This window comes from uncultured Draconibacterium sp., assembly GCF_913060805.1.
GTDB lineage: Bacteria > Bacteroidota > Bacteroidia > Bacteroidales > Prolixibacteraceae > Draconibacterium.
The window spans coordinates 115,343-173,013 of record NZ_CAJXTC010000009.1; the positions used below are offsets into that span (position 1 = coordinate 115,343).

The 57,671-nt window shown below is 40.2% G+C and carries 39 protein-coding genes and 1 pseudogene (2 of these 40 running past the window's edge); 32 read left to right on the plus strand and 8 right to left on the minus strand.

All coding sequences use genetic code 11. The annotated features are described in order from the left end of the window. On the minus strand, positions 1–810 hold the 5' portion of the coding sequence (locus QZ576_RS07555; protein ID WP_297095679.1) for an RNA polymerase sigma factor RpoD/SigA. Its footprint begins 51 nt before the window's first position; 810 of the gene's 861 nt are visible here — the first part of the coding sequence; it begins with the start codon at positions 808–810; the stop codon falls past the left edge of the window. 759 nt (positions 811–1,569) lie between these two features. Here QZ576_RS07555 and QZ576_RS07560 point away from each other — a divergent pair. From QZ576_RS07560 to QZ576_RS07575, 4 genes are all read left to right on the plus strand, one after another. Then, complete coding sequence (locus tag QZ576_RS07560; protein ID WP_297095681.1) at positions 1,570–3,111, plus strand: DUF1593 domain-containing protein; 1,542 nt, start codon at positions 1,570–1,572, stop codon at positions 3,109–3,111. Between the two features lie 39 nt (positions 3,112–3,150). Continuing rightward, the gene (locus QZ576_RS07565; protein WP_297095683.1) at positions 3,151–4,740 is read left to right on the plus strand and encodes a nucleoside hydrolase-like domain-containing protein; all 1,590 of its coding nucleotides are present in this window, start codon (positions 3,151–3,153) and stop codon (positions 4,738–4,740) included. 30 nt (positions 4,741–4,770) lie between these two features. Next, positions 4,771–6,264: a sulfatase gene (locus tag QZ576_RS07570; protein ID WP_297095685.1), complete on the plus strand. Its 1,494-nt coding sequence runs from the start codon at positions 4,771–4,773 to the stop codon at positions 6,262–6,264. 83 nt (positions 6,265–6,347) lie between these two features. After that, a complete protein-coding gene (locus QZ576_RS07575; RefSeq protein ID WP_297095687.1) occupies positions 6,348–8,225 on the plus strand; it encodes a sulfatase in 1,878 nt (625 codons plus the stop codon). Positions 8,226–8,614: 389 nt separating this feature from the next. Here QZ576_RS07575 and QZ576_RS07580 read toward each other — a convergent pair whose 3' ends face one another. Then, positions 8,615–12,229 carry a discoidin domain-containing protein gene (locus QZ576_RS07580; protein WP_297095689.1) on the minus strand — a complete coding sequence of 1,205 codons (3,615 nt, stop codon included), beginning with the start codon at positions 12,227–12,229 and terminating at the stop codon, positions 8,615–8,617. Between the two features lie 413 nt (positions 12,230–12,642). Here QZ576_RS07580 and QZ576_RS07585 point away from each other — a divergent pair, with 413 nt between their 5' ends. The 6 genes from QZ576_RS07585 to QZ576_RS07610 all read left to right on the plus strand — a co-directional run bounded on the left by QZ576_RS07585 (position 12,643) and on the right by QZ576_RS07610 (position 24,252). After that, a complete protein-coding gene (locus tag QZ576_RS07585; RefSeq protein ID WP_297095691.1) occupies positions 12,643–14,457 on the plus strand; it encodes a glycoside hydrolase family 28 protein in 1,815 nt (604 codons plus the stop codon). Between the two features lie 52 nt (positions 14,458–14,509). Then, a complete protein-coding gene (locus QZ576_RS07590; protein WP_297095694.1) occupies positions 14,510–17,413 on the plus strand; it encodes a glycoside hydrolase family 2 protein in 2,904 nt (967 codons plus the stop codon). A gap of 31 nt (positions 17,414–17,444) precedes the next feature. Next, positions 17,445–18,563 carry a glycoside hydrolase family 88 protein gene (locus tag QZ576_RS07595; RefSeq protein WP_297095696.1) on the plus strand — a complete coding sequence of 373 codons (1,119 nt, stop codon included), beginning with the start codon at positions 17,445–17,447 and terminating at the stop codon, positions 18,561–18,563. Positions 18,564–18,565: 2 nt separating this feature from the next. Further along, positions 18,566–21,343 (plus strand): glycosyl hydrolase, encoded by a 2,778-nt coding sequence (locus tag QZ576_RS07600; RefSeq protein WP_297095698.1) that lies wholly within the window; start codon positions 18,566–18,568, stop codon positions 21,341–21,343. Between the two features lie 759 nt (positions 21,344–22,102). Further along, a complete protein-coding gene (locus QZ576_RS07605) occupies positions 22,103–23,584 on the plus strand; it encodes a TIR domain-containing protein (protein WP_297095700.1) in 1,482 nt (493 codons plus the stop codon). Between the two features lie 173 nt (positions 23,585–23,757). Further along, positions 23,758–24,252 carry a hypothetical protein gene (locus QZ576_RS07610; protein ID WP_297095703.1) on the plus strand — a complete coding sequence of 165 codons (495 nt, stop codon included), beginning with the start codon at positions 23,758–23,760 and terminating at the stop codon, positions 24,250–24,252. Between the two features lie 636 nt (positions 24,253–24,888). Here the strand turns inward: QZ576_RS07610 and QZ576_RS07615 are convergent. Beyond that, positions 24,889–25,596, minus strand: a complete 708-nt coding sequence (locus QZ576_RS07615) for a GntR family transcriptional regulator (RefSeq protein WP_297095705.1) — start codon at positions 25,594–25,596, stop codon at positions 24,889–24,891. Positions 25,597–25,917: 321 nt separating this feature from the next. Here QZ576_RS07615 and QZ576_RS07620 point away from each other — a divergent pair, with 321 nt between their 5' ends. From QZ576_RS07620 to QZ576_RS07675, 12 genes are all read left to right on the plus strand, one after another. After that, complete coding sequence (locus QZ576_RS07620; RefSeq protein ID WP_297095707.1) at positions 25,918–29,118, plus strand: SusC/RagA family TonB-linked outer membrane protein; 3,201 nt, start codon at positions 25,918–25,920, stop codon at positions 29,116–29,118. A gap of 12 nt (positions 29,119–29,130) precedes the next feature. After that, positions 29,131–30,615 carry a RagB/SusD family nutrient uptake outer membrane protein gene (locus QZ576_RS07625; RefSeq protein ID WP_297095710.1) on the plus strand — a complete coding sequence of 495 codons (1,485 nt, stop codon included), beginning with the start codon at positions 29,131–29,133 and terminating at the stop codon, positions 30,613–30,615. A gap of 220 nt (positions 30,616–30,835) precedes the next feature. Then, positions 30,836–32,467, plus strand: coding sequence for a sialidase family protein (locus QZ576_RS07630; RefSeq protein ID WP_297095712.1), 1,632 nt, complete (start codon positions 30,836–30,838; stop codon positions 32,465–32,467). Between the two features lie 15 nt (positions 32,468–32,482). Beyond that, positions 32,483–34,447 carry a family 20 glycosylhydrolase gene (locus QZ576_RS07635; protein ID WP_297095714.1) on the plus strand — a complete coding sequence of 655 codons (1,965 nt, stop codon included), beginning with the start codon at positions 32,483–32,485 and terminating at the stop codon, positions 34,445–34,447. Positions 34,448–34,459: 12 nt separating this feature from the next. After that, on the plus strand, positions 34,460–36,601 hold the full coding sequence (locus QZ576_RS07640; RefSeq protein WP_297095715.1) for a GDSL-type esterase/lipase family protein: 2,142 nt from the start codon (positions 34,460–34,462) through the stop codon (positions 36,599–36,601). A 1-nt stretch (position 36,602) separates the two neighbouring features. Then, positions 36,603–37,277, plus strand: coding sequence for a GDSL-type esterase/lipase family protein (locus QZ576_RS07645; RefSeq protein WP_297095717.1), 675 nt, complete (start codon positions 36,603–36,605; stop codon positions 37,275–37,277). A gap of 40 nt (positions 37,278–37,317) precedes the next feature. Beyond that, positions 37,318–38,247, plus strand: coding sequence for a dihydrodipicolinate synthase family protein (locus tag QZ576_RS07650; RefSeq protein WP_297095718.1), 930 nt, complete (start codon positions 37,318–37,320; stop codon positions 38,245–38,247). 79 nt (positions 38,248–38,326) lie between these two features. Beyond that, on the plus strand, positions 38,327–39,421 hold the full coding sequence (locus QZ576_RS07655; protein WP_297095720.1) for a kelch repeat-containing protein: 1,095 nt from the start codon (positions 38,327–38,329) through the stop codon (positions 39,419–39,421). A 24-nt stretch (positions 39,422–39,445) separates the two neighbouring features. Beyond that, positions 39,446–40,615: an AGE family epimerase/isomerase gene (locus tag QZ576_RS07660; protein WP_297095722.1), complete on the plus strand. Its 1,170-nt coding sequence runs from the start codon at positions 39,446–39,448 to the stop codon at positions 40,613–40,615. Positions 40,616–40,621: 6 nt separating this feature from the next. Continuing rightward, a complete protein-coding gene (locus tag QZ576_RS07665; RefSeq protein WP_297095725.1) occupies positions 40,622–41,389 on the plus strand; it encodes a creatininase family protein in 768 nt (255 codons plus the stop codon). A gap of 21 nt (positions 41,390–41,410) precedes the next feature. Next, a complete protein-coding gene (locus QZ576_RS07670; protein WP_297095727.1) occupies positions 41,411–41,821 on the plus strand; it encodes a hypothetical protein in 411 nt (136 codons plus the stop codon). Further along, positions 41,811–43,073, plus strand: coding sequence for an MFS transporter (locus QZ576_RS07675; RefSeq protein WP_297095730.1), 1,263 nt, complete (start codon positions 41,811–41,813; stop codon positions 43,071–43,073). The genes QZ576_RS07670 and QZ576_RS07675 overlap by 11 nt, the downstream gene beginning before the upstream one ends. Positions 43,074–43,933: 860 nt before the next feature. Here the strand turns inward: QZ576_RS07675 and QZ576_RS07680 are convergent. From QZ576_RS07680 to QZ576_RS07690, 3 genes are all read right to left on the minus strand, one after another. After that, positions 43,934–44,347, minus strand: coding sequence for a GreA/GreB family elongation factor (locus QZ576_RS07680; protein WP_297095732.1), 414 nt, complete (start codon positions 44,345–44,347; stop codon positions 43,934–43,936). Between the two features lie 9 nt (positions 44,348–44,356). Beyond that, positions 44,357–44,836, minus strand: a complete 480-nt coding sequence (locus QZ576_RS07685; protein WP_297095734.1) for a hypothetical protein — start codon at positions 44,834–44,836, stop codon at positions 44,357–44,359. A 135-nt stretch (positions 44,837–44,971) separates the two neighbouring features. Beyond that, complete coding sequence (locus QZ576_RS07690) at positions 44,972–45,616, minus strand: hypothetical protein (protein WP_297095736.1); 645 nt, start codon at positions 45,614–45,616, stop codon at positions 44,972–44,974. Positions 45,617–45,812: 196 nt separating this feature from the next. Here QZ576_RS07690 and QZ576_RS07695 point away from each other — a divergent pair, with 196 nt between their 5' ends. After that, positions 45,813–46,514, plus strand: coding sequence for a MarR family winged helix-turn-helix transcriptional regulator (locus tag QZ576_RS07695; RefSeq protein ID WP_297095738.1), 702 nt, complete (start codon positions 45,813–45,815; stop codon positions 46,512–46,514). Between the two features lie 92 nt (positions 46,515–46,606). Here QZ576_RS07695 and QZ576_RS07700 read toward each other — a convergent pair. Then, positions 46,607–47,112 (minus strand): annotated as a pseudogene (locus QZ576_RS07700) (DUF3124 domain-containing protein). A 268-nt stretch (positions 47,113–47,380) separates the two neighbouring features. Between QZ576_RS07700 and QZ576_RS07705 the strand changes: the two are divergent. From QZ576_RS07705 to QZ576_RS07730, 6 genes are all read left to right on the plus strand, one after another. Then, positions 47,381–47,791 (plus strand): GreA/GreB family elongation factor, encoded by a 411-nt coding sequence (locus QZ576_RS07705; RefSeq protein WP_297095741.1) that lies wholly within the window; start codon positions 47,381–47,383, stop codon positions 47,789–47,791. A gap of 138 nt (positions 47,792–47,929) precedes the next feature. Next, entirely contained in the window at positions 47,930–49,264 is a 1,335-nt protein-coding gene (gene gdhA, locus QZ576_RS07710; protein WP_297095743.1) for an NADP-specific glutamate dehydrogenase, read from the plus strand. 1,318 nt (positions 49,265–50,582) lie between these two features. Then, positions 50,583–50,759, plus strand: coding sequence for a hypothetical protein (locus QZ576_RS07715; RefSeq protein WP_297095746.1), 177 nt, complete (start codon positions 50,583–50,585; stop codon positions 50,757–50,759). A gap of 684 nt (positions 50,760–51,443) precedes the next feature. Further along, positions 51,444–51,869 (plus strand): GreA/GreB family elongation factor, encoded by a 426-nt coding sequence (locus tag QZ576_RS07720; RefSeq protein ID WP_297095748.1) that lies wholly within the window; start codon positions 51,444–51,446, stop codon positions 51,867–51,869. Positions 51,870–52,046: 177 nt separating this feature from the next. Continuing rightward, entirely contained in the window at positions 52,047–52,460 is a 414-nt protein-coding gene (locus QZ576_RS07725) for a GreA/GreB family elongation factor (RefSeq protein WP_297095750.1), read from the plus strand. A 134-nt stretch (positions 52,461–52,594) separates the two neighbouring features. Then, positions 52,595–52,852: a hypothetical protein gene (locus QZ576_RS07730; RefSeq protein ID WP_297095752.1), complete on the plus strand. Its 258-nt coding sequence runs from the start codon at positions 52,595–52,597 to the stop codon at positions 52,850–52,852. Between the two features lie 564 nt (positions 52,853–53,416). Here QZ576_RS07730 and QZ576_RS07735 read toward each other — a convergent pair. Beyond that, positions 53,417–55,657, minus strand: coding sequence for a nitric-oxide reductase large subunit (locus QZ576_RS07735; RefSeq protein WP_297095754.1), 2,241 nt, complete (start codon positions 55,655–55,657; stop codon positions 53,417–53,419). Positions 55,658–55,763: 106 nt separating this feature from the next. Here QZ576_RS07735 and ric point away from each other — a divergent pair, with 106 nt between their 5' ends. The 3 genes from ric to QZ576_RS07750 form a co-directional block, all read left to right on the plus strand. Continuing rightward, on the plus strand, positions 55,764–56,486 hold the full coding sequence (ric, locus tag QZ576_RS07740; protein ID WP_297095756.1) for an iron-sulfur cluster repair di-iron protein: 723 nt from the start codon (positions 55,764–55,766) through the stop codon (positions 56,484–56,486). 9 nt (positions 56,487–56,495) lie between these two features. After that, positions 56,496–56,936 (plus strand): Rrf2 family transcriptional regulator, encoded by a 441-nt coding sequence (locus QZ576_RS07745; RefSeq protein ID WP_297095758.1) that lies wholly within the window; start codon positions 56,496–56,498, stop codon positions 56,934–56,936. A gap of 341 nt (positions 56,937–57,277) precedes the next feature. Continuing rightward, positions 57,278–57,671 carry the 5' portion of a hypothetical protein gene (locus QZ576_RS07750; protein ID WP_297095760.1) on the plus strand. Its footprint extends 50 nt past the window's final position, so 394 of the gene's 444 nt are visible here — the first part of the coding sequence; it begins with the start codon at positions 57,278–57,280; its stop codon lies off the right edge, out of view.

A 57,671-nucleotide genomic window follows, 5' to 3' on the forward strand; every position in this document is an offset into this window, starting at 1 on the left:
TCTGATTGCCTTTTCTTTTATCTGCCTTACCCGCTCGCGGGTCAATCCAAATCGTTCTCCGATTTCTTCCAGTGTCATTTCCCTACAACCCAAACCAAAAAATAATCTGATAATGTCGTTCTCGCGCTCTACCAACGTTGCTAATGAACGGTTTATCTCTTTTTTCAGTGATTGCGCCATAAGTGCACGGTCGGCGTTTGGTGAATCGTTATTGACCAAAACATCCAAAAGACTATTGTCTTCGCCATAAACAAATGGGGCGTCAACCGAAACATGTCTGCCTGATACTCTGAGAGTATTGGCAACTTTGTCGGCAGGTAACTGCAAAATTTCAGCTAATTCTTCCGGCGATGGTTTTCGTTCATGTTTTTGCTCAAATTTCGCAATTGCCCTATTTATTTTATGCAACGAACCTATCTGGTTCAATGGCAAACGAATAATACGCGATTGTTCTGCAATTGCCTGAATAATTGATTGACGAATCCACCACACCGCATAGGAAATAAATTTAAACCCGCGTGTTTCATCAAACTTCTGACCTGCTTTAATCAGCCCCAGGTTTCCTTCGTTTATCAGGTCGGGCAAGCTCAATCCCTGATTTTGGTACTGCTTTGCCACCGATACAACAAAACGTAAGTTTGCCCGGGTTAATTTTTCCAAAGCACTTTGGTCGCCTTTTTTAATTCGTTGTGCTAATTCAACTTCTTCCTCAATCGTAATCATTTGCTCCTTACCAACTTCCTGTAAATACTTGTCTAAAGAAGCACTTTCACGATTAGTTATAGTTGTTGTAATCTTTAGCTGTCTCATATAATTGTTCTAAAAAAGAGTGAATCATACACTGGAAAAACCGAATCCATTAATCACACCAATCCCTGATTTTTAAATCAAGTCGTACAGTTATTCACTAATCACGGGCACACAAATGCACATTATAAGCATTGGTATTATAACGCCTTATGTCATGCTTATCAAAGTATGACGTACAGTTTCTCCTGCGATTAGTGACTCCGATTTTTGGTGGTAAGGTGGTTCGATTTTTCCACAGGTATTACTACGGAAGAAATAGCGGTTTTGTTGCGATACAGAAGGCGAGATTAAAAAAAGGAGGCACTGCGGCTTCTTCTTTGTCTTCTGTGTCGTCATCAACAATGGGGATGTAAGGTCGCACGCCAAAAACAAGATTGAAAATAGGAGGGGCCCAGTAAGATCAAACTTATTTTCTGCTTCATTGTCCTGTGTTGTGAATAAAATTTGTTGTTGTGTTTAATACACGAGTGGGAAGGATTACCCTAGCGGATATTATAATAATATTGCAGTTGGAATCACCCATTTTGCCGAAGTATATATTGGCACGCACGTAAGTGGAATTTACATCAAGGACGAACGCATTCCTCAACAGGTTTTTATTGCAGGGCGGGGGTGATGGAATCCAAATTTCGGATTACAGGACAAATTTGGTTACGGCTTGTTTATTTTTACTTAAAAAATTACACCAATTAGCTTTACAACAGATTAAAACTATTATCTTTTGCTTCGTTTGGATAAACTTGAACCTAATTTAAAAATATGAAACCTAAACTTTTATTCTACGCGGCAACAGTTTCCATGTTTTTATTTGCTTGCACAAGTACCCATAAAGAAGAAAGGCAAGAACAATCCAAACCACGTGTTATAGTTACCTGCGACCCCGAATTGGATGACAATAATTCTCTGATTCGCTTTTTACTTTTTAGTACCGACTTCGACGTTGAAGGACTGATTTATGCAAGTAGCCGGTTTCATTGGAAAGGTGACGGAAAAGGAACTACTCAGTATATTCCCGACAGAGAATATTCTTCTGAAGAACGGGATCTGGGACCACAAACTTCGTGGCGTTGGGCAGAAGGCGAGCGTTTTATTGATGATCTGGTTGAAGCTTACGAATCTGTTTATCCGAATCTAAAAGTTCATAATCCAGATTATCCAACGCCTGAGGAATTGAAGTCAAAGATTTACGTGGGCAATGTTGAGTTTGAAGGCGACATTTCTCATGACACTCCCGGTTCCGACAGGATAAAAGAAATTCTGCTTGACGATGATCCGAGACCTGTTTTTATCCAGGTTTGGGGTGGCCCGAGTACTGCTTCGAGAGCACTAAAGTCGATTGAGGAAGAATATAAAGACACTCCCGAGTGGGAAAGTATTAAAGCAAAGGTTTCAGCAAAGGCAAAATTTTGTCTTTCCGGGATGCAGGACTTATCTTACCAGGAATATGTGCAACCCAACTGGACGGAGGTTGAATCTATTATACTTAATGCTGGAGTTACAAGTTTGGGCTATGGAGCAAAGCGTGCAGTTGCCGGTACTAAAGATACCATCTATTTTTCTTCGGAATGGACCATGGAAAATGTCAAAAGTAAAGGTGTTTTTGGAGAACATTACCGTGTGTGGGGCGATGGCCGGCAAATGGCTAAAGGCGATTTTACCGACTACTTTGGCGAAAAAGGATACACAGCTGACGAACTTCGCGAAAAGGGGTACTGGGTTTGGACACCACCTCAGCCCGAAGGTAGTTTTATTAGCGAAGGAGATACGCCAATGTTCCTGAATCTGATTGCAAATGGATTACGAGCGCACGAAGGGCAGGAGTATGGAGGATGGGCCGGACGCCGAAAAGAACTTTCGGAAGAAGAGAAAGCTGCCGGCTATACTGCTCCGTATGCAATGAGAAGAGTAAAGGATGAAGTACTTCCTGATTTCTTGCCGGCCATACAAAATAGCTTCGCAGCGCGTTTAATCTGGTCGGTTACTTCTGAGTATGACGATGCAAACCACGAGCCGGTTATTGAAGGACCGCTAGAAATGTCGGCAGCTGCGGGCAGCACCGTTAATCTTGAATTCGAGGTATCTGATCCCGATAAGGATCCGGTTTCCACAAACTGGATGCAATTCAAAGTAGGCAGCTACAAGGGCGATGTTTCCTTTGCTAGTCCTACATCTGCATCCACTTCTATTGTAGTGCCCCAGGATGCTGAGCCCGGACAGACCATTCACCTCATACTTCAGGCCGAAGACAAGGGCGAACCGGTTTTAACGCACTATCACCGGCTAATTATAACTGTAATTTAAGCAGAACATATTAATATCAACCTGATTTAAACTTATACAATGAAAAAAACACTATTTACAATTTTAACTCCGGTATTGGCAACATTTTTATTCGTTTCGTGCGGGCAGTCGCCTGCAACTAAAGCAACCTTAGCACCGGAAGATCTGGCCGAAAAAGTTGACAAAAGCCAGCAGGAAAGAATATTGATTACCACCGATCTGGAAGTGGATGATATGAACGGTTTGCTTTTAAGTTTGATGTACGCCGATCATTATGATCTTGCCGGAATTGTTTGGACAGCAGGTATGTATCATTTTCAGGGCGACCACGGCGAACATACATTGGGCGAGATTACTCCAAATTACCGCTGCAGTGCTCAACATTGCGAGCACCGTGTGGAGTCGGCCGCCGATCTCACGGAGTATCGTCCGGTTGACCCGACATGGCTCGACCGTATTTTGGATTATTACGAAACCGATTATCAGTTGATGAGCAAGAATAATCCGAATTTCCCGACACCTGAGCAATTGAGGAGCATTACCAAAGTAGGTAACATCGAATTCGAAGGCGATTACCGCTTTGAAACCGATGGCTCTAAATTTATCGAGGAATGTATTATGGACGATGATATGCGTCCGCTGTACATTCAGCATTGGGGCGGAATTAACACCACGGTACGTGCGCTGTACTCTATTTACGAGAAGTACCACGGCACACCGGAATGGGAGCAGGTGCTTGCAAAAGTAACGGCTAAGGTCCGTATTGGTGGCGATGGCGAAGACAATTGCCGTGCCGACAGTAAAATAGACGAGATGTTCCCCGGCCTGCAGAATGGTGGCTACGGTGGAGGTTTCTTTAATTATGGTTCCTTTTTTGCGTCGAGCTACAACTCTCCGATGCGCGCCGATGATGAACTTCAGCCGTATCTACATGCCGATTTCATCCTTGATGCCTACAAAGAGGACCACGGAAAGCTTTGTGAGGAGATTTGGCTGTATGGCGAAGGCCGTGCTATTTATGGCGAACCGATTATTTACAATTACGGCCTGATAACTTATATGGATTGGGCGAAATCGGCTGAACTGGGCTGGGGGCCTGCAAACCTTGCAGATTTTCCGCGTGTTGATTTCAAACCGTACGACTGGAGCATCTGCCAGTTTGGTTGTGCCTCTTTCATCAATATCGGACTTCGTTCGGATGTTACCAACAGCAGTCGCCAATTCTTAGGGCCAACACCTGAAGGTTTCAAAAAAAGCAACCATTACACCATCGTAATGTGGGAAGAACTGGCAGCACGTGCCGACTGGGCGATCTGCGAACCACAGGACTGTAACCATGCTCCGATAGTAACAGCCGACGAATTGGATTTCACTGCTGCTCCGGGAGAAACGGTTTCGCTTTCGGGTAATGCGAAAGATCCTGACGGAGACCAGTTGGTGGCAAAATGGTGGGTTCCTGCTTTCTCGTGCACCTACATGGAAGGCAAAGCAGAAGGACTGGCTGTTTCTTCTGAAACCGGTTGGAACACTGAATTTACCATTCCTGCCGACGCAAAAACGGGCGACAAATTCATTGTGAACCTTGAAGTGAAAGATGACGCTACCCGTCCGATGACGCGTTTTGCTCAGTATGTAATTACTGTTTCGTAAATCCCATTGGAAAAACAAAACCTTACAACAATGATAAAAATAATCAGCATATTTTGTGTGTTGCTCGGGCTTAGCCTGGCAAGCTATGCTCAGGAAAAACCAATGAACGTGCTTTTCATCGCCACCGATGATATGAGCAACGATTTGAATACTTTTGGGAATCCGGATGTGTACACACCCAATATGGACCGTTTGGCCGAAAGGGGAGTCGTGTTTCAAAATGCCTATTGCCAGGCGCCGCTATGTGGGCCCAGTCGTGCATCGTTAATGACCGGTTATTACCCGGATAAGACCGGTGTTTTTGACCTTGGTCCACGATTTCGCGAGAAGTTGCCTGATGCCGTAACCATGGCTCAACTATTCAAGAATAACGGCTATTTTACCTGCCGAATTGGTAAAATATTTCATCAGGGAGTTCCCGGTGATATTGGTCATGCAGGGCACGATGATCCGGCTTCGTGGACAACCACTTACAATCCGATTGGTAAAGATAAAACCGATGAATATAAACTACAGGGTGGTGATGCCGTGATGTTGGGAACTTACCTTGCCATGGATTGTAACGACGATGAGGTAACCGATGCGATTTCGGCAAATGTGGCTTTAAGTATTTTGCGCCAGCGTACCGGCAATCAGATGATAAGTGCATATGGAAGTTACAATGCCGGTCGTGTAAGTCCTGAGCCATTTTTTATGGCGCTTGGATTTTACCGCCCGCATATTCCGTATATGGCGCCAAAGAAATATTTCGACATGTATCCGCTGGAGAAGATAAAGTTGCATGAAAATCCTGAAAACGACTGGGAGAATAAACCGCATGCGGCAGCCTGGGTTTGGCCACCAAATGCCGGAGCAACAGAAGAGCAGCAGAAGAAAGCAATTCAGGCTTATTATGCATCTATTTCGTTTGTTGATGCACAAGTTGGAAAATTGCTCGACGGGCTGCAAGAGTTTGATTTGCTTGATAATACGATCATTGTTTTTTGGAGCGATCATGGTTACCAGTTGGGAGAACACGGACAATGGCAAAAACAGACTTTATTTGAAAAAGGATCTAATCAGCCATTATTGATTTCTGTGCCGGGAGTGACCTCGGGAACAAGAACCGAAGCCATTGTTCAATTGGTTGATCTTTATCCAACACTGGCCGAACTTGCAGGTTTGGAGCCTCCAAAAGATTTGGTGGGCCACAGTTTGGTGCCACTTCTGAAAGATCCGGATGCAGAGTGGGATCACCCGGCTTTTACCATTCAGGCGAGAACCGTAAATCCAAGAGCGCAGGAAGGACAATCGAAATATAGTTTTAATCCGAATCTGGCATCAGAAAATCCAACCATCTTCGGACGTACCATTCGCGTAAAAAAATACCGTTATACAGAATGGGATGAAGGTCGTTTGGGAGCTGAATTGTATGATTATGAAAATGATCCGAAAGAGTTTAATAACTTGGCTAACGATCCGAAATACAAGGATATTATTGATGAACTGGCAGAGATTCTGCACCGGGATTTTAGCGCGGAGTAGCACATTTTAGTATTTTTACTGAATTGCGGTTTCTATTGGAACCGTGATATTTGCAATTGATTTTTAATCTAAACTAAACCAAAATGCTAAAACTGAATGAGATAAAGATCAGTCGGTTAGTTTTATTATTTACGCTGTTCCTGAGTGTGCAAGTTAGAGGGCAGCAAGACCGGCCTAATATTTTATGGATCACCAGCGAGGATAACAGTCCGTATTTAGGCTGTTACGGCGATGCTTTTGCAACAACGCCAACCCTCGATAAACTGGCCTCTGACGGATTTCGCTACACCAATGCTTATGCTAACTGCCCGGTTTGTTCGCCTGCACGAAATACGATTATTACCGGTGTTTATGCCGCATCGAACGGGAACGAGCAAATGCGAAGTACTTATCCGAAATCGGAGTCGGTTATTCCTTATCCCGAGCTATTGCGAAAAGCCGGTTATTACTGCACTAACAATGTAAAAACCGATTACAATTTTGCAGGAGATTACAACAGTATGTGGGATGAATGCAGCAATACTGCACATTGGAAAAACAGTCCGGAAGGGAAACCATTCTTCGCCATATTCAATTTGATGACGACGCACGAAAGTCAGCTTTTTCCTTTTACACCTGATGCGGAATTAAGGCACAAACCGGAAGATGTGATTTTGCCGCCGCAGCATCCTGATACTAAGGAAATGCGCCACGATTGGGCGCAGTATTACGACAAAATAGAGGATATGGATGCGCAGGTTGGCGATTTGTTAAAAGAGCTGGAAGAAAGCGGGCTGGCTGACAATACCATCGTTTTTTATTATGCCGATCACGGTGGAGTGCTGGCGCGCAGTAAACGTTATATTTTCGAAACCGGAACGTGGGTGCCGTTTATCGTTCGTATTCCTGAAAAATACAAACAATATTTTCCTGCAGAGAAACCGGGCGATGCCGTTGATCGCAACATAAGTTTTGTAGATCTTGCTCCAACTTTGCTAAGTATAATCGGAGCTGAAAAACCGGACTACATGCAGGGCAACGCTTTTCTTGGGAATGCGGTTGAACCGGAGCCGGAATACATTCATATGACCCGCAGCCGCATGGACGAGCGTATTGACATGAGCCGTGCCGTGCGGGATAAAAAGTATCGTTACATCCGCAACTACATGCCTTTTCGTATTTATTTGCAGCACCTGGCGTACTTGTTCAATGCCCGTTCTGCACAATCGTGGGAAGATTATTACCTGGCTGGGAAATGTAACGATTTGCAAAGTATTGCTTTTCAAACCAAACCGGTGGAAGAACTTTACGATACCGAGAACGATCCTAACGAACTTTATAATCTTGCTGATGATCCGGCTTATAAAGAGGTGTTGGAGCGCATGCGAAAAGAGAATATTCGATGGATGAAAGAAATCAGGGATGTGGCTTTGATTCCGGAAACTGAATACACGAAAAGGGCAGGAGGCGGATCGATGTACGATTACATGCGGTCGGAGGCTTGTCCGTTTGATGAATTATTGGCCGCAGCAGAACTGGCAACTCAGCCGGGTAACGGAGCGATTTCTGAATACATTGAATTGCTTAAAAACGAAGATTCAGCATTACGTTACTGGGGAGTTACTGGCTTGCTTATTCACGTTGAGAATGCCCAATCGGCATTGCCGGTGTTAAAAGCACTGTCAGGTGAAGATGCAACAGCAACAGCCGTTTTAATTGGCGAAACCTTGTATCGTTTAGGAGAAAAAGAACTGGCAGAAAAGATATTCCTACGCATTTTGAGTGACGAAAATAGTACAATGCATGAGCGAAACTGGGTATTGAACAGTGTTGACGCGATTGACTCCAGAACTGCGGCAATTGAAAAATGGATAAAAGACTTTTACGATCGCAAGAGCGGGGAGCTAAAAGGATGGGATATTTACAGCAACTATGATTTCTCGATGTGTAAAATGATCCTTGAGAAATGGGATGTGATTTAAAATACTGCAGAAGGATTCTTCTTCTGATTTTTCTATAGTTAGTTTGGTTAGGGATGTAAATCCCAGAATTTCCGGCATGAATTGTCGGGAATTTTTATTTAAGCATTAAACCTTCGCCATTGACGATGGTAGTGTATGTTTTGCTACGCATTTTATAACTGTGCCTTTATTGCAAAGTACCGAAAACTATCCCACACCGTTTATCACAGCAATTTTCATGTAGTCTTCGTTCCAAAGTATCCTAACCGTATTTTGGAAGGCAAAGTCAAAGACTTACTTTTTACTCTTGTTAAAATAGCAGCATTGCAGGTCGCTCAGAATTAATCATACTGTTTAAAGAAACAAAAGCCCACCATAAGGCGAGCTTTTGATTTTCATATTATCTAAATTTATTGAATATTAAAACCAGTGATATCAACTGTTGGTTGATCTCCATTGGTATCTTCATTCTTCAAATTCATTGTTATCACTTTTTCTTCGCCCGGTAGTAACGAAACGTAATTATCGCTATAAATTACAGGTAGCATACGTTCTCCGGTTTTAGCTCCAACAACGTTTAAGCGAATCATTAACGCCGGAGTATTTGACGTATTTTTCATTGTAGTTGTAAGCGTCCAGCTGTTGTCCGATTCTGAAACTGTAGTGTTGCTTTCTAAATTCACTTTAGGAAGTGAATTTAGTGCCTGGTAATTTCCTTCTTCCAAGCCTCGCCAGTAAAAGTTTTCCGAAATAACTTTGTCGTTTTCAGTTAACTTGAGTTTTATAAAGTGAACGTCGGACAAGTTATCCGGGAATTCCAATTTGAAACATTTTTCAGTTGAATCTTCTTTACTGTCGATTTTTGCGTCAGACTCCCAAACAACAGTCCCGTCCATGTTTATTAGTTCTGCTTTAACCGAAAGCCCGCTTCTGTCTCTTCCAAAATTATTTACCACTTCAATTTCATCTGTAACCGGATTCCATTGGATGTGAATTGGCTCACAAGCTTTTTTACAGCCAAAATAGGCAGCGGTTGGTTCGAAGTAATAATCGTAGGTTTGCCACACCATTGATGGCCATGCCGAATGACTCATCCACAGCAGAAGGCCTTTTCTGTACGGACTCCTTGCTTCAAACATTCCGCGATAACCTTCATAATTTATCCATTGGGCAAGCTCGGTAAATTCTTTTGCATCATCAGCTTCTCCGAAAGCTTTTTCAATGATCTGGTTAAACGAAGCCGCTCCCTGTGCTCCTTCCAAACAATAGTCGTGAATTCCCCACAAACTATTTTGCGGCCACAGCGCCGATTCCGGCAACGTTTGTTTAAGGCTTTCATAAGTCATCACGTTAGGCATTCCCCTTTCGCTGTGGAACTTATCCAGACCATTTATCGAATAGTATGTTTTTACCGGAAGCGCGCGGTAAGGGCCTTCGCCACTAACAACTCCACGCGACGAATGTGAAATATAATGTAGCCCCGGATGTGATTGATGAACCAGGTTGTTCAAGGCAGTATCCAGTTCAACGGGAGGATTACCTTCGTTTCTTCCGCAATAAATGGCGATAGAAGGGTGGTTTCGAATCCGTTTTACCATATCTGTGGCGTTGGCCATAAACATGCTATTGTTATCCGGATCCGGTCCGTCCCAAGGATTGGCCAGCCAGAAATCCTGCCAAATCATAACCCCGTACTTGTCGCACGCCTCATAAAATTCGTCATCACCAATTTGTCCCACCCAGTTACGAATCAAAGTAAAATTCATATCTGCGTGGTAGGCAACGGCAATATCATACTCTCTGCCACGGTAATTGAGGTTCGATTCAGAGAATCCCCAGTTACCACCACGGCCAATAAAACGACGGCCATTAATGAATAACCTCAATGCCCCGTTTTCTTCATCATAGTTCATTTCGCGTACTCCCGATTTGAATTCCTTCACATCTGAAACAGTTCCGGCAACTTCAAATTCCAGTTTTACATCATAGAGATTTGGACTTCCATATCCTTTTGGCCACCAAAGTTTTGGATTTTCAAAATGCAGGGCAGGGTAATCTGACGGATCTAATTTTACACTTTGAACTTCGTTAGCATTAAGCGAAATATTTTCTTCGAAAGTGATGTCTCCATATGAGCCTTTTAGCACACCTTCGATGTTTTCCGAAGAAGTATTTCTAAGTGTCAATTCAATGTTGATGTCTGCAGCTGTGGTATCCGGCAGTGCTAAATCAGTAGTAACAAATGGATCTTCGATGCTGACCGGGCCTACGGTTGACAAGAATACATCATTCCAAATCCCGATGTTTCTGCCACGTATGGTTGGTATCCAGTCCCATCCGATTGATGCATGATAGGTTGGATTATCAGCTCCCAATATACCACCATTTTTATCCGGAGTAATTTGAGTTTGCTCTTTGATAACACCCGGATTATCATTTTTGTGAATTAAAACAGCCAATGAATTTGTTTGCCCCGGTTTAATTAAATCCTTAACGTCAAATTTACTATGGATAAAGGCACCTTCAATTTTGCCTGCATTTTTGCCGTTCACAAAAACATCTGCTTTCCAGTTTATGCCATCAAAATTCAAAAACAGCTTGTCGCTTTTAAAATCTGCAGGTACATCAAACTCGTTGCGGTACCAGAAATCAGAGTAGAAAAACGACTCGGAGATCATAAGTTGATTGTCGCTATAGTTTGGGTCGGGAAGAGCTTCTACGTTCACGTAGCTTGACAAAACTGTACCCGGTACTGTTGCCGGAATCCAGCCTGAATCGTCAAAGTCTTTTTGAGAGATCGCACTACCGTTACCTTCAACTTCCGATGCTCTTTGTAACTTCCATGCCCCTTTTGTTAATTTCAACTTTGAATTGGAAGTCAACGCAGGTGCCGGTTTTGCTACAGGAGCTAAACCGCCTTTTCCATATACTTCCAGTTCGCTTAAAATAATCTTTTCGCCGGGGGCGGCATCTTGCAACTTCAGTTTTACGAACCTTCCATTAACAGGACTGTCGAGTTTTATTTCATTTGATAACTCATCAGAGTCGAAAGATGTTACATCTGTCCAGCCTTTGGAAATATTGTCTGAAATCTGAATTTGTCCTTTTCCTGCCTTTTTTATCCATTGCAGGTTAAATTGGTCGATGGAGCACACTGCACCCAAATCAACATAAACCCACTCTTTTTCACTGCCGGAACTCATCCAGGCGCTTCTGAAATAATGAGAAGGTGCCATTTCAACCTGCTTCTGATTGTTAAAAAAGTCAAGGTCGGTGATTGTCCATCGTTCGGCACTTGGAGCAGATAATGTTATTTTGTAGAATCGGTATGAGTTGGGCGCAAAACTGAATGAGTTGATTATTTTTTTCTGATCTCCCAGCATTCTGTCGAGATTGGAAATACTTAACTTCGTTTCGTCAGCATTACACATCGCCTGGCCCGACATATTCGATCCTTGCTTTTCATCAAGAATGGTCCAGTTTTCACCATCATCTGATGCAGAACAAACCAACTGCCATTTACCCGATTTCTTTTTATCGGATGCTAACATGCCAATTACGTCAATTTCTGATATTTCAGGAAACGCGGTTTCTCCACCTGTTTCGAATTGTATCCACACTTCATTACCTTCCAAAATTAGTGGTGTAACTACATTGTGGTCAAGTAGATATTCTCGCTGATTTTTAGGCACCACACCTGAGTTGGTTGATACCGAAATCCAGTTTGGCTCTTCGTTTTCGATAATACCATCAGTAATAAGCTGTGCTGTCAGGTTGTAATCATAACTTGACGAATGGTATGCCGGCCTGTTTTTGGCCAGGTTGCGGTAATTTTCATCAGCAGCAACCATTTTAGGCGAAGCATCTTCTGCCGGATTGCCCGGGTAAATACCAATTCCACGGGTGTAGGATTCATTTTTTTCCTGGCATCCGACCAGGAGCGATAAAAAGAAAATTAATAGTACAGGATAAAACTGTACCCGGTTTAATCTCAGGAAATAAAAAGGTTGATTGTGTTTTTTCATTATTTTGATTTATAGAATTTATTTATGTAAAGTTCAATTGGTTCTGTCGCATTAATCCGACACGATTTTCAAAATTATATTTTATTATGAATAATGAAGCCAAAGATTAAAATGTTTTATATGTTGTGACTTTGAATCAATAATCTGATTCTTTCTAATGACATATTCATTCTCCAGCTATTACAAATTGACTTCAGTGTTTGGAGAGAACTTAGCATCTATATTAACTTCAAGCATGCCGAAAACGGTTTTGAGAACGGAAAACGAAAATTAATTTTGAATCGATAATCAATTAATTAGTTATTTTAAATTTTAAACACGTCAATATACTAGTGATGAGAATAAAGATTTTAGCAAGTGTTGTTTTTGTCTTTTTGTTTTGTGCATGCGTTACGGAACAGAAAAGCGAATTAGTGCAACGACTGGAAGGGATATTTTACAATGATTCTTTTGCCAGCGTTCCGGAAACGGAATTTAATGTTGCCGATTACGGTGCAGTTGCCGATGGAAAAACATTGACAACAGAGGCGATACAGAAGACAATTGATGCAGCGGCAGAAGCCGGAGGCGGTAGAGTAATCTTTCCGGCCGGAACTTATCTGTCGGGTGCCCTTTTTGTGAAATCGAATGTTGAACTACATATTGGCGAAGGAGTAGTAATTCAGGCCATTCAAAACAACGATTATTATCCTCGTTTAGCTACCCGAATTGCCGGTATTGAAATGCTTTGGCCGGCGGCACTCATCAATGTTTACGACGAAAAGAATGTGCGGATTACCGGGAAAGGTACAATCGACGGAAACGGAAAATATTGGTGGGACAGCTTTTGGGGCGATCCAAAATATAGCGGAGGAATGTACGGCGAATATAACGAGAAAGGTATTCGATGGGCTGTTGACTACGACTGCGAACGTGTACGTCCGGTGGTTGTATGGGAATCGGAAGACGTGCTTCTGAAAGATTTTACCGTTCAACGAGCCGGTTTTTGGACCGTTTCATTAACCTACAGCACAAGGGTTCATGTTGATGGTTTGGTGGTGCAGAACAACATTGGGGGACATGGTCCCAGCTCTGATGGTGTTGACACCGACTCATCAAAAGATGTGCTGGTAGAAAATTGTGATATTGACTGTAATGACGATAACCTGTGTATAAAAGCAGGTAAAGATGCCGACGGATTGCGCGTAAACCGCCCGGCCGAAAATATCGTTTACCGAAATTGTATTACGCGCTCCGGACACGGTCTTATTACCTTGGGTAGTGAAACCTCGGGAGGCATGAGAAACATTGAGGTGTATGGCTTGGAAGCCATCGGAACAAGTACCGGTATCCGTTTTAAATCAGCCAAAGTACGCGGTGGTGTCATCGAAAATATTTGGTTTCACGATATTAAAATGAAAGACGTAGCAAATCCATTTCACTTCGAGTTGAATTGGTATCCTGAATACAGTTACTGTAACATTCCCGAAAGTATTCCTGAAGAAGAAATTAAGGATCGTTGGCGGGTTTTAAGTCAACGTGTAATACCCGAAGAAAAGGGGATTCCAGAATTTCGCTATATAAAAATCAGCAATGTCAAGGTTGAAAATGCTGAGCAGGCATTTTATGCCAACGCTTACCCCGAAAAACATATCCACGACATAAGTTTCGAGGATGTAAAGGTTGAAGCAAAAGAAAGCGGAAAGCTAAGTTATGCGAGCGATTGGACAATGACCAATGTGCTACTTGTTTCGGCAAGTGGTAAACCAATTGAATTATTAGAATGTAACAATATTCAACAACCTGAAATTCTCTCGCTTACTGAAAATGAAGAACCAAAACCTGAAATTATACAGAGTTTGGAGGAGCAAATGAAACAACTTTCAGTAAATAAAGAAGTTGTAATTATTCCTGTAAATCCAACGGCAAAACAAGCTGTTGCTCAAGGTGATACTACTCTTTTTTCGGAAGAAATGCAGATTCACATTCTTCAGCAGAAAGAGGCGTCTCTATCTTATCAGGAACCGATGGGAGACGGCGGTAATTTTATGCCTGTTGACATCACTTTTAAATCAAAAAATGGAATTATTGAGGTAAAAGCACAACGAGAACACAATTTCAAGTTCGTCGTATCTGCCGAAACCGAACCAACTAATGTTACAGGGGCTGATAACTGGCAGTACGATCCGGAGAACAAACATATAGTTATTACAAAAAAGGGGAATAGTTTTTCTATTCAAATCAATTAAAAGTCCATTTAAAACGCATTCTAATTCATTCGTAAACCTGTTATACCATAATATGAACTACTTAAAAAATCTATTTACAATAATCCTGTTTTTGTCCTTCGGATCAACCGGCTGGGCCGGGACTGAGAAAAAGGAAGTAAAGTATTTATCCGGAACCGACAACGAAAACACCGTTACCTGGGATTTTTTCTGCACCGCTGGAAGAAACAGTGGATTCTGGAGCACCATTGAGGTTCCTTCGCACTGGGAGCAACAAGGATTCGGGCAATACGATTACGGTCGCGATTACCGCACTTACGGTAAAAAGTTCCGGTTCAACGACGAATCAGGAATCTACAAACACAGTTTTACCATTCCTGAAAACTGGAATGCCAAAGAAATTTATATTGTTTTCGAAGGCTCGATGACCGATACGGAAGTGAAGATTAACGGCGAGTTGGCCGGTCCAATTCACCAGGGATCGTTTTATCGTTTTCGCTACGATATTACCGATAAACTGAAAGCCGGAGAGAACGAGCTGGAAGTTACGGTTCATAAAACCTCGGCCAATCAATCGGTAAACCGGGCCGAACGTTATGCCGATTACTGGATTTTTGGCGGGATTTTTCGTCCGGTTTATCTGGAAGCCCTTCCTCAGGAAAGCATCGATCGCGTAGCTATAAATGCGCAGGCTGACGGTACATTTGAAATGGATGTTTTCCCCTTGGGAATTACGAAAAAACAAATCATTGCTGCGGAAATCGTTGATGGTGCAGGAAATGTGGTACAACGTTGTGAAACAACTGTAGGTAAAGGCGATTCGATTGTGCGTTTGTCATGCAAAGTTGATAATCCGAAACAATGGACAGCGGAAACACCGAACCTATACACAGCCAGGATTCAACTTAAAAAAGACAAACAATCGGTTTATGAACTTTCGGAGAAATTTGGATTTCGTACCATCGAAATTCGCGAGGGCGACGGCATTTACTTGAACGGTGTGAAAATAAAAATGAAGGGTATCAACCGCCACGTGTTTTGGCCGGAGACCGGACGTTGCAGCAATGCACGTATCGACCTGAACGATGTAAAGCTGATGAAAGAAATGAACCTGAATGCGGTTCGTTGTGCGCACTATCCACCGGATAAAAGTTTCCTGCATATTTGCGATTCATTGGGTTTGTATGTTCTCGATGAGCTGGCCGGCTGGCAAAATGCCTACGACACAGAATCAGGCGAAAAACTGGTGCGCGAAATGGTGATTCGTGATGTAAACCATCCTTCTATCATTTTCTGGAGCAATGGAAACGAAGGCGGAACCAACAAAGAACTGGACGACGATTACGACATTTACGATCCTTCGAAACGCCCGGTAATTCACGCGCATCATCGCCCGGGTAACGATTATAACGGAATTGATTGCAATCATTACGAGAATTATTACAGTTCGAAAAAGATACTGGATGGAGATCTGATATTTATGCCAACAGAGTTTTTGCATGCCCAGGATGATGGTGGTGCAGCTGCTTCACTGGCCGATTTTTGGGAGTTGTTCTGGAACTCGGAAAAAGGGGCAGGAGGTTTTATCTGGAATTTCTCTGACGAAGGGATTGTACGCACCGATCTAAACAATGCCATCGATGTAAACCGTGTAAATGCTCCTGATGGAGTGCTTGGGCCACATCGCGAAAAAGAAGGCAGTTATTATGCCTTGCGCGAAATTTACTCTCCGGTAAAAATCGATCTTCAAAAATTACCTGCTGATTTTGACGGTACAATTCAGGTGGAAAATCGCTTTCATTTCACCAACCTTAATAAATGTACTTTTAGCTGGGAACTTGTAAATTTTGTTGATCCGGAATCTCATGGTACCGGACACACTGTTATGGAGAAAGGCAAAGTATCAGCACCCGATGTTGCACCTGTTAGCAAAGGTGAGTTGAAATTGAATTTACCTTCAGATTATAAAAAATATGATGGCTTATATCTGTATGCTTTCGATCAGCACGGAGACGAAATCTATCGCTGGAGCTGGAAAACCAATGGTAACCGAAAAGAGGTATTAAAACTGGTTGAAAAGACTTTGAGTGACGAGGAGAAGGCCTTGCTCGAAGAACTAAAAGCTCAAGGCATTGAGGAAGATAACATTTTGCCTATTCAGCAACAAGAAGGCGATGATTCAGGTTTGAGTGCAAAAGTTGAAGTAACCGAAGATGATGAACAGGTTACGCTAAAAGCATCGGGAATTGGTGTTAGCTTTAGTAAAACTGATGGTGTGATTTTAAAAGTTACCAACGATTTTGGTTTGCCGATTCCTTTTACAAATGGCCCTATTTTGGTTAGCGGAAATGCTGAACTTAAAGATATTTCTCACCACGAGAAAGATGGTGCGTATGTAGTGGAAATGACCTATGACGGTGATATTCAAAAACTACAATGGACCATGTATCCCAGTGGTTGGCTGGAATTAAATTACAGTTACCAGGTGGCAGACAAACAGCTGTTTACCGGAATTAGCTTTGAGTTTCCTGAATCGGATATCATCAGTGCAAAATGGTTGGGTGAGGGGCCTGCACATGTTTGGAAAAACCGTTTGCAGGGCGGCCAACTGGATGTTTACGAACGGCTTTACAACAATATTCTTCCTGCTACAAACAGCTGGGGCGAGCAGTTTAAAGGTTATTACGCCAATATAAACTGGATGGAATTTAATACTGTCGATGGTAAATTCACAGTAGTTGCCCAGGAGCCTGATTTGTTCGTCCGCTTATTTGATTTTTATGGTATATCGGGCCCGCAAAATTACCCGGAATTACCTGTTGGAAATATCAGTTTCCTTGATGGAATTCCGCCAATTGGAACAAAGCTGGCCATGGGAATAAGCAACGACACCTGGAATTTAGGGCCATCAGGAGAATTAAATGTAATGGAAAAACCTGTTGAACGGACGCTGTATTTTTATTTCGGATTACGTTAGTGAACCTAAAAAAATAAAACACATAACACAGATGAAAATAAATCTCACAATTGTAATTAGCTGTATACTGGTCGTCTTATCGTCTTGTAAAGAGGTTCAACAATTGCCACAAAAGCAGGAAGTGCTTGATAAAATGGTTCTAACCAACGATTACCTGATGAAAAAATGGCCAGATCCGGGTGTAAATGTAATTACCAACAGAGAACGCCCCAGCAACCTGTGGACACGGGCTGTTTACTACGAAGGTTTAATGGCTTTATACGCTGTGAAACCGGATCAGAAATACCTGCAATACGCCATCGACTGGGGACAGGCACATAACTGGGGTTTGCGTAATGGAAACAAATCGCGCCATGCCGATAACCATTGTGCCGGTCAAACCTACATCGATTTATACAATATCGAACCAAAACCTGAGCGTATATACGATATTAAACATGCCATTGATTTAATGGTGGCGAGCGATACCATTAACGATTGGGACTGGATTGATGCCCTGCAAATGGCCATGCCCGTTTTTGCTAAACTGGCGGTGTTGACCAGAGATGAAAAATATTCGGAAAGAATGTACGAAATGTACATGGACACCAAAATAACACAAGGATTATATAACAAAGAGGATGGCTTATGGTGGCGCGATGCCGATTTTCTTCCACCGTACACGGAGCCAAATGGCGAAGATTGTTACTGGAGCCGCGGAAACGGCTGGGTGGTCGCTGCTCTGGTGAAGGTAATGGAAATTTTACCGGATGATCCGCATCACGAAGAATATTTGAATACTTACAAAGAAATGATGGAAGCAGTGTTGCCGCTTCAGCGCGAAGACGGTTTCTGGAATGTGAGTTTGCACGATCCTACAAATTTTGGAGGTAAAGAAACATCTGGAACAGCTTTGTTTGTGTATGGTATGGCCTGGGGCGTAAACAATGGGATTTTAAACTCAGACAAATATTTGCCCGCTATTGTGAAGGGATGGAATGCAATGGCAAGCGAAGCTGTGCATGATAACGGCTTCCTTGGATTTGTGCAGGGAACAGGGAAGGAACCAAAAGATGGTCAACCGGTGACTTACACAAGCAAACCCGATTTTGAAGACTATGGTTTGGGATGTTTTTTACTGGCCGGTTCTGAAGTTTACAAATTAAAATAATCATGAAGCAATTTCATCTACTTATACTTTTCGCATTTCTTGTGATTGGTCAGTCGTGCACTGATTCGAAACAGAACAATACACCAGTAGACTGGCCTAAAGAGTCGGTTGAAACCAAACCCGGTTCGCGTTGGTGGTGGATGGGAAGTGCAGTGGATGAAGCTAACCAATCAAAAAACCTAGAAGCCTATTCCGAAGCCGGAATTGGAACGATGGAAATTACGCCGATTTATGGCGTGCAGGGTAACGATGATAACGAAGTGGATTTTCTTTCCGATCGTTGGATGGAACTCTATAATCATACACAATCCGAGGCCAAACGCCTGGGGATGGTTATTGACATGAACACCGGAACGGGATGGCCTTTCGGCGGCCCGGATGTAAGCACCGAAGATGCTGCCTGCAAATTGATTGTTCAACGCTACAATGTAAAAGGTGGCGAGATGTTCAACCGGGACATTACGGTTGACGATGAAAAACAAAAGACGTTGGCTAAGCTGGTGCGCGTAATGGCATTCTCCAATATCAGTGAAAAAATGGACCTGACAAAATTGCTGGTAAACAACAGGTTGGAATGGAAGGCTCCGGATGGGAACTGGGAACTCATTGCACTTTTCGAAGGACGTACGCGCCAACAGGTAAAACGTGCGGCTCCGGGTGGCGAAGGCAATGTGCTTAACCACTTTTCGAAAGATGCGGTTGCCCGTTATCTGAATAAATTTACTGAGGCTTTTGAGAAAAGCGGAGTACCGGTTCCACATAACTTTTTTAACGACAGTTACGAAGTTTATGGCGCCGACTGGACACCTGGTTTGCTCGAAGCTTTTGAAGAAGAATACAATTACAAGCTCGAAGATTATTTGCCCGAATTTTTAAGCGAGGAACGTAACGATACTACTAGGCGTGTTATTGCCGATTATCGTGAGTTATTATCCGATCTTCTGCTTAAAAATTTCACTAATCAGTGGACGGAATGGGCGCACGAATCAGGCAGCAAAACACGTAACCAGGCACACGGTTCGCCCGGTAACTTAATCGATATTTATGCTGCAGTTGATGTGCCCGAATGTGAAGGTTTTGGTTTGTCGGAGTTCCACATTAACGGACTGCGACACGATTCGCTAACACGCCATAATGATTCTGACTTTTCGATGCTGAAATACGCTTCGTCGGCAGCGCACATTTCTGGTAAACCTTATACTTCATCCGAAACATTTACCTGGTTAACCGAGCACTTCCGCACTTCGTTTTCGCAGTGTAAGCCCGATCTCGACCTGATGTTTGTTTCCGGAGTAAACCGCGTGTATTTTCATGGAACCACCTACAGCCCTGCAGAAGCCGAATGGCCGGGGTGGAAGTTTTATGCTTCGGTGGATATGAGTCCGACTAACCCGCTTTGGCGCGATGCGGCTCCATTCTTTAAATACATTTCGCGTTCGCAAAGTTTTCTTCAAATGGGGAAACCCGATAACGACTTTCTGGTATATCTGCCGGTTTACGATATGTGGAACGATCAGGATGGACGTTTGTTGATGTTCGATATCCATAAAATGAAAGAGCGTGCCCCTGAATTTATAAAAGTAGTGAGTGAAATCAGTCATGCAGGTTACGATGTGGATTATACCTCGGACAGCTTTATCAGTTCATCAAAAGTAGAAAACGGTGAGATTGTGACCGCTGGCGGAGCTCGTTATAAAGCCTTGATTGTACCGGGTGTGAATAAAATCAGAGTCGAAAACCTAAACCGTTTGAAGATGATGGCGGAGCAGGGAGCTCAGATTATTTTTATGGATCATTATCCAACAGATGTTCCCGGATTTTCGGTATTGGAAAAACGCAGGGAAACGCTGAAAAATACCTTGGCCGGGTTCCCCGAAACTGATTTTATGGAAACACTGGTTACACCGGTTGGAGAAGGTAAAATCATTACCGGAACCGACTTTAAAACAACATTGGCAGCAACAGGTGTAAAAGCCGAGCAGTTTAAAATGAAAGAAGGTTTGCACTACATTCGTAGAAGCAATAAAGACGGTTACCATTATTTTATTTCGGCGCTTAAGAGCGATGATACCGATGCATGGATTCCTTTGGCAAAATCAGCCCGGTCGGTAGTATTTTTTGATCCGATGACAGGAAAAATTGGTAAGGCAGCTGTTAAAACAAAAGATGGTGAAACATTGGTACGTATTCAGCTGAAGTCAGGACAGTCTGTGATTCTTAAAACCTTTACCGATAAGGATGTTGACGTTGATGTATGGCCTTATATCAACGAGGAGGGAAAACCTTATGTTTTAAAAAACAACTGGCAGTTAAGTTTTACCAAAAGCATTCCTGCTATCGCTGATACCTTTCAATTGCCGTCACTCATTCCCTGGACACAACTGGATGTTCCCGAAGCGAAAATCAATATAGGTACTGCTGCTTATTTCACCAGTTTCAGCTTTAACAAAAGCGAATCTTCTGACTGGATCCTGGATTTGGGTGATGTTCGCGAAACAGCCCGCATAATTCTGAATGGGAAAGAGGTACAAACCCTTTGGGCTGTTCCTTACCAGACTTTCGTGGGCGAATACCTTAAAGACGGTTTAAATACCATCAAAATTGAGGTGACTGGCTTGCCTGCCAATCGTATCGCACAACTCGATCGTGAGGGCGTGAAATGGCGTAGGTTCAAAGAAATTAATTTGGTCGATCTCAATTATAAACGCACAGGTTATGGTAACTGGGAAACCTTGCCCGCCGGCCTTAACAGCGAAGTAAAACTGATACCTGTGAAGTGACAGGAAGCTGAAAAACTGGCTGCCGATGATACACTGGGCAGAAAGTTACAGGATTTGGATTTGTTGTAGAATCACGGTTACACATATAAAGAGGTAACCATCGACATAAGAAAAATGGCAACAACGAAAACAGACCTATATGTGTTTGCACACTTGGAGGGGCTTTTTTCTCCTTTTTTTTTCTTTTTATGGCTGGCGGCCGGGCTTTGCGCTAAAGTTCCCTTGCGTTTGGCAGTTCCACCAAAAACATTTGGGTAGCTTCCTGTGGTCGCTCCCAACTGCCAGGTGTCTCAAGCCAACCGCTGCGGCAAGCTTCCGCTGCAATCCCTGCCAGTGGGGCGGGTGGTTTCAGGTTTTGGTACCATAACGAAAAAAGCATCCAACCCCAGGCTGCCCCTCGTTACAAACGAGGGGCAGGAGCAGTTGTGCTTAACCCCGGCATTAATGCCGGGGTTAGTGATATGCTTCCAACGTTGGGCTTTAGCCCCCGATGATACCCCGGTTCATTAGGAAGGTGAATCATAGACTAAAGAGGAAATGAACCTGTGTTGTTTTATCTTTTTATATTGTTAACTTTAGGCTTCGAATAAAAACCATAACGAATTGATCACGCACCCGAATATAAGATTTACAGATAAAGTACGGTTATACCCCCAAAATGGACGGATAACCCAACCCGATAATAGAGATATAACCTGACTTGTTGGGTTACACATGCGTTAGCTGCAAGTTTAACGAAGAAAATAAAACATACAATAAATGAAAAAACCAAGAATATTCATAGGTTCATCAGTAGAAGGACTAAATGTTGCCTATGCGATACAAGAGAACTTAAAATTTGTATCTGAAAACACAGTATGGACTCAAGGCGTATTTAATCTATCCGAATCATCATTAGAATCTTTATTAGCCATACTTGATGGCTGTGACTTTGGAATTTTTGTTTTCACCCCGGATGATTATGTCAAAATTAGAGGAGAAGAAGACCTAGCAGTTAGAGACAATGTTCTCTTCGAATTGGGATTATTTATAGGTCGTTTGGGAAGGAATCGATGTTACATTATTATCCCTGACAATAAAGATTTCCACTTACCTACAGATTTGATTGGATTAACGCCTGGAAAATATGAAGCCACTCGTTCAGATAATAACCTTCAAGCTGGAACAGGAAGTGCATGTCACAAAATCAGAGAAAATATTTTAAAATTAGGTAGTATTAATAAATCGAATGAAGACCCCGAGACTGAATCATCTCCCAAAAATACAAATGAGAATGAAAACACAGAGGAGGAATGGCTAGAACAATTATATGTAAAAAAAGATTATGACGCGGCAATAAAATCATTGAATAAAAAGATAAAAGACGAAAAAGACGAAGACAATAAAGTCCAACTACAAGGAAGTGTTTGTTATGCAAAATTTCAAAAAAATGCACAAGAAGGAATAACCGAATTTGAGGAATTAATTAAGAATAATATTGATAATAATTTGAGCTATTTATATTATGCTAATGTTTTGATTTGGAATAATTCTTATGCCAAAGCACTTAAAATTATTGAGGAAGGATTATTAAAATGTGAAAGAAAAATAACTCTTACAACTTTTAAAGTTGACTGTTTGTGGGAAACTAACAAAAAAGAAGAAGCAGTTAATTTTCTAATTGAAACAATAAAAGGCTTAAAAGACCCAACGTTAGTTTTAAAGCTTGCGGAATTATATGACAATGAAGAAAAAAATAAACTTGCCTTAAATGTGTTGTATAATGGATTTCTTGACTATCCGAATAATGAGAAAATTCTAGCTGAATTTGCAAAATCTGCATATAAAAATGACCACAAAGACATTTCTACTTTAGTTTATAAAAAGCTTTTGGAAATTAATGATAAAAAATCAGCTTACTGGTGTTTATTAGGTAATGCATATTTGGACTTAGAGTTTTATGACAAAGCATTAACTTGCTATGAAAAAGCAAATGAACTTGCTGAACAGAAAGAAGGTTGGATACTAGGAAACATAGGTAACCTTTATAATCGTAAGGCTCTATATACAAAAGCTGAACTGTTCTTAACTCAATCTCAAGAAGTTGAAGAAAAATCTGATTATGTGCACGCTAGATTATCCTCAGTTTTTCAGAACAAGGAGAAGATGGATAAAAAACTTGAAGAAATATTGGTACTAGCAAAAGAGAAATTGAATGATGAGCATCAATTTAATATAGAAGAAGAAAAAACCAGCAGCTAACACGTGGTATAAGGCATGGCTGAATTTGTGCGGATTCGACAAGTCGAATCTCGTCCCAACCTCAGTTTCGGTCGGATACTCAGACTCTCGTCTGACCGCAACATGTACCAACCGCTGGTGGCAAATTCAAGAACGAAATAAGCTAAAAAGTTAAAATTTAATACATGTAGTAAATGAGGTCGAATATCGCTCAATGGATCTTATATAATATAATTGTTTGTTTTGCGGTTTATTGGTTATCAAATGTGATTCTTTGGTATCCCTGGAGTGTAAATGAAAAATTAGGACAAACAATAATGCTAACTGTAAACCCAATTTTATGGGGATATGCGTCGTACTTGTGCATTAAAAAATTTCCGGAAACAAACTTATTAAAAGGTGCATTTTTTAATAGTGTTGTATTTCTTGCAGAAGCTATAATTTCCGACATGATACTTTTTGCAGGAATTCAACAGGCAATGGATAAGTTAATGCACCCGACAACTTTATATGGATGGGGGTTTGTCGCAACTGTTCCATTTATTATCTACATTTTATTTAAAAAGCCAATCAAAAACCATAAGAAATTACTTTATAAGCATGATTTTAAGCTGCCATTTATTACAGGAGTGGTTTCGTTTATACTTATTGCGATAGTTTTAATTTTTAATATTCGTTTCGGTCAATAATTATAATGTTATACTGATTGATACCATACATGATACCGTACATGATATTGCAAAAATGTTCTCGGAAATATCGGAACTTGCTCACCGATTGGTCCTGCGTTGAGTACTATTGACTAAATTTAAATAGATATGAGATGTAATTATTAACCAGAGGCGTTTCACGGATGTTTCACAAATTTGGTGAATGAAGTTCTTTTGGTTTTGTAATTGCTTATTAACCAATAAAAAAGGAGAGCCTTTTTGACTCTCCTTTGTGCCCAGTAAAGGTGCACGTTTTATTTTGTAATGCGCTAATTATCAGTGATTCTTCTTGCCTGTTTTTCCAATGGTCCCTTTTGGGTAACTCTATAATTACTTGTTGTTAAATAATTCAAATATCGTTTAAATATACCAAATTTTATTTTTATTGAGACGATATAAAACGGTAGGGTAAATGAATATCTTTATATCTTGCACTTGAAATTAGCTTGAACAACTGTTAAAGAATTTTGTACTCGATAAAGTTCCCTTTGACCTACTTCAATGTTAGTGAAATTGGACTCTCGTCAATTTATATTTGAATATTTTGATATTAATATGTGGTAAATTAGACATGTGTATTTTTATCTACCCTCCAATTATTACAAAGAATTAATTTTATTCAAACAACCTATCAAAGTGATTATCCAAATGCTTCCGCATACCTTCTCTGAATTTTTTTGGGCTTCCGGTTTTTAGTACTTCAACCAACTGTTTATGTGAAACGTGTTTTTTCTTTTTTAGCGGTCGGTTTATCAACCCACTATCGTAAACATAATTAAAAGCAGGCAGCAAAATCGTTTGAAAATTCATTAAGGTGTAATTATTCGTTATTTGATACAGCTTACCATGAAATTTAACTTCGTGGTCGATATCAAATAATACATCTCCTGTTGATTCCGGTTCAGAGTTTGTAATATTCTCCAGTTCCCGGATATCTTCCTCAGTAATATTTCTAAAAATAGAGTCCGCCATTCCTATCTCAAGAATCAACCGAATCTCAAATATATTCTTAAGCGTTTCGTCATCAAGAATTTTGGGAATCATCGATTTTTGCAAAACTTGTGCAAGGTTTGGGCTTGTTAACACTGTTCCTTTGTGTTTAATAGAATCTACCAGGCCCATTGTCTTCAGCCGTGTTAACGACTCGCGTATCACCGTTCGGCTTACCCCCATCGCATTGGCTAATTCCATTTCTTTGGGAATCATATCACCGGTTTTCAATCCCCGGTTAACAAAAATCTCCATCAACTGCATTTCCACACGATCAACCAGACTGCTGTTATCAACTGTCTTTATCTGATTTATCAAGTTATTTTCTGCCATATTGTAATTATAACACTATAAAAATTAAAAACATACAAATGTTGTAAAACCTTTTGAAATATAAAACAAAAATATATATTTGCCTGCATTATGTCATACATAAAGCATTTAAAATCGTTCTGTGAAAAAAATAAATATTAAAAATGTGTTATTCGGACAAGGTTCTGCCCCGGCAGACTAAGTGATGATAACAAAATATGAATCAAACATTTAAAACAATCACTTATGAGAAAATTGACAAAGAGAGGGCTTAAGATGAAAAGATGGCTCTTTAATTCTAAGGGAATTTTTCTTGCAATGCTGTGCTTAGCATTTATTCAAATGCAAAGTTTTGCACAAACTCAAACCGTTACAGGAAAAGTAACCGCTGACAATGGCGAATTATTGCCAGGTGTTTCCATTGTTCTGGTTGGAACTACAACAGGAACAATAACCGACATCGATGGAGAATTTAGCATTGAAGTTCCTTCTGACGAATCAGAATTGATGTTTTCAATGATTGGGTTTACATCTCAATCCGTTCAGGTTGCCGGCAGACAATTCTTAACTGTTGTACTTGAAACAGAAACAACAGCATTAGATGAAGTTGTTGTAACGGGATACTCTACTCAATCCCGCGCTGAGATGACGACATCAATTGCCAAGCTCGACACAAAGGTGCTGGAAAGTGTACCGCGCTCAAATGCAGCCACTGCGCTACAAGGAACAATTGCAGGACTTAAAGTTACGCAAACTACCGGGCAGCCGGGTTCTACACCAAGTTTGGTTGTTCGCGGAGGTACAAGTTTCGATGGCAGCGGAACTCCTTTAGTTTTGATTGACGGCGTTCCCGGTTCTTTCTATGCCTTAAACTCCGACGATATTGAATCGATGGAGGTACTGAAAGATGCAGCTTCAACAGCTATTTACGGAGCTAGAGCTGCTAATGGAGTTATTCTGGTTACCACCAAAAAAGGCAAGGTTGGTAAATCGAATATCAACTTCAGGGCTAAATTTACCTCTAACGAGCGCCGCGAAGATCCAATGGAATATTTGAATGCGGCCGATTACGTTAAGTTTAATCGTCTTGGCGTTCGTGCAGCTCAGGATGTTATGGGTTATCCGTGGCTGGATGTGTTCTTAACCGGTGGCCATGCGGCTGCGACAGGCAACAACACCACAAATTCAATTTATACCACTATGGTACTCAGCGATGAGAACAGGTATTTATTAAATTATGATGGATGGCAAACCATGGAAGATCCTATAAATCCGGGAACTCAACTGATTTTTATGGATAACCAGATGAATGAATTATTCTATCAGGATAGTTATTCTCAGGATTACAGTTTGTCATTCGATGGTGGTAATGATAAAGGCACCTATTATTTGGGACTTGGTTATATGGATGATAATGGTCTTGTGTATGGATCTTCTTTTGAACGTGTTTCCGGAACTTTTAATGCTTCATACAAAATTACGGATAACCTGAAAGTTTCATCAAATTTAATCTATTCTCATTCAAAAAGAGATCTTCCTTATGACAGCGATTACAACCTGTTCCAACGTACAGCAGGTTTAGCTCCAACTTCAAGAATATATAATAATAATCCTGACGGAAGTTTGTCAACAGAATACCAACCTGGAACATATCTCGGATTTGGTAACCCTCTGTATTACCAGGATAAGTTCATCAGAAATAACCTGGAAGAAAGACTTACAGGATCAGTTCAATTTGATTATAAATTTCTGAATGATTTTAGTTTAACTGTTCGCGGAAGCCATTTCTCGGTAAATAATTCAAACGAATCTTTTAATAAGGCTTATCTGAATTCGGGTAGTTTACGCACCGAAAGAAGTGCATCGGCATCGCACACACGCACGCTGCGCGACCAGGTTACTGCCTTATTAAATTACAAGAAGTCGTTTAATTCGCATAACATTAGTGCGCTGGTTGGTACTGAATACTTTAAGGAAAAATACTTTACATTCAGTGCAGCTACACGCCTTTCGCCAACCGACCTTATTTATACCATGAATGTTGGTTCAGAAGCAAACGGTGTACCTTATTCGTACAAAACCGGATATGAGATTGCATCTGTTTTCGGCCAGGTTAATTATGATTTCGATTACAAATACTTACTTGGGTTTACTTTCCGAAATGATGGAACATCTCGTTTAGGTAATAACCAATACGATTTCTTCCCCGGGGTATCGGCAGGATGGAACATTCACAACGAAGACTTCTTTGCTACCTCAAAAATTAAAGATGTAGTTAGTAAAATTAAACCTCGTTTAAGCTACGGTGTTAATGGAAACATCGATGTTTTAAGCAATTTTGGAGTATTCGGTACTTATGCTAAAACGGCCATTTACGATACCCAATCGGGTTATGCCAACACAAATCTTCCACTTCTCGATTTGAAATGGGAACGTTCAACCACTTTTAACATGGGTGTTGATGTTGGTTTCTACAACGACAGGGTTACTGTAATTGCCGATTATTTTATTCGCGATGTTAAAGACAAACTTGCCGGACTTACTTTGCCATTGTGGACAGGTTTCTCATCAATTACAACCAATAACGGTACGCTTCAAAACAAAGGATTGGAATTGCAGATTAATGCTGATGTTATTAAAACCAACGATTTTAAATGGAATGTTGGCTTAACTTACTATTCGGTAAAAAACTATGCAAAATCACTTCCTGAAAATGGGGTTGAAAAGAACCGTCAGGGCGGTACCGAAATTTACGATCCTAAAACGGGTGGTACAAAATACGTTGGCGGATTGCAGGAAGGTGAAAGAGTTGGTTACGACGTAATTACTGCCTATGTATTTGATGGCGTTTACCAGACTCAGGCCGACATTGATGCGGATGCCGGAAGAGTAGTTGAGTTTGCCACCCAAAAAGACACTCGCTTCCTGGGAGATACACGTTGGAAAGATTTGAATGGCGATAATGTAATCAATTATCTTGATCGGGTTGTTGTTGGACGATCAACACCTGATTTTACAGGTGGTTTAACAACCGAACTGAATTATAAGAATTTCAGCCTGTTTATGAAATCAGACTTTACCATCGGACATTACATTATCAATGGCCGCCGGGTAAAAGGTATAGCACAAACTCAGGGGAACCAAAACGGACCGGCTGAAATTGCTGATTCGTGGACACCGGAAAATCCAACATCGGATGTGCCTATTTTTACACTGGTTGACCGCCAACGAAATCACATGGCAGCAGGAGGCGACCAGGGCTCAATGACCAGCAGTAGTTCTCGCATGTGGGAAAAAGGCAATTATCTGGCATTACGCGAAGTAACGTTTAGCTATGATCTTGACGGAAAAATTGCAAACAATGTTTTCCAAAACGTAAGACTTTATCTAAGTGCCTCGAACCTGGCCTACTTTAACGGATTCTCTGGTAGTTCTCCTGAAGAAGCCATTGATGACCCAAACAAAGGTTTTCAAAGAGGAATCGATAGTGGAAGATTCCCTCTTCCGCGAACTTATACGCTTGGTTTGAATGTAACATTTTAAGAAATTACAATTATGAAGAAATATATTCTATTATTTATATCAATTGTATTCCTGATGTCCTGCGACCTGGACATGAAACCGGAGAGTGATTTAACTTATAATGGATTTTGGGATACAGAAGAAGCAGTAAAAGCTGCACATGTAGGTATTTACGCCAATTACCGGAATTATACCTATACGCAATGGCAAATGGGCGAAGTTCGTTCTGATATATGGGGAGGAAATACTTTTGCCAACTCGCCAAGTGATGTTGATTTGATGGCAAACAACATTAGTTCTACACTGGTTTACTTTGGCAACTGGGCAAATTTTTATGGTTTGTTGCATTACATCAACGATTTCATTAAAAGTGCTCCGAATGTAGAATTTAGTAATGAAGCAGAACTAAACCACATGTTAGGTCAGGTTTATGGATTACGTGCTCAGATTTACTATACAATGTTAAAAGCCTGGGGCGATGTACCCATTAACACTGAACCACTTTTGGAGGTTGATCTTTTGGCATTGAAAAAACCACGCTCGCCAAAAACAGAGGTTATGCAACAAGTTAAAAGCGATATCGAAAAATCGCTGGAATACTTTGGCAGCGATAACAGCTTGTGGCTGGGTAAACAAACCTACTGGTCGAAAGCAGCAACGCTTGCGCTTAAAGGCGATGCCTATATCTGGTCAGGTAAAGTTCTTGGTGGAGGTAATGCCGATTTTACTGCAGCTAAAACAGCCCTTCAGCAAATTGATGGTTTCGACCTTGTTGACTACAGTAATCTTTGGGGACAAGAGAATGAGAACAACGCTGAGTTTATATTCACCATTGATTATCAGAAGGATCAGGCAGGAAATTTCTATGGAAATTACTTTACTACCCGAGCCGTAGATTTGGCTCCTTTATTTGATGAAAACGGTAATTCAATGAGTGATTTTGTAGTGAATGGATTAAGCCGTTACGGCGCATCGGAAAAAACCTTGCTTCTTTTAGATGATCCACAAGATCAACGACGCAATACTTTTATCCGTATTTACGACGATGGAAACACACATGTGCCTTTCCAGGCCGGTGATCCAAATTATCAGGGCTCAATCATGAAAAAATTCCTGGGTATTATTGGTGATGATGGTACACGCGAGAGCTACAACAATGTACCGGTATATCGATATGCCGATGTATTGCTTCTGCTGGCCGAAGCCAAAAATAATCTTGGTGAAGATCCATCAGCAGAAGTTAATGCCGTAAGAGCCCGTGCCTATGGCGATAACTTTGCAGGTCACGAGTTTACAAATGGTTCGCAGGAACAAAATGCACAGGCTATTCTCGACGAACGCTACAAAGAGTTTATTGGCGAAGGAAAAAGGTGGTGGGACCTTGTAAGAGCCGGAGAATCTTATGTTTTCAACGAAGTAGCTTCTCTTGATGCTTCTGAAGCTTATAAGATATATTATTCGATTTCAGAAAGTATGCTTGCAAACGATTCGGAATTAACACAAACAAGTGGCTATTAAGTAGCAGTTTTTTGCATAGATTTAGTTAAGTTATGAAATCTGGTCAGGGGCAATGATGCCCCTGACCTTAGATTTCGATAATTACCGATTAGTCTTTATAATTGCGCAACAATAAATAAATTAAGATGCAACAAGCATATCAAACATATTTCATCCGCGAGGATTATTTTATTTGTGCGAGTTTCATCCTTTACCTTTGAAAACAAACAATCTTAATAATATGAAAACTTACCTGCTTATTCTACTAGCCGTATGCGGAATGTATATCTCCGGATGTACCCCAAAAATCCAGAACGAATTAGAAGGCGCAACCAGCGTTTCTGTCAGTCAAAAAAGAGTTCCGCTATTTTTGGAGCGCGAAAATCCCGAAGTTTTTCAACTAAATCTCGGCATTGAGCAGGGAATTACTTACGATCTTAAAAATATTACCCTCGTACTTACCGAAGGCAGTAACGCTGAAATGCTGAAATCACTTAGTGCGAAATGGACTGCTGCTTTTAGCAACGACACCATAACTACAAATTATGCAACAGACTTTCTTCTTGCCGGTAATGAAATAGTACTTGAAGGCGATGCAGTACTTACCTCCGGAAACCATACCCTGGCTATTCAGTTTCAGGTGAAAGATGATGCCGTATTAACACAGCATTTTTCAGTTGAAAAAGCCATTTTAACATTGGGCAACGAACGCCTGGCCATCGACGTTGAGCAGCCTTTTGCTTTCCGTCCCGCAAAGGTGGTACGCGCTGCCGGTCAGGACAATTGCGACACTTACCGCATTCCCGGATTAGTTACAACCGACAAAGGAACGCTGATTGCCGTTTACGATAACCGCTACAACAACAGCAAAGACTTACAGGAAGACATTGACATAGGTATGAGCCGCAGTACCGATGGCGGACAAACCTGGGAACCCATGAAAGTAATTATGGACATGGGCGAATGGGGCGGTTTGCCGCAGGAGTTAAATGGAATTGGCGACCCCAGCGTGTTGTACGATCCCGTAAACCACACCATTTGGGTAGCCGCTGTGTGGATGAATGGATTCGACAAAAGTCAAATGGGCTGGTGGGCTTCAAAACCCGGAATGTCGCCCGAGGAAACCGGCCAGTTTATGTTGGTAAAAAGTACCGACGACGGATTAACCTGGTCGGAGCCAATTAATATTACCGAACAAATTAAAGACCCGGCGTGGCAGTACCTGCTGCAAGGCCCCGGAAAAGGAATTACACTGGCAGACGGAACCCTGGTGTTTCCGGCACAGTTTAAAGCCGATTTGGGCGAAAAAGCAATTGATGGCGGACCTTACACACCACATTCTACACTAATATACAGCAAAGATGGCGGCGAAACCTGGACCATTGGAACAGGTGCTAAAACCAATACAACCGAAGCGCAGGTAGTGGAATTAAGCGATGGCAGCCTGATGCTGAACATGCGCGACGACCGCAACCGAAAAGATAAATCGGAAACAAACGGTCGTGCCGTTGCCATTACAAAAGACCTCGGTAAAACCTGGGAGATCCATCCTTCATCGAACTCGGCATTACAGGAACCGAATTGTATGGCCAGTTTGATTGCTACTGATTTAACCTTCGACGGGGCAGACAAACGAGTGCTGTTCTTTTCAAACCCAAATAACAAGAATCATCGTACCAACATGACCATAAAAGCCAGCATGGATGAAGGAATGACCTGGCCCGAAGCCGCTCAGGTAGAACTAAACGAAGCCGGTGGTTTTGGCTACTCGTGTATGACAATGGTGGACGAAAATACAGTTGGAATTTTGTACGAAGGCGTAAAAGAACTTTATTTTCAGAGCATTCCTGTTGCGGATATTTTACAACAATAAAAAGTTAATGCCTCAATGAACTTAAACCGAAAATATTACCCATACCTTACAATTCTATTAGTTGTTGGAATACTCTTTTCATGCAGGAGTAAAAATGATTTTACTCCTGCTTTAATCCCCATGCCACAACAAGTGGAATGGCGCACGCAACAGTTTAACCTGGCCGACAGCAGCGACTGTTTTGTGCAGCGCATTGTTGCTGAAATTCCCGGGATTCAACTGAATAAAAAGGAGGCTTACCGATTAAGCGTTTCTGCTGATTCGGTAATTCTGGAAGCCACAAGCGAAACCGGAATTTACCGCGGGCTGCAAACCGTAAAACAGCTGGTTTTCGAAAAAAACGGGAAACGCTACCTGAAAGGCTGTGCCATTGTTGACTGGCCGGCTTTTCGCATTCGTGGTTTTATGCAGGATGTGGGCCGGAATTTCCAGCCCATGGATATGCTGAAAGAACAAATCGATGTATTGGCAGCCTACAAGTATAACGTGTTTCATTTTCACATGACCGAAAATCCGGGATGGCGTCTGGAGAGTAAAATCTATCCGCAACTGAATTCCGCGGAAAGCATGACGCGCGAGAAAGGGAAATTCTACACCCAGGAAGATTTTAAAGAGCTGGTGGCGTATTGTCAGGAACGAAAAATTACGCTCATTCCCGAGTTCGACATTCCCGGGCACAGCGCCGCTTTCCGCAAAGCAATGGGTTTTGAAACGATGAGCGATCCGCGTGTACAGCCGGTTTTAATCGACCTGGTTGACGAATTGTGCAGCCTGGCTCCGGCAGAGGTTATGCCTTACATTCATTTGGGAACCGATGAGGTATGGCACGACTACGAAAGACCGGCACCAACGCTTTTGCCGGCGCTGCTTGAGCGGGTAACGCAATACCACGACCGCGAACTCATTGTTTGGCGTCCGGGACAGCATATCGAAGGCGATTCGGTTTCCATTACGCAATTGTGGTCGTCGAACGGACATCCGAAACCGGGGCACCGTTACATTGACTGCCGCTTAAACTATGTCAACCATCTCGACCCGCTGTCGGGCATCACTCAGTTGTACTTCGACTGCATTAACGGCGCTGCCCACGGCGATTCGCTGCGAATGGGAGGTATTTTCTGTTGCTGGAACGACAACAACGTGAACGAGGCTTACGACATTCTGGTGCAAAATCCGGTGTATCCGGGGATTGTTACCTACGCTGAAACGTCGTGGACCGGGCAGAAAACCGATTTTGGTGAAAATTATCTGGCTAAACTACCGGAAAAAGGAAGTGAATTATTCAATGAATTCAGCGCATTTGAAGACCGGATGATCGAGCACCGCGATAAATATTTCGCCGGAAAACCTTTCCCATATGTGAAACAAACAAACACAGAATGGAAGGTGCTGGGACCGATAGCGAATGGTGGCAATATTGAGGCTGCGTTTTCGGTGGAAGATACCTTGCAGGAAACGTATCAAATTGATACGGCCACTTACACCTGGCAGGGGCCTTTTGTTGGCGGCACCATTCAATTGACACACTACTTTGGCTATCCGTCGTATTTCCCCCGGGAAGAGGGAACGTATTACGCGTACACCCAAATCTGGTCGCCACAGGAGCAAACGGTTGGAGCATGGATCGGATTTCACGACTGGTCGCGCTCGGCAGGACGCCGGGGAGGCCCGTTTCCGCAAAATGGCGAATGGCACAATACCCATCCGAAAGCCTGGCTGAATGGCGAACTGATTGCCGCGCCTGAATGGAATAAACCGGGGCTGGCCAGCAACACCGAAGAAATTCCATTTACCGATGAAAATTACTTTTTCAGAAAGCCGGCTTCCATTCACCTCAAAAAGGGTTGGAACAAGGTGCTGCTGAAAATTCCGGTTAAAAAAGATACCTGGAAACGTATGTTCACTTTTGTGCCCGTTCAGGATTATAATGGAACCATAAAAGAAGTTGAAGGCCTGAAGTTTTCAGCTGATATAAAATAAAAAATTTTAAAAATGAAATTGCGAAATGTAGTGCTGCTGGTAGTTTGGATGATGCTCCTAACGAGTATCCGCCAAAATGCGGATGCTATTTCATCACCCCAAAATGTAGAAAAGAAAATAAAGGTAGCCTGTGTGGGGAATTCAGTAACACGCGGCTATTTGCTAAAAAATCCGGAGCGCGATTCGTATCCCTCGCAGTTACAGCGTTTGTTGGGCGATGCTTACGAGGTGCAAAATTTCGGGCACAGCGGAGCCACGCTTTTAACCAAAGGGCATCGTCCGTATATGGAAATGCCCGAGTATCCCGAGGCTCTGAAATTTGATGCCGACATAATTATTATTCATCTTGGTTTAAACGATACCGACCCGCGGAACTGGCCCAACTACCGCGATGAGTTTGTGCCGGATTATATGGCCTTGATCGATTCGTTTCGCATACACAGCTCCAGCAATCCACAGGTGTTCGTTTGCAAAATGACTCCTATTTTTAATACACACCCGCGTTTTAAATCCAGCACGCGCGATTGGTTCTGGCAAGTTCAGGATGCCATCGAACAAGTGGCAAAAAACAGCAAAACGGGTTTAATCGATTTGCACCCGGCTTTGTACGGCCGCCACGAGTTATTTCCCGATGCCCTTCACCCAAATGTGGAAGGAGCCGGAATTTTAGCGCAAACCGTTTACGAAAATATTACGGGCAATTTTGGCGGCTTGAGCCTGGCACCGGTTTTTATGAACCACATGGTACTGCAGCAAAAGCAGCCCATTCCGGTGTGGGGAAAAGCCAACAGCGGAACAAAACTTACGCTCACTTTTGCCGGGCAAAAAAGAACGTGTACAGCCAACGAACATGGCAAATGGTCGGTTACTTTTGATGCCGTTGCTGCCGGGGGACCTTACGAGCTGAAAGTGACTTCCGGTTCTGAGGAATCCATTACGCTCAACGATATTTTAGTGGGCGAAGTGTGGGTTTGTGCCGGACAGTCGAACATGGAATTCCAAATGCAGCAGGCGAACGATGCGTCAACGCTGATTGACAATGCCGCTGACTTTGCCAATCTTCGCCTCTACAAATTAAAAGACCTTGCCCGTACCGATAATAAAAACTGGGACTCAACCACACTGGTAAAAGTAAATCAACTTGATTTTTTTGATGGCCAATGGAAGCGGAGCAATTCCGGTGATGCGGCCACATTTTCGGCAATTAGCTACACGTTTGGCCGACTGTTGAATGAAAAACTGGATGTTCCGGTTGGACTGATACAGCTCAGCGTTGGTGGTGCACCGGCCGAAGCGTTTATCGACCGCAAAACGCTGGAGTTTGACCCTTACATGGTAGATGTGCTAAACAACTGGAAAAACAACGACTTTATACAGGGTTGGTGCCGCGAGCGGGCAGCGACCAATATTGAACTGGCCGAAAACAAACTGCAGCGTCATCCCTACGAGCCGGCATACATATACGAAGCCGGTATGCCATTCGTGCAAGGGATTCTGGTGGCGGGAGTCATCTGGTACCAGGGCGAGTCGAATGCCCACAATGCCGAACATTTCAGGCATGCTTTTTCGGCGCTTGTAAAATCGTGGCGCTCGGCGTTTAACGATGCTGAAATGCCTTTCTATTTTGCGCAGCTATCAAGTATCAACCGTCCGTCGTGGCCATATTTCCGCGAAACACAACGGGAGCTGGAGCTGAGTATTCCCAACACAGCGATGGTGGTAACAAGCGATTTAGGCGATTCGCTGGATGTGCATCCGAAGCACAAAATAGAAATTGGCGAACGTTTTGCCAACCTGGCTTTATCGCGCAATTACGGAATGCAAGACGTTCCGGATGGCGGCCCGCAAATCAGCACGGTAACGCAGGAAAAGGGAAAAGTAATACTTGCATTTTCGCATGCAGCACAGTTAAAAACATCGGATGGTGAAGCGCTTCGCGAACTGGAAGTGGCCGGAACAGATGGTCTTTTTTATCCGGTTGTGGCAACGCTAAAAGACAATAAAATCATTATCGATTCAAAAGATAAAACGATCGAACAGGTTCGTTACGGCTGGAAACCTTTTTCCAGGGGCAACCTGGTAAACGAAAACGGCTGGCCGGCCTCAACATTTTGCGTTGAATACCCGGATTCGTGCCCCACTAAAACAAAATAATATGCCAAACCTGAAAGTCATAACAATCATCTTTTTTGCCTTTTGTTTCTTACCTCAAATAAAGGCACAGGAAACAAAAAAGGCATTTCAATCGACGTATTATGAACAGCGGCGAACGCTGTTTGAAAGTCTTCCAAATACCAAAAAAGAAATCATTTTTCTGGGAAACAGCATAACAGACGGTAGCGAATGGGCCGAGCTTTTTCAGAATAAAAGAATAAAAAACCGCGGCATTAGCGGCGATGTTACCGAAGGAGTGTTGTTTCGTTTGAATGAAGTATGCGAATCGAAACCGGAGAAAGTGTTTCTGTTAATCGGTATAAACGACCTGGCACGGGGAATTTCGAAAGACACCGTTTATAACAACATCTGCAGAATTGCCGAGCAGATTAAAACCGATTCGCCAAAAACGCAGCTTTACCTGCAGAGCATTTTACCTGTAAATCCCGAATTCGGAAAATTTGCAGGGCATAGCTCAAAAACTGAGGAGATAATCTGGATTAACAAACACCTGGAAGACTGGAGCGCCGAAAACAATGTTCGCTTTGTGGATTTGTTCGCGGCATTTAAAAACGACAGCAACAACTGGATGAATCCACTTTATACCAACGACGGATTACACCTGAAAGGCGAAGGCTACCGGGTTTGGGCAAAAACAATAAAAAGACATTTATAGACCATAAAATTGGTGAGTAATAAAATAAAAGACAATAATTATGAGTATAACAATTAGTAAATTCGAAGGCTTAGTAGCTGCTCCGTTTACACCAATGGACAAAAGCGGAGAAGTAGTGTATGAAAAAATTTCGGCCTATGCCGAATTGTTGGACAAAAATAAGGTAGTTGGCGCATTTATAAACGGTTCTACGGGCGAAGGTGTTGCCTTGAGCCAGAAAGAAAAAATGAAAACTACCGAGGCGTGGGTAAAAGCAACGTCGGATAAAAAACAGCTTAAAACCATTAACCTGGTTGGTGGTACGTCGTACCAGGAGTGTATCGAGAATGCACAACATTCGGCCGAGGCAGGTATCGATGCCATTGCTTTGCTGGCACCGTATTATTTTAAACCGGGAGCTGCCGGTCAATTGGCCGAGTTTTGCGCAAAAGTTGCCGAAGCCGTACCAAATATGCCGGTGTATTTCTACCACATTCCGGTGTTAACAGGCTGCTATGTGTCGATGTTCGACTTTGTACAGGAAGCCGATTCAATGATTCCTAACTTAGCCGGAATTAAGTACACACACGAAGATTTTATGGATTTCCAGAGCTGTATGAACTTTAAAAATGGCAAATACGACATGCTTTGGGGACGCGACGAAAACCTGCTGTCGGCATTGGTATTGGGAGCACGCGCCGGTGTTGGAAGTACCTTTAACTACGCAGCACCATTGTATTACCAGCTTATTGATGCTTTCGATAAGGGCGACCTGGACAAAGCACGTCGGTTGCAACAACTGTCGATCGACATGATTCGCCTGTTGGGCAAATACGGTGGTATTGCAACCGGGAAAGCCTACATGCGTTACATTGGTTTTGAATGCGGCGAATTCCGTTTGCCGATTAAAAATATGAGCAATGAAGCATACAAAGCGTTTGAAAAAGATGTTCAGAAATTACAAATGCAAGAACTTTTCAGCACCCTTTAAGCGAAAAGTTAACCTGATTTTATTACTCATGCTGGGAAGTATTATTTTACAATGTTCTCCCGGCGAAAAAAATACAACAATGAAAATCAATTGGGGAAGTTTACCAGATATACCACCGGCCACCGGGCAGCAGAAACAAAAAGGACTTGCAGGTGCTTTGGCCGGTGTATCTTCCGGAATGTTGATTGTTGCCGGAGGTTCCAATTTCCCGGATTCCTTTCCGTGGCAGGGAGGAACAAAAACCTATTACAACGATATTTTCGTTTTTAACTTGAAAGAAAAGGATGCGGCATGGCAGGTAGCCGATAACAAACTTCCGCAGCCGTTGGCTTACTCAGCCTGTGTGTCGGTGAATGACGCTGTTATTTGCATTGGTGGCGAAAACTTGAACGGTCCTGTTTCCGATGTTTTAAAACTGAACTTCGATCAGGGCGAAGTGCAAATCAGCAGCCTGCCCGATTTTCCCATAGCCATTTCAAATGGGGGCGCGGCAACTATCGGATCGGTGGTTTATGTGGTTGGAGGCTCAGGAAAAGATGGGAATATCTCGTCGTTGTATTGCGCCGATGTTGCCAAAGCTGATTTCGAATGGGAAGCACTTCCCGACATGCCCGGCCCATTATCCAATGCCGTGGTGGTAAGTCAGAACGACGGAAACGAAGATTGTATTTACGTTTTGGGAGGCCGCAACAGAGACGGCGAGCTCAGCACATTTTTTAGCTCGGTGCTGAAATATTCACCTTCGAAAAAAACGTGGAAACAGGTTGGCGATATCGCTCAGGATCAGAATAAACCGGTAACCCTTGCCGCCGGAACAGGCGCTGCTGTGGGGGAAAATCACATCCTGCTTTTTGGTGGCGATAATGGAAAGCTGTTCAACAAAACCGAGGCCTTTATCAACGCTGTTGCTGCAGCCGAAACACCCGGTGAAAAAGCGGAAATCAACAGCCGGAAAATAGAGCACCTGGAAAGCCACCCGGGATTTAGCAAACAAGTATTTTTATACAATACGCTAAACAACGAATGCCGCGAAACTGCCAAATTGCCCTTTCCGGCACAGGTAACCACGCTTACGGTAAAATCAGGGAACCGAATATTTATTCCGAACGGAGAAATCTGCCCGGGTGTGCGCACTCCGAATGTTACTTTCGCCGAAATTTCGGTTAACAAATAGAAATAATGGTTTAAACGGAAAGAGATGGATTTTAAAATTTTATCAGAACAATATAAGAACGAGCTGCTGAACAAAGTAGTTCCCTTTTGGGAGAACAATTCGCTCGACAAAGAATTTGGCGGTTATTTCACCTGCCTGAAACGCGACGGTGAAGTGTTTGATACCGATAAATTTATTTGGCTGCAAGCCCGCCAGGTATGGATGTTTGCCAAATTGTACAACGAAGTAGAGCAAAAACCGGAATGGTTACAGATTGCTCTCGATGGTGCTGAATTTCTACAGAAACACGGCCACGACGGCAACCTGAACTGGTATTTTTCGCTTACCCGCGAAGGACAACCGCTGGTGCAGCCTTACTATATTTTTTCCGATTGTTTTGCAACAATGGCATTTGGCCAGCTGAGCAAAGCCACCGGAAACGACGAGTTTGCTGCGATCTCAAAAGATACCTTTCAGAATATTTTAAAACGAAGCGACAACCCCAAAGGCGACTACAATAAACTGGTGCCCGGCACTCGTCCGTTAAAAGGATTTTCGCTGCCCATGATTTTGTGTAACCTGGCACTTGAAATCGAGCATTTGCTGGAACCCGAATTGGTAAACAGCACCGTTGAGAAAGTGTTGCACGAGGTGATGGAGGTGTTCTACCAGCCCGATTCGGGACTGATTCTGGAAAATGTAAATCCCGACGGAAGTTTTTCCGATTCGTTTGAAGGACGCCTGTTAAATCCGGGGCATGCCATCGAAGCCATGTGGTTTATCATGGACTTGTCGGAACGCTTAAAAAGGCCGGAGTTGGCACAAAAAGCGGTTGACATTGCTTTGCGAACGCTGAAATACGGCTGGGACGAAAAATTCGGCGGTATTTTCTATTTCCTCGATATAAAAGGAAATCCACCACAACAGCTTGAATGGGATCAGAAACTCTGGTGGGTACACATCGAAACATTAATCACGCTCATTAAAGGCTACGCGCTTACCGGAAACGAAGAATGTTTGGCTTGGTTTGAAAAAGTACACGACTATTCGTGGGCGCATTTTGCCGACGCAGAATACGGCGAATGGTATGGCTACCTGAATCGTCAGGGAGAAGTGTTGTTGCCCTTAAAAGGCGGAAAATGGAAAGGATGTTTCCATGTGCCACGCGGCATGTTCCAGGTGTGGAAAACGCTGGAGAAACTGAATGAAAAATAAAAAAGCATGAGTAAACAGACGTATAATTTAGCAGCGAGCTGTTGGGCCGATGTAAAGGATCAAACATACGATGTAGCTATTCTTCCCTGGGGAGCTGTTGAACCTCACAATTACCATTTACCTTATGCAACCGATGTATACGAGTCGGACGCTGTTGCTTTGGAAAGCGCACGACTTGCCTGGGAGGAAGGTGCCAGATCGGTTGTTCTTCCCGCAGTACCCTGGGGCGTTAATACCGGGCAGTTGGATTTGAAGTTGTGTTTGAATATGATGCCATCTACCCAGATGCTTATTTTGAACGATTTGGTTGAAAACCTGATTCGTCACGGTATTCAAAAGCTGGTTATTATTAATGGTCATGGAGATAATAACTTCTCATCAATATTAAGGGAGTTTTCGGTAACCCACCCCGATATTTTCATCTGTTGTATGGAGTGGTGGAAGGCTTGCGATGCAGCAGTGTATTTCGATGAGCCGGGAGACCATGCAGGTGAATTGGAAACAAGCGTGATGATGCACCTGAAACCGGAATTGGTGCTGCCCGTTGAACTTGCCGGCGACGGTGCTTCAAAATCATTTAAAATTGAAGCGCTAAAAAAACGTTGGGTATGGGCGCAGCGACAATGGACTTCAATTTCTAAAAGTACAGGCGTTGGAAATCCCAATAATGCTAGTGCTGAAAAAGGGGAGCTGTTTTATAAGGAGGTAATACAGAAAATCGCCGGGTTCTTAACAGAATTTTCGTCATGTGATTTAAGTGAGATGTACGAGTAATAAAACCATTCGTAATTACAGATGAGTAACAATGATTTATTAATAAAGAATCGCGAAAGAAAATCCCTTAGTTTAGGGGCTAGAATTTACCAAATAATTTTTGGCTTACTTGTAATATATTTTTGCGAGAGAAATTACACTGCTGAGTGGATACCACTTATGTCTATAGGATTTGTTTCAATAGTGTATGGTGCTGTAGGTAAAGTCCCTTACAAGACAAGGAATAGTATAGCCATAACTCAAAGCCAAATAATCATAAAGCGGTCTTTTGAACGAACAGTTAAAATTAATATAAAGGAAACTCAGCGTATATCATTAGAGCTATATGACTTACAGGTTGATTTTACGAATTATGCTAAAAGTTATGATTTATCATGGCTTTCAAAAAAAGAACATCAAAAATTAAAGGAGAGTTTAAGTAATGTTAGTTAAAAAAGATAACAAATCGATTTATCCCTGGGTGGTAGTTGGACTTTTATGGGTCGTAGCCTTATTGAACTACATGGATCGGCAAATGCTATCCACCATGAAAGTGTCGATGATGATTGATATCAAAGAGCTTGAAACTGCAGAGAATTTTGGTAGACTAATGGCTGTATTCTTATGGATTTATGCCTTTATGAGCCCCGTTGCAGGATTAATTGCCGATCGAATAAATCGAAAATGGTTGATTGTGGGAAGCCTTGCCGTTTGGTCGGGAGTAACACTTTCCATGGGCTATTCAGATAATTTTCAAGTGTTGTATGTTTTGCGTGCATTAATGGGAATCAGTGAAGCACTATATATCCCTGCGGCACTAGCGCTTATTGCAGACTATCACAAAGAGGGTACGCGCTCACTTGCAGTAGGAATACACATGACCGGATTGTATTTCGGTCAGGCAATTGGAGGATTTGGAGCAACAGTGGCACATCAGTTTTCATGGCAAACCACATTTCATTCGTTTGGATTAGTGGGGATTGCTTACAGCATAATTCTTATTTTCTTTCTTCGCGAAAAAGAAGATCGTTTTGATTCAGAACAGGTTTCACAAACAAGTACAATGAAAACCAGTGGGTTTTCATCCATCTCAAAAAGTCTCGGAATGTTACTCGGGACTGTGAGTTTTTGGGTAATCCTGTTTTATTTTGCTGCACCTAGTTTCCCTGGATGGGCGACAAAAAACTGGTTACCAACCTTATTTTCTGAAAGTTTAGGAATGGACATGTCAAAGGCCGGACCTCTGGCTACCATAACTATTGCGGCATCTTCTTTTATTGGGGTAATTTCAGGAGGAATAATTGCCGATCGCTGGATTTTAAGAAACCTACGAGGCCGGATTTTTACAGGAGCAATCGGATTAAGTCTGATGATTCCTTCGCTGCTTTTACTTGGGTTTGGAAATGGAATCATAGGCATTGTTGGAGGTGGAGTAATGTTCGGAATTGGTTACGGTATGTTTGATGCTAATAACATGCCCATACTATGTCAGTTTGTATCTCCAAAACACCGAGCCGCAGGTTATGGTTTGATGAACTTAACTGGTGTTTTTGCCGGAGCCTTTGTTACAGAGTTGCTTGGAAAATCAACAGATTCAGGACATTTGGGTAGAGATATGGCACTACTCTCAATACCGGTTGCAGCGGCAGTTCTGATTCAGCTGCTTACACTCAAACCAACTACAGCAAATAAGGAAAATGATTAGATTTCTAGCTGTGAAGCATCTGTTTATCATGACAGTCACGTTGTGGATTATCTAAAATGAGACAAATTTTCAATGCGTTCCTATTAATTTTAATCAACGTTGTCCAGCTCTCGGCACAAGACAATAATTTTAACACCTGCTAAAACGGCTAACGTTGTTTGAGCAGCTTCCGGATACTCCCCTTGAAATCATCATGTTGGGCAATAGTATAACTGAATGCTGTGAATGGAGTGAACTATTTCAAAATCCAAATTTGAAAAACCGGGGAATAATTGGAGAAATTACTGAAGGAGTTCTTTATCGGCTCGATGAAGTCCAGATCAGAACCGTTCATATTTATTCTAAAATATTCTCCTTTCTTATTTGTTGCCACGGAACAATAAATAAATGTGTTTCAGAATCAATCTGATTTGTGGAATACATTCTTCCCGGAATGATTCTGCTTTCAAATAAATGATTCTGTTCAATCTTGAAGTCGTTCCTTGTTTGGAATAACTTGTTGTTTTCTGACTTTTTATACGGTAACATGGGTAACTCCTTTTTAATTTCATGACTTCTGTGGATGTGCTGGATAAACAATCGCTGTTTTGCCCGCACATATAATAGCACATAATTATTTCGATTTAATTATGCTTTGAAGACCAATGGTCTAGTAGTGAGTATAAAGAGCTAGAGACACAATATAGGCTGGTTCATTTCTCATGCATACTCTTCGCAATAGTTGACAGACTTATCCTTATGTATATACATGCATGTTTTTCGATTCTCACAATTCATACATAAGCCTTTATAAACAACTTTGTTTGTTTTTTGAGTAATTGACAATTTAGATTTTTCTGTTGTTTTCATAATTTTTGCTTTTATATATTATATTTACCATCAGCTTCTGGTTGATATTCAATGCTTTGTATGATGATGTCAACTTCCCCTTTCGGTGCACGAAACTGGACTGTATCACCAACTTTGTAACCCAATAATGCACTACCTAATGGTGAAAAAACGGAAACATGTTTTTTCTTAATATTAGCGTCATCAGGGTAAACCAACTTCACTATCATTAGGGATTTATTTTCTGGATTAATTACCTGAACAATCGAATTCATGGTAACAAATTCAGGAGTTATTGATTTTGAATCTACTTTTTCAGCTCGATTTATTTCATTAGCTAGGACATCAAGATTATTAACTTCAATACTTTTGTCATTTCGTGCGGCTTGAATGAGTTTACTTATCCTGAGATAGTCAAGTTCTGTGATTTTTATATTTCCTTTCATGGCTTTTTTTTAATTTTTGTAAGGGATCTCTAATAGTTCAGTTAAATCTGTTGGTTTTATTATTAAAGGGTGTTCAACTGATTTTTCGATGTATAAATACTGCAAAGAATTTTTATACTGAAAACATACCCGACTCCCTTCTTTTGAGCCTAAACAAGCAATCGCGATAGGATTATAAATTGAAATATCATAACTATTATGAATATTTTGCGGTAAGACAATTCGCACCAGTTGCTTAATATTGTTCTCCGTTACAAGAATAAACTCGGAATTTAACCTGATAATCTTTTCAGAGATATTGGTTGTATTACACTTTTCAGAAAGGGTAATCATCATGAATAATTTATGAAAATGAGAAGGAGCGATGTGTGGTTTGCCTACATCGCTATTTAAAAGACCTAAGATCTCATGATAATCACTATGTGTAATTATTCTGTCATACCATTCAAATGGTATAATAGCTTGTCTTGATGTTTTATTATCATTCATTTCTTCAGCGAAATTAATAAAATTATATTAAAATCGTAAACGACTTATAAAGTATCGAATACGATTCAAATATACAAGTTTATATATTCGGATTGTATGATTTAAATAATGTTTAATACAAATCTTTTATAGTGGTTAAACTGCCACTTTACTTTTAATTTTATTCCAAACTTCCCTTATGGTATTTGCATGGCGGTTTTTTCCATCGATTTCTAAAAAAACTTTATTATTAATTGTTGCATTTTGAATTATGAGATTATAAGGGAGGATCCCAAGTGGTTTAATAAGTATGGATTCCGACTCTATTGGATACTGACTGTTCTCTTCTGACTTTGTGTAAACAAATCCAATGTACTTTCTTCTTTCTGCTATAATTTCTAAGTGTTTTATCAACTCACTTTTTATTAGAGGTTTACTATCACAAAAAATTACAGAATAATCAAAATTGGAAACTATTTGATTTATATCACTTGAATAATTTCTGAAAGGAAAATAGACAATTAGATATTTACAGTTTTTAAAAGAACGAAGTGATTTAATGTATTCTACTATATTTATTATGAGGTCAACATCTGGCTTTTCTGAGAACTGTAAACTTCGGATATATAGATTATGAAATCGACAAAAGAAAATTTCCAGTTCATAACAGTTTTTGTTGTTGAAGTAATTGTATTTTGCATATCTGCTTATTTCCTTTGAGGTAGTTGTAATTCCTAATAAATCCTCCAGAATTGTGTGCTTATTAGTGTCGATAATCATTAGATTTTCTTTCTCAATCATGGCAAACGAACTTAAGTATTGACTAATGCCCGTGCCCCTGGTAAGCTCAATCAGTGATATGATTTTCATATTTAAATACATATTATTTTCTCTTATATTTGTATAACAAAGAGTGTGCCATGCATCGGATCCGATATATATTTGTGCGGAATAGATATAGAATAATGCTTGTGGTTTAATAATATTTGAAAAAACTATGGATAGTAAATACAAAGCAATTAAGCAGCTTATTGATTTTTGGTCTTTATATGAAAACGAAGAAAAAGGTGAGCAAACTTTACTAAATTTTTCGCAATGGATAATTGAACAGATTGAAAGAGAAAATATTTCCGACACAAAAATTAGAACCAGACATGAAGTTAAATCACGTTCAGAAAGTTTGGATTATTTGAATAAACTCAATCCCTTATCTCGTTTTCAAGAACATATTTTGCGAATTGCCCGTCTGGAAGAGTTTTATATAAGGAAATATCTTGTAGACTTACCATTGAATTCTCGGTTAGAATATCTTTTTCTGTTCACTGTTGATAGTCTGGAAAAGGCAAAAAAGACAGACCTTATCAATATTCATTTAGTTGAATATACAACAGGAATGGATACAATAAGGCGATTAATAAAAAATAATTTGTTGTATGAACTGCCAGATGTGCAGGATAAAAGAGCAAAGTTGCTCGTTTTAACTAAAGAAGGAGATGGCGTCTTAAAAAGAGCCAACCGGAGGTTAGATGAGGCAAGAGATAAGTTCTTAGCCTGCATTAGTCCAAACAAATGGAAAAAAGCCTTATCAGTTTTAAATGAAATTGACGTATTTCATAGCGATATCTACTTAAATCATTATGACAAACCATACGCAGAAATATCAAACTTAATGGATTCATTAAAACATTTAAATAAGTAACCAGTATTTTTATGTTGAACCAGAATGTGTAGGCAATCTGATATTGTGCAAAAAGGTACTACTTGTTAAAATGTTTAATATTGTAGAGAATTCTATAAATTGACCCCTGTTGTTGTAAATGAAACTCCTTGGTGTCCGGTAGTCCAAATCATTACCCCTTCAAATAGAGGTTTATGACTATACTTTTCTATTGCCCAATTGAAATTGAAATTTGCCCCTGTACCACCTTCATCATCCTCGTAGTCGATAATAATCTCTATAGTTTCCATTGGAGAAACAAAACAGGATTTTTAATATAACTCCTAATTAATTCACCTTTTGTATTGTAATAATCAGCACCAATTATATAAATAGGATCTTGCAAATTTACGTTGCGAATACTGACAGTGGCTGTTAGCAAATGGGTAGTTTGATGACTAGAAATATCATAAATCTCCGAATAAACAGACAAATACGATCGTCCAAATTCTAATGAATCAGCAGAAGGTAATTGAGTAATACGATTTTCCCAAATAATCTTTTTGGGTTCATTTTTAACTTTTGATTTTGTGCACGAAAGGAGTAATACAATTAACGAAATGAGAGTAACAATTTTCATTACAAAACATTTTTTTGGAAAATTATAAAAAAAAATCTAATATTGCATCGTAAACGATACAAAAACATCGAATGCGATAGTGGGGGGATAATTGAATATTAATTATTGCTAGTTTTTTGTAAATATCTCGTAACTACCGAGAAGAAAGTGTTTTTTGGCTTGTACAGTGGCCCATCAAAACCGAAAGGTTTTGATGGGCATTGTAATATTATAAACCGGTGTGATGCTAATAGAGCATTACCAATGGAAGACAATTAATCAATATGAAATGAAAACAATAGAAATTACAAAGCTTGATTTTACCCGTTTGACTGATGTCATTTATAACTTCCAACAATTTAATGAGAAAGGCTTAAACGAAATAGTGTATTTGAAAAGAGAAATAAAACGTGCCCATAAGAGAGAGTCATGTGAGATTGGTTCAGATTATGTAACAATGAATTCTATTGTTGAGATAACATATACCGATTTGGATCAAAAGATGCAAATAGAGCTGGTTTATCCCAAAGATGCCAATTTCAAATTAAAAAAGGTTTCCGTGGTTTCTTTTCTTGGTAGCGCACTCATTGGGCAAAAAGTTGGAAATACTATTACTTATAATACACCTAAGGGTAAAAGAGATATAAGAATTAACCAGATTATATATCAACCGGAAGCGAATGGTGTTTATTATCTGTGAGTGGAGTTTGTAAGGGTCAGATTATGAGTAAAATAACAGCTATGTGGTTTTTGCTAAAATATCGTGCATAACGTTTTTTTTTGCAACAATCTTTACACTATATAATTCAATTTGTAAGCCAACGTAAAGTCTAATATTATGAAAACATCTTTAACCGATTTTATTGAAAACTTAAGAGTGAATACTCCTATGGAGAGTGAATTTAACCAGGCAGTTGAAGAAGTTATTTCTTCGGTTTGGGATTTTTATTTAGAAAACCCACGGTATCAAAAAGCAAAAATCTTAGAACGAATGGTAGAACCCGAACGGGTTATCATGTTTCGTGTTCCATGGGTGGACGACAAGGGAGAGGTGCAAATTAACCGGGGATATCGTGTTGAATTTAATTCTGCTCTTGGACCGTACAAAGGAGGTTTGCGCTTTCATGCCACAGTAAATTTAAGTATTTTGAAATTTTTAGGTTTTGAACAAACCTTTAAAAACAGTCTAACTACGCTCCCCATGGGAGGAGGTAAAGGAGGTTCAGATTTTAGTCCAAAAGGAAAATCGGATGGTGAAATTATGCGTTTTTGTCAAAGTTTTATGACCGAGCTTTATCGTCATATTGGATCAAATACAGATGTTCCTGCAGGAGATATTGGTGTTGGTGGACGTGAGATTGGATATTTATTTGGACAATATAAGAGGCTGAAAAATGAGTTTACTGGTGTACTTACTGGAAAGGGATTGTTATGGGGAGGAAGTTTAATTCGGCCTGAAGCAACTGGTTATGGCGCAGTATATTTTGTCCAACATATGCTTAATCGAATTGGAAAGGATATTGAAGGGCAAACAATTGCCATTTCGGGCTTTGGTAATGTTGCATGGGGAGCAATATCTAAGATTAATGAGTTAGGAGGTAAGGTTGTAACAATTTCTGGCCCCGATGGATATATTTATGATAAGGAAGGAATAAAAGGAGACAAAATAGATTATCTACTTGAACTCCGTGCGAGCAATAATGACATTGTTCAGCCTTATGCTGAAGAGTTTGGTGTGAAATTTATTGCTGACAAACGTCCGTGGGAAGTTCCGGTTGATTTGGCAATGCCATGTGCAACTGAAAATGAAGTTAATATAAATGATGCTCAAAATCTTGTAAAGAACGGATGTAAACTATTTGCTGAAGCTTCAAATATGGGATGTACTGCCAATGCCGCTGACTATCTTGCAGAGTCGATAGATTATGCACCTGGAAAGGCCGTAAATGCCGGAGGAGTGTCTGTATCGGGATTGGAAATGTCACAAAACAGTATGCGTATAAGTTGGCCTCGTGAAGAAGTTGACGCTCGTTTAAAAATAATTATGAGGGAAATACACGATACATGTGTGAATTATGGTCAAAACGGGAAAAAGGTAAATTATATCAAAGGGGCAAATGTAGGTGCCTTTGTAAAGGTGGCCGAAGCGATGGTTGCACAAGGTATTGTCTAGGTTAATTCACATAAATGGAATAATACAATTAATCTAAACAAGATAAATCAACTAAATTAAAAGAGAATGGGGCCATTATCAATTAAGCATTTTATAATTTGTATCTCTTTCAAGTACTCCCAGCCCCGTTCTCTTATTTTCCATTATTCTGATTATTGCCTTTGCTATGTGAATAAAAGCTGAAAAAACAACTAGTGGATATAGAGGTTATAGGTTACACTAAAACGCACTAAAAAGCAGCTTTTATTGTACGTAAAATATTTTACTTTCAGAGTAATTTTGATTTACGAGCTATTGAAAGTTAGATCGAAATGTTCAAGAATTACATATGAACAATGTAAAGAAGACTCAATCTTCGGAATTTATTTGTGTTTTCATCCTAACTTGGAGAATTAATTGAAAAAGAGCCAAGCTGAGATGCTTAAATATCTCAGCTTGGCTTCAGATTACTTTTTAATAGACAATCCCGTTATTAATCCAAAAACAAACCAGCCGAGTACTAAGCATAACCATTAATAAGAGGCTTATATTCATCATCCAAAATGAGTTGATTTTTCTTTCCAAATCGCATTTAAATTCATATCCCTTAAAACAAAAAGCATGAGCCCGATTCCAAGCATTCCGTACACTCCAAGTAATGCAGTAAGACTATGAATAGGAGTAGTGTTAAGCCCCTGCATGAGGTACAATGCAATTGGAGGATTGATTAAGAATTTAAATATTCCAGCACCCAGAAAATTCCAGGACGCTACTGATACAAAGAATAAATTGGCCATTTATAGGCTGAAACCCATTCTTATGTGATGATAGGCTTCAAACCCCGTTAAAATAAGGGGAACTTAATTATATATTTGTAATTAAGTTTGATTCCGAAATATTAAGATGATCTATTATCTTTTGTTCGCAGTATCGTAATCATTTCGTTTATTTTTCCAATTAATGAATCAATTTTAAAGATTATTTCTGTCAGATAAATTCTCCTGATAATCAATCATAAAGGTTAATTATGCTTCAATTGTATTGTTTATTTAATTTATTAATGTAACGTAATGAAATAATTTTTATATTTGCATCGGATACGATACAAAAGTATTGGATACGATTTTTTAACAGAAGTTAAAATATTGTCAATTAATTTATCTCATTAAACATCGACTAAAATCTATTAAGGTGTTGGATGAGAATTTGAAGCATAATAATATGCCATTTTATTATTTAGGATCATGAGACAACCTAAAAATAAAATGAATTAGTAGAGAATGAAGATTTAAAAAACAGCCTGATGTTAAGGGCAAAAATCATATTAATAATTAATACCATGGAAACATTAAATCATCAGCGACAAAGAATTTGGCATCAAATGCCAAATGTAATGCATGAACATAGAAGACAATATTTAGTATCTGGCTCTTCTGTAAAACACTCAACCCAAGATGTTGAAAACAAGAACAGTAATTTTATTGTAGATTGGCAACTTAATCAACCACATTGGTAGTTGATGAACTAAGGTCTCTCTTTAAATGATCTGATTCTTTATCAAGAGAAACATATCAAAAATGAATGATTAATTTGATTAAAACAGACAGCTATGATCCAATATGCCAAAATAATTTTACCCAAAGTATATTTATGGGAAAAGTTGTATAAAAAGGAATTGCAGAAATGTGTTAGTTGGTCAGATCCTAAGGAATTGGACGAATTATACAATTGGTGCCATGAAAATTTTAATGACTTATATTCTCATATTCATAATGAGGTTTTTTTGGGAATAGCCTTAAAAAGTAAAAATCGTGCGTAGTTTTTTTACTAATTCCCGTAGGCTCCCCAAAAATTAATGAAGAGGATAGGTCTTTACCTTTCCACTCTTTCATTTTGGTTTAAATTATAAATGTGAAATACTAATAAAAGCAGACTATTCTTAGTTCTTGTTTTTATTACGATTTACAGAATTGAAAAACGATGCTAATTACGAGGTGTAATAATCTGATTTCAAAAGTGTGAAAGAGTTTAATAGGTTGTTATATACCGAGTTATGATCTATGTGGACGCCTCTGAAGATTATAATAGAAATGGATTCACAACGTCAGTATCCACTGAAATCGGTGAAGTATTTATATCATTCATTTCTTTAAGTTCTTAGATATTGATATGGAAAAACTAAAGGTAAAAAGTAAAAAATATGGAACCCAGAAAACAGGAAGAAAGAATAATATCGAGCTTAGATTTCGAGAAAATTATGCGACAAATAAAAGTTGCAGAAGAAGAGTACTCAAATGCTATTGAAAATATTCAAGACCTTAAAAGAAAGGTATTAACTGCACAAAAAGTAAATCCGCAAGAGATGTTAGCAAACATTGTTACAATGGGGTCTTTGGTTGAGATTAAGACAGACTATGATGATTTTACATTCAAACTAACATTGGTTTATCCTGAATTTGAAAATGTTAGAGAAAACAAAGTATCAGTTTTTTCAAACTTGGGTTCTGCTATTTTTTTGCAAAAAACCAATGATATCATTAGTTACTATACTTGGGAAAAGGAACATACGATTAAAATATTAGACATTCATAACCAGTCAGAAGCAGATGGAAATTTCATTACATAGGCATTAAATTATAATCTCCTCTAATTAATTTCCAAATTTCATTAATAATTCTAATAAAAATGTAATGGTAAAAAAAAGATTTGGCTTAAAGGAGCCTAAAAAAAGCATTAAAGAAAAAAGACTCGAAAAAAAAATAAAAAGACAAGAAGAAAAGATCGGTAAGAGAAAAAATAAGAGATGATGATAATTCCTATTGACGATTTTGTAAAAATTACACAACTTACTATCAATAAAAGTAAATTTTCTGCATCTCCCGGAAATATCAGAATTCTTAAAAGAAAGATTTCTTCAGCTCAGAAAGTAACAACTGTAAAAATTCCATCAGATATCATTATTATGAATTCAATTATTGATTTTAAATGTGAAAACAGCGATTTAAACTTCTCTATAAAATTAGTTTGTCCTGAAGATGAGAATATAAAAGAAAAAAGAATTTCAATTTTCTCATCATTAGGTACTGCAATCTATCTGCATAGAGTTGGCGATATTATTAAGTATTTAACGTGGAAAAAAGAAAATATAATTAGGATATTGAAAGTATCATTTAATTCAGAATCAAGTAATAGTTTCTTGCAGGAAAATAAGCAGTGATTCCATTAGTTATGCAATATTAATTTAGTCACATGAATAAAAATATGATCTGGTCTTATAAAGTAACTGTTCATATCCACTTTTTGATGATTTACATTACATATTCTGATATGATAAAACCTCTGTGTTAATCGATGGTAATTTACAAAACCAACATTTATATATATCCGAAAGAGGAACTGGATATGTGTTTGACTATTTCGTTTCCGCTGGGTGGCGAAATAACAAAATCGATTCCCGAATACGGAAACCAATGGTGTGTAACGGTCGATACTGACGGAAAAATAAATGATCAATATAATTTTCTTTTTTACGAGAGCCGTCAACTCGACATTTTTCAATACGAGAAGGGATGGTGTGTTGAACAGTCGGAGTTAACAACCTATTTTTAAACTAATCTGGCAGCCAGGAGTTTTTCGTCGAATGAAATAGCGGATTTCCTGGAATACTGGATACCCTTATTAAACGAAAACAATTATTACCTGGTTTATCCGCAAACAAACGAAATTATTGACCAGGCAATAGCATTTGATTTCTCGGTATCTCCAGATAAGATAAATCACTTGTTTTATGGCTTTGAAGAAACAGATGAGTTTATCGGGCTGGAAGAACCGGCACTGGTTTCATTTGAGCGAAATGGTTTTACAGTAATAGAGTGGGGCAGATTCTGGAGATAAGTACATACAGGGAAAAGCACCAATAAGGAAATTATTTATCATGGTAATTTTTTACCTGTGCATGTTTTTGTTTTCTGGATAATGGATTAAACCTCCGAATTGTAATCATAGCAAATCATGCAATTTCATTGCAATAAGCTTCGTTTCTGAAAATCCGGGATATATATTGAGGATTGCAGAAGTGTTTAATTAATGATGAATATATGTTTTTACCTATCTTGAAGAATAAGTTGCAAAGAGCAAAGCTGGGATAGTTATGCATCCCAGCTTTGTTTGAGATTACTTTTTAATTGACCAACCTGTTTTTAATCCAAAAACAAACCAGCCCAGGTACAAAGCTCCAATCGCGAAAATAGTATCTCCAATGGCACGTAGCCATCTTATTGTTTCCAATGTTGGACTTTCTAAAAACTCTGCGGATCGAGCATACCAAAGTCCGTGTTTTACACTTGCTACAGTTTGTGCCAATCCAACTGGAAGCACACTAATTAAAACCATTAATAAGAGGCCAATATTCATCATCCAAAATGCATAACGTATGGTTTTTTCTTTCCAAACAGCGTTTAAATCCATGTCTCGTAAAACAAAAAGCATAAGTCCAATTCCAAGCATTCCGTAAACCCCAAATAATGCGGTATGACCATGAACTGGAGTAGTATTAAGCCCTTGCATGTAGTACAAAGCAATTGGAGGATTGATTAAGAATCCAAATATTCCAGCACCCAGGAAATTCCAAAAAGCTACCGATACAAAGAAGTAGATTGGCCATTTATAGGCTAGTACCCATTCTTTAGCCCGGCTCATTCTTATGTTATGATAGGCTTCAAAACCCATTAAAACAAGAGGAACTACTTCCAGTGCACTAAATGTTGCTCCAAGAGCGAGAACTGCAGTTGGTGTTCCTGTAAAGTATAGATGGTGAAAAGTTCCGATAATACCACCTGATAAAAATATAATGGTTGAAAAGAGTACACTTGATGTCGCAATCTTTGTCTGAATCAGCTGCATCCGAACAAAAAGAAATGCAATAGCGACTGTAGCAAAAACTTCAAAGAAACCTTCCACCCAAAGGTGAACAACCCACCAGCGCCAGTATTCGGCTATAGCAAGATGGGTTTGGCGCCCCCACATTAAACCGGCAGCATAAAAAGTAGCAATGGCAATTGATGCTATAAGGAACATGGTAAGTAAATGTCGGTTTTCATTTTTTGCTTTCAATGCCGGCCAAATGGCACGGCCCATTAAAAGTAACCATAACACTAATCCAATAAGAAGAAAGATCTGCCAAAATCTACCTAGGTCAACATATTCGTAGCCCTGATGGCCAAACCAGAAATTTTCTACAAGACCTAGTTTTTGCATGACACCCATCCATTGACCGGCAAGTGAACCAACGACTATAATCAATAGTGCTATAAACAAAAAGTTTACCCCAAAACGTTGAAACTTTGGTTCTTTACCTGATATTGCGGGTGCAATAAATAGTCCGGTTGCCAGCCACGAAGTTGCTATCCAGAAAATAGCCAGTTGGATATGCCACGTTCTGGAAATGGAATAGGGTAGAAAATCGGCCAGAGGCAAACCATAAAAGCCAAGTCCTTCAACACCATAATGCGCCGTTACAACTCCCATGAAAATCTGTACCAAAATAAGTGCTGTTACCACCCAGAAATACTTAAGTGTCGCCTTCATCGACGGAGTGAGTTTGGTCCCTGATAAAGGATTTACCTTTGGAATATCTGGATTGGCCTCCTCTTCCCGGTTAGTGGCGTAATACCAGCCCAGTAGTCCAATTCCAAATAACAAAATTATTACACTAAATCCTGTCCACAATAGTAACGACCCGGTTGGTTCATTACCAACCAGCTTTTCAGGAGGCCAGTTATTTGTATAGGTAATATCTTTGCCGGGGCGTTCTGTAACCGTAGCCCAACTGGCCCAAAAGAAAAAGGCATTCATTTTATCCATTCGGCCTTCGTCTTTTATCGAGTTAGCAGGGATGGCATATGCTTCGCGTAACTCAGCCAAGTCGGGATCATTCATAAATAATCCGGAATAATGTGCACTGTTGCTCTTAATCGCTTCAGCCCGAACTTTTGATACAATTAAACTTTTTGATGATTTGTCGTAGGTGTTTTTCCGCAATTCGTTTTGTAAACGTTTTTGCAATAGTGCTTGTTTCTCATCTTCTAAATCATCATAAGAAAGTGAGAATTCGGCCAACGACCATGTATCCAAAATAAAAAGCGCTTCTTTATGCAACCAGTCTGCAGTCCAGTCGGGAGCCTTGTAAGCACCGTGACCCCATATAGTGCCTACTTCCTGACCGCCTATTGATTGCCAAACATTTTGACCATCTTTAATATCAGCAGAAGTAAATACAACTGAACCATCGGGCAAAATTACTTTTTCGGGGATAGGAGGTTTTTCACGATAGATTTCCCGGCCAAAATAACCAAGAATTCCAAACGAAATTACCATAACAAGGATAAAACCAATCCAAAGTTTTTTAGAATTCATAAATAATGATTTAAAAGTTTGTTTGTGCAAATGTATAATAAAATTATAAAAAGACCCTGTTGTCCTTTGATAAAATGTTTTTATCTTTGTCAAAAAAATAATAGCTATGGAAATAAATAGAAATGTAACTGTGGGAGAGATTGTAAAAGTGAATTATAAAACAGCACAAATATTCGATCGTAACAATATCGATTTTTGTTGCGGTGGTGGTATCAGTTTGGAAAAGGCCTGTGAAAAAGCAAATGTGGATATCTCTGCTTTGCTCCCTGAATTGGAAGGTGCTGTGCAGGCCAGTGATCCTGATTCAAAATATATCGATTCGATGGAACTAAATGAATTGTGTGATTATATTGAAAAAAGACATCACTCGTATGTCACTGATAATATCCCTTTTTTAAGTGAAAAGCTTAATAAACTTTGTAGTGTACATGGAGATAATCACCCTGAACTTTTTAAGGTTCGTGAATTGTTTGAAGCGTCAGCAGGTAACCTGACAGCACATATGAAGAAAGAAGAGCTGGTGTTGTTTCCGTATATACGTAAGCTGGTGAACTACAAAAATAATGGTAATCCGGATTCTACCAATTTGGGTGGAATAGATGCACCTATTCAGGTAATGTTGGAAGAGCACCAGGCAGAAGGGGAACGTTTTTTTGAAATTGCAGCATTAACATCAGATTATACTTGTCCGCCTGATGGATGCAATACATATCGTATAACTTATCAAACTTTAGGAGATTTTGAACAGGACCTACATCGACATATTCATCTGGAAAACAATATTTTATTTTTGAAAGCATTAGCTTTGGAGAAAGAAATTATTTCATAAACAAAGACTATGTTAGCTAAAAGTACTGAATATGCAATACGAGCGCTGGTGTTTATTCAACTCCGAAATTGGGAGGAGAAACGACCGGGCGTGATAGAAATTGCAGAAGAAATTGAAGCACCTACGGCATTCTCAGCAAAAATTTTGCAAACTCTAACCCGTCATAAATTAGTTGACTCTGCCAAAGGGCGAGGAGGAGGCTTCTTTTTCAATAGTGAGCAATCGGGATTAACACTTTACCAAGTGATTCATATTATGGAAGGTGATACTTGTTTTCATAAATGTGGATTTGGTCTTAAGTCGTGTAATAATGCAAATCCATGTCCATTGCATGAAAAATACAAGGTGGTGAGAGATGGGTTTTACGAGATTGTACGCACAGAAACGATTCATTCGTTAGCTGATAAGATTAGACAAGGAAAGGCAACACTTAACAGGGTGACTCACTGATTTTTGAGACATTTAGTAAAAGTATCGAATTGACTAAAAGAATAGAATAAATAGCCGATAAATCCTGACTTGATTGGTAATCAGTTGTGTATTTCGTAGAGGTGTATATTGTTAAAAGCGGATTTTTAGCTATTGTGTAAATTGCTAGAAGTATTCCTGGTGAATATTTTATACGTGTCTTATGCAGAATGAATCTTATCGTGGTTGGGATGTTTTTTCCTTATAACAAGAGAAACTACATGAGAGATTAAAAACGATTGTGCAGAAGAATAATGAGGTAGAAATAAATTTTAATGAAACGGTAAAATTTATTGATAAAGAAAGAGAAAACAAGGAAAATCATGAAGTATTCCAGACATGTTATGCCGCTTTTGTTAGCCTTTTGGGCAGGATTGGTTAGCGCAATCAGCTTTTTTGAAGCATGGCTAAAGTTCAGAGCAGAGGGAGTGACATTGAAAATAGGTTTGAGTATTGGTAAACTGGTGTTTACATCATTAAACCGTGTGGAGGTTGTTTTATTGGTACTTGTTTGGACAATAATGTTAATACAAGAAAAGCAAGACTTGTTGCGAATTACATCTCTGCATACAATGTGGTGGATTGTAACCTGCATTCTGTCATTACAAACGGTATGGTTATTACCTGCGATGGTAGACAGGGCAGAGCAAATTATTGCGGGCACACAATTGCAAGGCTCAAATCTTCATTTTTGGTTTGGAGCCTTTGAAGTAATAA

Bases quoted from the DNA above. Each gene is read 5' to 3' on its own strand.
- QZ576_RS07630 (WP_297095712.1), top strand. From the start codon at position 30,836: ATGAAAACTTACCTGCTTATTCTACTAGCCGTATGCGGAATGTATATC.
- QZ576_RS07730 (WP_297095752.1), top strand. From the start codon at position 52,595: ATGGTAATTTACAAAACCAACATTTATATATATCCGAAAGAGGAACTG.
- QZ576_RS07560 (WP_297095681.1), top strand. From the start codon at position 1,570: ATGAAACCTAAACTTTTATTCTACGCGGCAACAGTTTCCATGTTTTTA.
- QZ576_RS07720 (WP_297095748.1), top strand. From the start codon at position 51,444: ATGGAACCCAGAAAACAGGAAGAAAGAATAATATCGAGCTTAGATTTC.
- QZ576_RS07660 (WP_297095722.1), top strand. From the start codon at position 39,446: ATGGATTTTAAAATTTTATCAGAACAATATAAGAACGAGCTGCTGAAC.
- QZ576_RS07695 (WP_297095738.1), top strand. From the start codon at position 45,813: ATGGATAGTAAATACAAAGCAATTAAGCAGCTTATTGATTTTTGGTCT.
- QZ576_RS07680 (WP_297095732.1), bottom strand. From the start codon at position 44,347: ATGAAAGGAAATATAAAAATCACAGAACTTGACTATCTCAGGATAAGT.
- QZ576_RS07610 (WP_297095703.1), top strand. From the start codon at position 23,758: ATGAGGTCGAATATCGCTCAATGGATCTTATATAATATAATTGTTTGT.
- QZ576_RS07600 (WP_297095698.1), top strand. From the start codon at position 18,566: ATGAAGCAATTTCATCTACTTATACTTTTCGCATTTCTTGTGATTGGT.
- QZ576_RS07580 (WP_297095689.1), bottom strand. From the start codon at position 12,229: ATGAAAAAACACAATCAACCTTTTTATTTCCTGAGATTAAACCGGGTA.
- QZ576_RS07615 (WP_297095705.1), bottom strand. From the start codon at position 25,596: ATGGCAGAAAATAACTTGATAAATCAGATAAAGACAGTTGATAACAGC.
- QZ576_RS07665 (WP_297095725.1), top strand. From the start codon at position 40,622: ATGAGTAAACAGACGTATAATTTAGCAGCGAGCTGTTGGGCCGATGTA.
- QZ576_RS07690 (WP_297095736.1), bottom strand. From the start codon at position 45,616: ATGATTGAGAAAGAAAATCTAATGATTATCGACACTAATAAGCACACA.
- QZ576_RS07655 (WP_297095720.1), top strand. From the start codon at position 38,327: ATGAAAATCAATTGGGGAAGTTTACCAGATATACCACCGGCCACCGGG.
- QZ576_RS07645 (WP_297095717.1), top strand. From the start codon at position 36,603: ATGCCAAACCTGAAAGTCATAACAATCATCTTTTTTGCCTTTTGTTTC.
- QZ576_RS07620 (WP_297095707.1), top strand. From the start codon at position 25,918: ATGCAAAGTTTTGCACAAACTCAAACCGTTACAGGAAAAGTAACCGCT.
- QZ576_RS07715 (WP_297095746.1), top strand. From the start codon at position 50,583: ATGGAAACATTAAATCATCAGCGACAAAGAATTTGGCATCAAATGCCA.
- QZ576_RS07725 (WP_297095750.1), top strand. From the start codon at position 52,047: ATGATGATAATTCCTATTGACGATTTTGTAAAAATTACACAACTTACT.
- QZ576_RS07670 (WP_297095727.1), top strand. From the start codon at position 41,411: ATGAGTAACAATGATTTATTAATAAAGAATCGCGAAAGAAAATCCCTT.
- QZ576_RS07640 (WP_297095715.1), top strand. From the start codon at position 34,460: ATGAAATTGCGAAATGTAGTGCTGCTGGTAGTTTGGATGATGCTCCTA.
- QZ576_RS07570 (WP_297095685.1), top strand. From the start codon at position 4,771: ATGATAAAAATAATCAGCATATTTTGTGTGTTGCTCGGGCTTAGCCTG.
- QZ576_RS07745 (WP_297095758.1), top strand. From the start codon at position 56,496: ATGTTAGCTAAAAGTACTGAATATGCAATACGAGCGCTGGTGTTTATT.
- QZ576_RS07605 (WP_297095700.1), top strand. From the start codon at position 22,103: ATGAAAAAACCAAGAATATTCATAGGTTCATCAGTAGAAGGACTAAAT.
- QZ576_RS07735 (WP_297095754.1), bottom strand. From the start codon at position 55,657: ATGAATTCTAAAAAACTTTGGATTGGTTTTATCCTTGTTATGGTAATT.
- QZ576_RS07675 (WP_297095730.1), top strand. From the start codon at position 41,811: ATGTTAGTTAAAAAAGATAACAAATCGATTTATCCCTGGGTGGTAGTT.
- QZ576_RS07575 (WP_297095687.1), top strand. From the start codon at position 6,348: ATGCTAAAACTGAATGAGATAAAGATCAGTCGGTTAGTTTTATTATTT.
- QZ576_RS07705 (WP_297095741.1), top strand. From the start codon at position 47,381: ATGAAAACAATAGAAATTACAAAGCTTGATTTTACCCGTTTGACTGAT.
- gdhA (WP_297095743.1), top strand. From the start codon at position 47,930: ATGAAAACATCTTTAACCGATTTTATTGAAAACTTAAGAGTGAATACT.
- QZ576_RS07590 (WP_297095694.1), top strand. From the start codon at position 14,510: ATGAACTACTTAAAAAATCTATTTACAATAATCCTGTTTTTGTCCTTC.
- QZ576_RS07625 (WP_297095710.1), top strand. From the start codon at position 29,131: ATGAAGAAATATATTCTATTATTTATATCAATTGTATTCCTGATGTCC.
- QZ576_RS07650 (WP_297095718.1), top strand. From the start codon at position 37,318: ATGAGTATAACAATTAGTAAATTCGAAGGCTTAGTAGCTGCTCCGTTT.
- QZ576_RS07685 (WP_297095734.1), bottom strand. From the start codon at position 44,836: ATGAATGATAATAAAACATCAAGACAAGCTATTATACCATTTGAATGG.
- ric (WP_297095756.1), top strand. From the start codon at position 55,764: ATGGAAATAAATAGAAATGTAACTGTGGGAGAGATTGTAAAAGTGAAT.
- QZ576_RS07565 (WP_297095683.1), top strand. From the start codon at position 3,151: ATGAAAAAAACACTATTTACAATTTTAACTCCGGTATTGGCAACATTT.
- QZ576_RS07595 (WP_297095696.1), top strand. From the start codon at position 17,445: ATGAAAATAAATCTCACAATTGTAATTAGCTGTATACTGGTCGTCTTA.
- QZ576_RS07635 (WP_297095714.1), top strand. From the start codon at position 32,483: ATGAACTTAAACCGAAAATATTACCCATACCTTACAATTCTATTAGTT.